The sequence below is a fragment of the Streptomyces sp. A3M-1-3 genome, from assembly GCF_024213665.1.
Classification (GTDB): domain Bacteria; phylum Actinomycetota; class Actinomycetes; order Streptomycetales; family Streptomycetaceae; genus Streptomyces.
The window spans coordinates 290,645-344,864 of record NZ_JANAVP010000003.1 but is presented as its reverse complement, the minus strand read 5'-3'; the positions used below and the strand labels follow the sequence as shown (position 1 = coordinate 344,864).

Annotated in this window: 52 protein-coding genes and 4 pseudogenes (2 of these 56 cut by a window edge); 25 read left to right on the top strand and 31 right to left on the bottom strand. The window is 70.7% G+C overall.

Translation table 11 applies throughout. The annotated features are described in order from the left end of the window. Nucleotides 1–379, top strand: partial view of a GNAT family N-acetyltransferase gene (locus NLX86_RS05300; RefSeq protein ID WP_254370390.1) — the 3' portion only. 134 nt of this gene lie to the left of the window's left edge; only the last 379 of its 513 coding nucleotides appear in the window; its start codon lies beyond the left edge, outside the window; its stop codon occupies nucleotides 377–379. A 680-nt stretch (nucleotides 380–1,059) separates the two neighbouring features. Further along, complete coding sequence (locus NLX86_RS05290) at nucleotides 1,060–2,808, top strand: VanW family protein (RefSeq protein ID WP_254370389.1); 1,749 nt, start codon at nucleotides 1,060–1,062, stop codon at nucleotides 2,806–2,808. Nucleotides 2,809–2,827: 19 nt separating this feature from the next. Here NLX86_RS05290 and NLX86_RS05285 read toward each other — a convergent pair whose 3' ends face one another. The 3 genes from NLX86_RS05285 to NLX86_RS05275 form a co-directional block, all read right to left on the bottom strand. Continuing rightward, nucleotides 2,828–3,286, bottom strand: a complete 459-nt coding sequence (locus NLX86_RS05285; RefSeq protein ID WP_254370388.1) for a lamin tail domain-containing protein — start codon at nucleotides 3,284–3,286, stop codon at nucleotides 2,828–2,830. Between the two features lie 81 nt (nucleotides 3,287–3,367). Further along, on the bottom strand, nucleotides 3,368–4,237 hold the full coding sequence (locus tag NLX86_RS05280) for a PhzF family phenazine biosynthesis protein (RefSeq protein ID WP_254370387.1): 870 nt from the start codon (nucleotides 4,235–4,237) through the stop codon (nucleotides 3,368–3,370). A 53-nt stretch (nucleotides 4,238–4,290) separates the two neighbouring features. Next, on the bottom strand, nucleotides 4,291–5,052 hold the full coding sequence (locus NLX86_RS05275) for an SDR family oxidoreductase (protein WP_254370386.1): 762 nt from the start codon (nucleotides 5,050–5,052) through the stop codon (nucleotides 4,291–4,293). Between the two features lie 114 nt (nucleotides 5,053–5,166). Here NLX86_RS05275 and NLX86_RS05270 point away from each other — a divergent pair, with 114 nt between their 5' ends. Beyond that, nucleotides 5,167–6,795, top strand: a complete 1,629-nt coding sequence (locus tag NLX86_RS05270; RefSeq protein ID WP_254370385.1) for an alkaline phosphatase — start codon at nucleotides 5,167–5,169, stop codon at nucleotides 6,793–6,795. Nucleotides 6,796–6,817: 22 nt separating this feature from the next. On the opposite strand, the pseudogene NLX86_RS05265 reads toward NLX86_RS05270, so the two are convergent. Further along, nucleotides 6,818–7,380: pseudogene (locus NLX86_RS05265) on the bottom strand (Gfo/Idh/MocA family protein); the annotation flags it as partial. A 58-nt stretch (nucleotides 7,381–7,438) separates the two neighbouring features. On the opposite strand from NLX86_RS05265, the gene NLX86_RS05260 reads away from it, so the two are divergent. Next, nucleotides 7,439–8,749, top strand: a complete 1,311-nt coding sequence (locus NLX86_RS05260) for a Bcr/CflA family multidrug efflux MFS transporter (RefSeq protein WP_254370384.1) — start codon at nucleotides 7,439–7,441, stop codon at nucleotides 8,747–8,749. Nucleotides 8,750–8,758: 9 nt separating this feature from the next. Beyond that, the gene (locus tag NLX86_RS05255; RefSeq protein ID WP_254370383.1) at nucleotides 8,759–9,772 is read left to right on the top strand and encodes a small ribosomal subunit Rsm22 family protein; all 1,014 of its coding nucleotides are present in this window, start codon (nucleotides 8,759–8,761) and stop codon (nucleotides 9,770–9,772) included. Here the strand turns inward: NLX86_RS05255 and ddaH are convergent. After that, nucleotides 9,756–10,646 (bottom strand): dimethylargininase, encoded by an 891-nt coding sequence (ddaH, locus tag NLX86_RS05250; RefSeq protein WP_254370382.1) that lies wholly within the window; start codon nucleotides 10,644–10,646, stop codon nucleotides 9,756–9,758. The two genes, NLX86_RS05255 and ddaH, sit on opposite strands and share 17 nt — an antisense overlap. A 194-nt stretch (nucleotides 10,647–10,840) precedes the next feature. Here ddaH and NLX86_RS05245 point away from each other — a divergent pair, with 194 nt between their 5' ends. Then, entirely contained in the window at nucleotides 10,841–11,476 is a 636-nt protein-coding gene (locus NLX86_RS05245; RefSeq protein WP_254370381.1) for a TetR/AcrR family transcriptional regulator, read from the top strand. A 44-nt stretch (nucleotides 11,477–11,520) separates the two neighbouring features. Here the strand turns inward: NLX86_RS05245 and NLX86_RS05240 are convergent, their stop codons facing one another. After that, a complete protein-coding gene (locus tag NLX86_RS05240) occupies nucleotides 11,521–12,327 on the bottom strand; it encodes a glycerophosphodiester phosphodiesterase (protein WP_254370380.1) in 807 nt (268 codons plus the stop codon). Nucleotides 12,328–12,487: 160 nt separating this feature from the next. Here NLX86_RS05240 and NLX86_RS05235 point away from each other — a divergent pair, with 160 nt between their 5' ends. Next, complete coding sequence (locus NLX86_RS05235; RefSeq protein ID WP_254370379.1) at nucleotides 12,488–13,231, top strand: bifunctional DNA primase/polymerase; 744 nt, start codon at nucleotides 12,488–12,490, stop codon at nucleotides 13,229–13,231. Between the two features lie 22 nt (nucleotides 13,232–13,253). On the opposite strand, the gene NLX86_RS05230 is transcribed toward NLX86_RS05235, so the two are convergent. Together NLX86_RS05230 and tnpA are read right to left on the bottom strand one after the other, a co-directional pair. Beyond that, complete coding sequence (locus NLX86_RS05230; protein WP_254370378.1) at nucleotides 13,254–14,246, bottom strand: hypothetical protein; 993 nt, start codon at nucleotides 14,244–14,246, stop codon at nucleotides 13,254–13,256. A gap of 155 nt (nucleotides 14,247–14,401) precedes the next feature. Beyond that, nucleotides 14,402–14,812: pseudogene (gene tnpA, locus NLX86_RS05225) on the bottom strand (IS200/IS605 family transposase); the annotation flags it as partial. A gap of 26 nt (nucleotides 14,813–14,838) precedes the next feature. Between tnpA and NLX86_RS05220 the strand changes: the two are divergent. Continuing rightward, nucleotides 14,839–15,975, top strand: coding sequence for a transposase (locus NLX86_RS05220; RefSeq protein ID WP_254370377.1), 1,137 nt, complete (start codon nucleotides 14,839–14,841; stop codon nucleotides 15,973–15,975). 206 nt (nucleotides 15,976–16,181) lie between these two features. Here the strand turns inward: NLX86_RS05220 and efeB are convergent, their stop codons facing one another. The 5 genes from efeB to NLX86_RS05195 form a co-directional block, all read right to left on the bottom strand. Then, nucleotides 16,182–17,489, bottom strand: coding sequence for an iron uptake transporter deferrochelatase/peroxidase subunit (efeB, locus tag NLX86_RS05215; RefSeq protein WP_254370376.1), 1,308 nt, complete (start codon nucleotides 17,487–17,489; stop codon nucleotides 16,182–16,184). An 11-nt stretch (nucleotides 17,490–17,500) separates the two neighbouring features. Next, nucleotides 17,501–18,646: an iron uptake system protein EfeO gene (gene efeO, locus NLX86_RS05210; protein ID WP_254370375.1), complete on the bottom strand. Its 1,146-nt coding sequence runs from the start codon at nucleotides 18,644–18,646 to the stop codon at nucleotides 17,501–17,503. 85 nt (nucleotides 18,647–18,731) lie between these two features. Continuing rightward, entirely contained in the window at nucleotides 18,732–19,592 is an 861-nt protein-coding gene (locus tag NLX86_RS05205; RefSeq protein WP_254370374.1) for a heme ABC transporter ATP-binding protein, read from the bottom strand. After that, nucleotides 19,589–20,626: an iron ABC transporter permease gene (locus NLX86_RS05200; protein ID WP_254370417.1), complete on the bottom strand. Its 1,038-nt coding sequence runs from the start codon at nucleotides 20,624–20,626 to the stop codon at nucleotides 19,589–19,591. Before NLX86_RS05200 ends, NLX86_RS05205 begins: the two co-directional genes overlap by 4 nt. A 215-nt stretch (nucleotides 20,627–20,841) precedes the next feature. After that, the gene (locus NLX86_RS05195) at nucleotides 20,842–21,795 is read right to left on the bottom strand and encodes an ABC transporter substrate-binding protein (RefSeq protein WP_308409546.1); all 954 of its coding nucleotides are present in this window, start codon (nucleotides 21,793–21,795) and stop codon (nucleotides 20,842–20,844) included. 87 nt (nucleotides 21,796–21,882) lie between these two features. Between NLX86_RS05195 and NLX86_RS05190 the strand changes: the two genes are divergently transcribed. From NLX86_RS05190 to NLX86_RS05180, 3 genes are read left to right on the top strand one after another with little or no spacing between them, the layout of a single operon-like run. Next, nucleotides 21,883–23,226, top strand: a complete 1,344-nt coding sequence (locus NLX86_RS05190) for an HtaA domain-containing protein (RefSeq protein WP_254370372.1) — start codon at nucleotides 21,883–21,885, stop codon at nucleotides 23,224–23,226. Between the two features lie 23 nt (nucleotides 23,227–23,249). Next, nucleotides 23,250–24,677 carry an HtaA domain-containing protein gene (locus NLX86_RS05185; protein ID WP_254370371.1) on the top strand — a complete coding sequence of 476 codons (1,428 nt, stop codon included), beginning with the start codon at nucleotides 23,250–23,252 and terminating at the stop codon, nucleotides 24,675–24,677. Between the two features lie 8 nt (nucleotides 24,678–24,685). After that, entirely contained in the window at nucleotides 24,686–25,366 is a 681-nt protein-coding gene (locus NLX86_RS05180) for a PhzF family phenazine biosynthesis protein (protein ID WP_254370370.1), read from the top strand. A gap of 3 nt (nucleotides 25,367–25,369) precedes the next feature. Here the strand turns inward: NLX86_RS05180 and NLX86_RS05175 are convergent, their stop codons facing one another. Both NLX86_RS05175 and map read right to left on the bottom strand, forming a co-directional pair. Then, entirely contained in the window at nucleotides 25,370–26,017 is a 648-nt protein-coding gene (locus NLX86_RS05175) for a heme oxygenase (biliverdin-producing) (protein ID WP_254370369.1), read from the bottom strand. Between the two features lie 135 nt (nucleotides 26,018–26,152). After that, nucleotides 26,153–27,010, bottom strand: coding sequence for a type I methionyl aminopeptidase (gene map / locus NLX86_RS05170; protein WP_254370368.1), 858 nt, complete (start codon nucleotides 27,008–27,010; stop codon nucleotides 26,153–26,155). A gap of 58 nt (nucleotides 27,011–27,068) precedes the next feature. Between map and NLX86_RS05165 the strand changes: the two genes are divergently transcribed. After that, the gene (locus tag NLX86_RS05165; RefSeq protein WP_254370367.1) at nucleotides 27,069–27,302 is read left to right on the top strand and encodes a hypothetical protein; all 234 of its coding nucleotides are present in this window, start codon (nucleotides 27,069–27,071) and stop codon (nucleotides 27,300–27,302) included. 14 nt (nucleotides 27,303–27,316) lie between these two features. Here the strand turns inward: NLX86_RS05165 and NLX86_RS05160 are convergent, their stop codons facing one another. Then, a complete protein-coding gene (locus tag NLX86_RS05160) occupies nucleotides 27,317–27,955 on the bottom strand; it encodes a hypothetical protein (RefSeq protein WP_254370366.1) in 639 nt (212 codons plus the stop codon). A gap of 74 nt (nucleotides 27,956–28,029) precedes the next feature. On the opposite strand from NLX86_RS05160, the gene npdG reads away from it, so the two are divergent. Further along, nucleotides 28,030–28,767, top strand: a complete 738-nt coding sequence (gene npdG / locus NLX86_RS05155; RefSeq protein WP_254370365.1) for an NADPH-dependent F420 reductase — start codon at nucleotides 28,030–28,032, stop codon at nucleotides 28,765–28,767. A gap of 78 nt (nucleotides 28,768–28,845) precedes the next feature. Next, the gene (locus NLX86_RS05150) at nucleotides 28,846–29,034 is read left to right on the top strand and encodes a hypothetical protein (protein WP_254370364.1); all 189 of its coding nucleotides are present in this window, start codon (nucleotides 28,846–28,848) and stop codon (nucleotides 29,032–29,034) included. Here NLX86_RS05150 and NLX86_RS05145 read toward each other — a convergent pair. Then, nucleotides 29,024–29,818 (bottom strand): site-2 protease family protein, encoded by a 795-nt coding sequence (locus NLX86_RS05145; RefSeq protein ID WP_254370363.1) that lies wholly within the window; start codon nucleotides 29,816–29,818, stop codon nucleotides 29,024–29,026. The two genes, NLX86_RS05150 and NLX86_RS05145, sit on opposite strands and share 11 nt — an antisense overlap. A 126-nt stretch (nucleotides 29,819–29,944) precedes the next feature. Here NLX86_RS05145 and NLX86_RS05140 point away from each other — a divergent pair, with 126 nt between their 5' ends. After that, the gene (locus NLX86_RS05140; RefSeq protein WP_254370416.1) at nucleotides 29,945–30,460 is read left to right on the top strand and encodes a Uma2 family endonuclease; all 516 of its coding nucleotides are present in this window, start codon (nucleotides 29,945–29,947) and stop codon (nucleotides 30,458–30,460) included. A gap of 4 nt (nucleotides 30,461–30,464) precedes the next feature. Here the strand turns inward: NLX86_RS05140 and NLX86_RS05135 are convergent. Both NLX86_RS05135 and panB read right to left on the bottom strand, forming a co-directional pair. Next, a pseudogene (locus NLX86_RS05135) lies at nucleotides 30,465–30,641 on the bottom strand (ATP-binding cassette domain-containing protein); the annotation flags it as partial. Nucleotides 30,642–30,771: 130 nt separating this feature from the next. Further along, entirely contained in the window at nucleotides 30,772–31,641 is an 870-nt protein-coding gene (gene panB, locus NLX86_RS05130) for a 3-methyl-2-oxobutanoate hydroxymethyltransferase (RefSeq protein WP_254370362.1), read from the bottom strand. A gap of 156 nt (nucleotides 31,642–31,797) precedes the next feature. Here panB and NLX86_RS05125 point away from each other — a divergent pair, with 156 nt between their 5' ends. From NLX86_RS05125 to NLX86_RS05115, 3 genes and pseudogenes are all read left to right on the top strand, one after another. Continuing rightward, nucleotides 31,798–33,438: an MFS transporter gene (locus NLX86_RS05125; protein WP_254370361.1), complete on the top strand. Its 1,641-nt coding sequence runs from the start codon at nucleotides 31,798–31,800 to the stop codon at nucleotides 33,436–33,438. 86 nt (nucleotides 33,439–33,524) lie between these two features. Further along, entirely contained in the window at nucleotides 33,525–34,148 is a 624-nt protein-coding gene (locus NLX86_RS05120) for a TetR/AcrR family transcriptional regulator (RefSeq protein WP_254370360.1), read from the top strand. A 267-nt stretch (nucleotides 34,149–34,415) separates the two neighbouring features. After that, nucleotides 34,416–35,382, top strand: a pseudogene (locus NLX86_RS05115) (endonuclease/exonuclease/phosphatase family protein). Nucleotides 35,383–35,445: 63 nt separating this feature from the next. Here NLX86_RS05115 and NLX86_RS05110 read toward each other — a convergent pair. From NLX86_RS05110 to NLX86_RS05100, 3 genes are all read right to left on the bottom strand, one after another. Then, nucleotides 35,446–37,200 carry an NAD+ synthase gene (locus NLX86_RS05110; RefSeq protein ID WP_254370358.1) on the bottom strand — a complete coding sequence of 585 codons (1,755 nt, stop codon included), beginning with the start codon at nucleotides 37,198–37,200 and terminating at the stop codon, nucleotides 35,446–35,448. A gap of 130 nt (nucleotides 37,201–37,330) precedes the next feature. Further along, a complete protein-coding gene (locus tag NLX86_RS05105) occupies nucleotides 37,331–38,932 on the bottom strand; it encodes a multicopper oxidase family protein (RefSeq protein ID WP_254370357.1) in 1,602 nt (533 codons plus the stop codon). A 106-nt stretch (nucleotides 38,933–39,038) separates the two neighbouring features. Then, nucleotides 39,039–39,476, bottom strand: coding sequence for a DUF6153 family protein (locus tag NLX86_RS05100; RefSeq protein WP_254370356.1), 438 nt, complete (start codon nucleotides 39,474–39,476; stop codon nucleotides 39,039–39,041). Nucleotides 39,477–39,578: 102 nt separating this feature from the next. On the opposite strand from NLX86_RS05100, the gene NLX86_RS05095 reads away from it, so the two are divergent. Beyond that, entirely contained in the window at nucleotides 39,579–40,436 is an 858-nt protein-coding gene (locus NLX86_RS05095) for an alpha/beta fold hydrolase (protein ID WP_254370355.1), read from the top strand. 66 nt (nucleotides 40,437–40,502) lie between these two features. Here NLX86_RS05095 and NLX86_RS05090 read toward each other — a convergent pair whose 3' ends face one another. From NLX86_RS05090 to NLX86_RS05080, 3 genes are all read right to left on the bottom strand, one after another. Further along, entirely contained in the window at nucleotides 40,503–41,234 is a 732-nt protein-coding gene (locus NLX86_RS05090) for a DUF305 domain-containing protein (protein WP_254370354.1), read from the bottom strand. After that, a complete protein-coding gene (locus tag NLX86_RS05085) occupies nucleotides 41,231–41,887 on the bottom strand; it encodes a DUF3105 domain-containing protein (protein WP_254370353.1) in 657 nt (218 codons plus the stop codon). The genes NLX86_RS05090 and NLX86_RS05085 overlap by 4 nt, the downstream gene beginning before the upstream one ends. Nucleotides 41,888–41,963: 76 nt before the next feature. Further along, nucleotides 41,964–42,350, bottom strand: coding sequence for a hypothetical protein (locus NLX86_RS05080; protein ID WP_254370352.1), 387 nt, complete (start codon nucleotides 42,348–42,350; stop codon nucleotides 41,964–41,966). Nucleotides 42,351–42,493: 143 nt separating this feature from the next. Here NLX86_RS05080 and NLX86_RS05075 point away from each other — a divergent pair, with 143 nt between their 5' ends. Next, a complete protein-coding gene (locus NLX86_RS05075) occupies nucleotides 42,494–43,855 on the top strand; it encodes a glutamine synthetase family protein (protein WP_254370351.1) in 1,362 nt (453 codons plus the stop codon). Nucleotides 43,856–43,971: 116 nt separating this feature from the next. Here NLX86_RS05075 and NLX86_RS05070 read toward each other — a convergent pair whose 3' ends face one another. Next, nucleotides 43,972–44,721, bottom strand: a complete 750-nt coding sequence (locus tag NLX86_RS05070; protein ID WP_308409545.1) for a DapH/DapD/GlmU-related protein — start codon at nucleotides 44,719–44,721, stop codon at nucleotides 43,972–43,974. A 39-nt stretch (nucleotides 44,722–44,760) separates the two neighbouring features. On the opposite strand from NLX86_RS05070, the gene NLX86_RS05065 reads away from it, so the two are divergent. Continuing rightward, a complete protein-coding gene (locus NLX86_RS05065; protein ID WP_254370350.1) occupies nucleotides 44,761–45,636 on the top strand; it encodes a glycosyltransferase family 2 protein in 876 nt (291 codons plus the stop codon). On the opposite strand, the gene NLX86_RS05060 is transcribed toward NLX86_RS05065, so the two are convergent. Then, a complete protein-coding gene (locus NLX86_RS05060; RefSeq protein ID WP_308409544.1) occupies nucleotides 45,629–46,756 on the bottom strand; it encodes an NAD-dependent epimerase/dehydratase family protein in 1,128 nt (375 codons plus the stop codon). The two genes, NLX86_RS05065 and NLX86_RS05060, sit on opposite strands and share 8 nt — an antisense overlap. 43 nt (nucleotides 46,757–46,799) lie before the next feature. Further along, nucleotides 46,800–47,123, bottom strand: a complete 324-nt coding sequence (locus NLX86_RS05055) for a hypothetical protein (RefSeq protein ID WP_254370349.1) — start codon at nucleotides 47,121–47,123, stop codon at nucleotides 46,800–46,802. Nucleotides 47,124–47,302: 179 nt separating this feature from the next. Here NLX86_RS05055 and NLX86_RS05050 point away from each other — a divergent pair, with 179 nt between their 5' ends. Together NLX86_RS05050 and NLX86_RS05045 are read left to right on the top strand one after the other, a co-directional pair. Further along, entirely contained in the window at nucleotides 47,303–48,625 is a 1,323-nt protein-coding gene (locus tag NLX86_RS05050) for a tetratricopeptide repeat protein (protein ID WP_254370348.1), read from the top strand. Between the two features lie 51 nt (nucleotides 48,626–48,676). Beyond that, entirely contained in the window at nucleotides 48,677–48,895 is a 219-nt protein-coding gene (locus tag NLX86_RS05045; RefSeq protein WP_308409543.1) for a CopG family transcriptional regulator, read from the top strand. Nucleotides 48,896–48,933: 38 nt separating this feature from the next. Here NLX86_RS05045 and NLX86_RS05040 read toward each other — a convergent pair whose 3' ends face one another. Both NLX86_RS05040 and NLX86_RS05035 read right to left on the bottom strand, forming a co-directional pair. Beyond that, nucleotides 48,934–49,449: a GNAT family N-acetyltransferase gene (locus NLX86_RS05040; protein WP_254370347.1), complete on the bottom strand. Its 516-nt coding sequence runs from the start codon at nucleotides 49,447–49,449 to the stop codon at nucleotides 48,934–48,936. A gap of 57 nt (nucleotides 49,450–49,506) precedes the next feature. After that, nucleotides 49,507–50,031 (bottom strand): pyridoxamine 5'-phosphate oxidase family protein, encoded by a 525-nt coding sequence (locus NLX86_RS05035; RefSeq protein WP_254370346.1) that lies wholly within the window; start codon nucleotides 50,029–50,031, stop codon nucleotides 49,507–49,509. A gap of 136 nt (nucleotides 50,032–50,167) precedes the next feature. Here NLX86_RS05035 and NLX86_RS05030 point away from each other — a divergent pair, with 136 nt between their 5' ends. Continuing rightward, on the top strand, nucleotides 50,168–53,176 hold the full coding sequence (locus tag NLX86_RS05030; protein WP_254370345.1) for a bifunctional [glutamine synthetase] adenylyltransferase/[glutamine synthetase]-adenylyl-L-tyrosine phosphorylase: 3,009 nt from the start codon (nucleotides 50,168–50,170) through the stop codon (nucleotides 53,174–53,176). Nucleotides 53,177–53,424: 248 nt separating this feature from the next. Here the strand turns inward: NLX86_RS05030 and NLX86_RS05025 are convergent, their stop codons facing one another. Further along, complete coding sequence (locus tag NLX86_RS05025; protein WP_254370344.1) at nucleotides 53,425–54,045, bottom strand: TetR/AcrR family transcriptional regulator; 621 nt, start codon at nucleotides 54,043–54,045, stop codon at nucleotides 53,425–53,427. Between the two features lie 138 nt (nucleotides 54,046–54,183). On the opposite strand from NLX86_RS05025, the gene NLX86_RS05020 reads away from it, so the two are divergent. After that, nucleotides 54,184–54,220: the start of an APC family permease gene (locus NLX86_RS05020; RefSeq protein WP_254370343.1), read on the top strand. 1,463 nt of this gene lie beyond the right edge of the window; the window shows 37 of its 1,500 coding nt (coding positions 1–37); its start codon is at nucleotides 54,184–54,186; the stop codon falls past the right edge of the window.

The following is a 54,220-nucleotide window of genomic DNA, read 5'->3' as shown; positions in this document are numbered from 1 at the left end:
GTGGTCAGGTCGCGAGGACTGGCGGTGCGTCTCGGGGTGGGAGAACGGCGGCCCGGTCGGGTACGCGTACGGTTCGAAGTTCAAACCGGGCGGCTGGTGGAAGGGAACGGATCGGCCCAGGGGCGTGCGCGGCCGGATCTTCGCCCTGTCCGAGCTGATGGTGGTGCCCCAGTGGCAGGGCACCGGCCGGGCGCAGCAGATCCATGACGCGCTGATTCAATCGGTCGACGTCGACTTCGTGACGCTCCTCGTCGACTCCACGCACCCCAAGGTGCAAGCCCTGTACGAGAACTGGGGCTACGAGAAGCGGGACGAGGCCAAGCCCTCCGACGACTCTCCCGTGTACGCGGTGATGGTGCGCACGCTGCGGACCGACTGACCCCAGAAGCAACGAAGCCCCCGCTGGACGGTATGGTGCCGGGGCGGGGACTTCGTGCTACGGGTCGGCTCGCGGCAAAAGGAGGACCAGATCACGCTCATGGTCAACCCTCTGGCGGGCGACGGGAAGGTCCACAACCTCTACCGCGGCTGGGGATATACCGACCTCGGGGGAGAGCCGGCCGTCCCCCGACTCTCCCGTCCTGGTCGCCATGGTGCTGTCCCGCCACGAGCGATGATCCGTAACCCCTGAACCGTGCCGCGCCCTGCCCCTCCTCACAGCAGGGCGTGCGACTCTCAGCTAGATGGGGCGCATCCGCGCTTACGTAGCCATCAAAAGTAGCCGTAGAAGTGGACATCCTGCACGTTTGTGCAGGTGATAGTGCTGCGGGGGCTCTCCCCGGCGTACAGCTCGACTCGTCTGCCACACCGCTCCGCGGCCTTGGAACCCCCCGGCAACCCGCTCAATCCGCCCCTCAGGCAGGGCTGGCAATCTTGTCATCGAACGTCGTGCCCGGGTCACCCGCGACATGGCGGGCCGCGCTGCTCCATCGTGACGCCAATTACACTTTTGCCACTTTTCGTCTGTTTTGCTGCAGCATTTGGTGCGAGTCCACGTACACCGGGCTGTTCTGGTGGCCCAGAGCGCCTTTCCGGCCGGTCGGCGCCACAGGGAGAGATATGGGACGCGTACCCAGCAGAACGGGCAACTGGCGAATCCCCCTGCCCGTTGCGGGCGGGGTTGTGGCGTTCGGGCTGGGCGGCCTCTTTGCCAGCGGGCTGGTGGCCGGCGACGACATCGCCGAGGGCACACGGGTGCGCGGGGTCGACATCGGCGGGATGAGCACGGCTGAGGCACAGCGGGTCCTGGAGCGGAGGCTCGGGCAGGTCTTCGCGGCGCCGGTCGCGATGAAGATCGGTGACCGCATCGAGAAGGCCGATCCCGGCGCGCTCGGGCTGTCCCTGGACACCGCCGCGACCGCCGACCGCGCCGCGAGCGCTGGATCCGGTCCGGTCACCCTGATCGGCAGGCTCTTCGCTTCCGACGGCAGGGACGTCGAGCCGGTGATACACATGGACGACCAGAAGAGCCGGGCTGAAACCGACCGCATCGGTGCAGCGGCTGAGCGGCCGGTCCGCGACGGGGCGATATCGTTCGAGAACGGCAAAGCGAAGGCCGCCGCTCCGGTCACCGGCGTCTCCCTGATCGCAGACCAGGCGCTGGACACCATTCGCGATGCCTACCTCCGCAGGACGGATACCGGCCCCGTCGTGATGCCGGTGAAGCAGACGCAGCCGCGGATCGGCCGGCAGGAGACCGAGCGGGCCATGAAGGAGTTCGCCCAGCCCGCGATGTCCGGTCCGGTCACGCTCACCCTCGCCGGGAAGCGCATATCCATCGGCCCCTCCGCGCTCGGCAGGCATCTGACGATGAAGCCCGACGGCCGGAACCACCTCGGGCCGGCCCTTGACTCCAGGGGCCTGCTCGCCGACCCCGTTGTCTCCCGCCCGGTGCGGGAAGCCGCCCGGAACCCTCAAGACGCCATGCTCCGCCTGGACGGCGACGACCGCGTCGTGGTGGCGCAGGAGGGCCGCGTGGGGCGGCAGGTCACCGAGAAAGCACTCGGAGAGGCCGTCGTACCCCTGCTGACCGGTTCCGGCGCGGCCCGCACCGGCGAGATCGCCACCGTAGCGGCCCAGCCGCAGCTCACGAGCGCCTCGGCACAGCGGCTCGGCATCAAGGAGAAAGTCTCCTCCTTCACCGTCGCCTTCCCGCCGGCCCCCTCCCGCAGCACCAACATCGGCCGCGCCGTGGAGCTCATCAACGGGTCGGTTGTCCTCCCCGGACAGCAGTGGAGCTTCAACCGAACGGTCGGCGAGCGCACCAAGGAGAACGGCTTCGTCGACGGCATCATGATCAACAACGGTCAGTACGTGAAGTCGCCCGGTGGGGGCGTCTCCGCAGTCGCCACCACCATGTTCAACGCCATGTTCTTTGCGGGAGTCAAGCCCGTGGAGTACGGAGCCCACTCCTTCTACATCGAGCGCTACCCCGAAGGCCGCGAAGCCACGGTCGCCTGGGGCACTCTCGACCTGCGCTGGACCAACGACTTGGACCACGCCCTCTACATCCAGGCCGAATCCACCGGCACCTCGGTGACCATTACCCTCCTCGGCACGAAGAAGTACGACCAGATACGTGCGACCCAGGGGCCACGCACCAAAGTCAAGCAGCCGGGCATGCGCACGGGCAGCGGCCCGAAGTGCGAGGTCCAGACCCCGCTCGAAGGGTTCGACGTCACCGTCGGCCGCGTCTTCGTTCAAGACGGACGGGAAGTCAGGCGCGAAGACTTCAAGACCCACTACACGCCTCGCGACAAGGTCACCTGCACCCCGCAGGAACCGGCCCCCGCGGCGGCAGCGGACTGACCGGAGGGGCCGGCGCTGATCAGTGGCAGTTCTTGGTGCCCGGGTCCCGTGTCGTCCAGGCGCAGGAGTCCAGCAGTGTGCCGTTCGGCTTGAGCAGGCGGGCCTTGTCGCTGCTGTTGTTCCAGACGTACCAGGTTCGGCCCCAGTAGACGTGCGTGGCGTTGTTCGTCGCCTTGCCCGTGTGGACGCGCACCGTCTTGCCGGCGGCGATCTTGAGGCTGCCGAAGGTGTAGGTGTAGCCCGTGTTGTCCTTCAGCTTGTAGCCCTTGAGCTGGATCGCCGAGCGGGTGTTGTTGTGGAGATCGACCCACTCGGCGTTCAGCGAGGTGTTGCTGCCGCGGTCGCTGCCGGGGCTGTCGTACTGGATCATGCCGAGGTGCAGTCCGCCCTGGTGCGGGGCTGCCTGAGCGGGCGCGGCGGTCAGGAGGCTGCCGGCCAGGGCGGTGGCGGTCAGGGCGGCGGCGGTGGATATGCGCAAGGTGCACTCCATGTGCGGGAGTTGTGAAGGACTTGAGGAGTCTAAGCCGCATTCGCTCCGCTGCACCCGGCCGGACACCCACTAGTCCGGGATACGCGCCCCCGCGCCCCCCACCCGCACCCGGGGGTCGCCCGCGCGGAGCTCCACCGTCAGTACGCCGGGGCGGCCCATGTCCTCGCCCTGGTGGAGGGTGAGCACCGACTCCTGTGGTACGAGGCCGAGTTCACGAGCGTACGCGCCGAACGCGGCCGCCGCCGCGCCCGTCGCCGGGTCCTCGACCACGCCGCCCACCGGGAACGGGTCGCGGACGTGGAAGACGGTGTCCGAGGCGCGGTGGACCAGCTGGACCGTGGTCAGGTCCAGGCGGTGCATGAGCGCCTCCAGCCGGGCGAAGTCGTACGCCAGATCGGCCAGCCGCCCACGCCTCGCGGCCCCGAGGACCAGGTGGCGCGCGCCCGCGTAGGCGATGCGCGGCGGCAGTGCCGGGTCCAGGTCGGCGGCCGGCCAGTCCAGCGCGGCCAGCGCCTCGTCGAGGTCCTCCGCCGTGACGTCCTCGATGTGCGGCTCGACGCTGGTCAGCGTGGCGCGGAGTTCGCCGTCCGCCTCGGTCAGGGTCACGGTCACCGGGACCGTACCCGCCGGGGTGGCGAAGACCAGCTCGCCCGGTCCGATGCGCTCGCCCAGGGCGACGGCGGTCGCCACGGTGGCGTGGCCGCAGAACGGAACCTCGGCCTTCGGGCTGAAGTACCGCAGGGTGAAGGCGCGTCCGGGCTCGCCGAGCCCCTCGGGCGGGGCGGTCAGGAACGCGGACTCGCTGTAGCCGAGTCCGGCGGCGATCGCCAGCATGCCGGCGTCGTCGAGCCCGGACGCGTCGAGCACGATGCCTGCGGGGTTGCCACCGTCGGGGTCGGCGGAGAACGCGGTGTAGCGCAGGATTTCGGTTGTCGTCATGTGGCACCCCAACCACCTCCGGCCTGCGCTCATTCCCGCACCCGGGGGAGGGTTCAGCCGCGCCCGATGTACGGCATCGTCGTCGCCATCACCGTCGCGAACTGCACGTTCGCCTCCAGCGGCAGCTCCGCCATGTGCAGCACGGTCCGGGCGACGTCCGCCGCGTCCATCACCGGCTCCACCGCGAGCTGCCCGTTCGCCTGCAGGATGCCGGTCTGCATCCGCTCCGTCATCTCGGTCGCCGCGTTGCCGATGTCGATCTGGCCGCACGCGATGCGGAACGGGCGCCCGTCCAGCGACAGCGACTTCGTCAGGCCCGTCATCGCGTGCTTCGTCGCGGTGTACGCCACCGAGTTCGGCCGCGGCACATGCGCGGAGATCGAGCCGTTGTTGATGATGCGGCCGCCCTGCGGGTCCTGATCCTTCATCAGCCGGTACGCCGCCTGCGCGCACAGGAAGGCGCCGGTCAGGTTGACGTCCACCACGTGGCGCCACGCCTCGTACGGGAGGTCCTCCAGCGCCACGCCCCCGGGCCCGAACGTGCCCGCGTTGTTGAACAGCAGGTCCAGGCGGCCGTACCGCTCGCGCACCGCGGTGAACAGCGCGGCCACGTCGTCCGGCGAGGACACGTCCGCCCGTACGCACAGCAGGTCGCCCGACAGCCCGGCGGCCTCGGCCGTCGACTCCAGGGCCTCCATCCGGCGGCCGGCCAGCGCCACCGACCAGCCGGCGCCGGCCAGGGTCAGTGCCACGGCCCGGCCGATCCCGGAGCCCGCACCCGTCACGACTGCGATCTTCTTCGCAACAGCATCCATGGGGCCGCAGCGTACGTGACACACCCTTGTCACTTTGCTGTTGTGTACGTGACAACCGCGCGCCTCCCGCTGCCCCTCCAATGCTTCTGACAACATCCGTCAGGGGAGGGGCATATGACACTGTATCGGGACAAAGTCTCGCCGGAGCTCCGCGCAGCGGCCCGGCACATCGGCCGCCGCCGGTTCCTCACCGCCACCGGAGCCGCGGCCGCCCTCGCATTCGCGACCGATCTGCCGGGCAGCGCGCAGGCCGCCGAGCCGGCCGCCAGGAGAATCACCGAGGACCCGTTCACCCTGGGCGTCGCCTCGGGCGACCCGCTGCCGGCTTCCGTACTCCTGTGGACCCGGCTCGCGCCCCGCCCGTATGAGACGGGCAGTGGACTGCCGCCGGCCAGGATCCAGTTGCGCTGGGAGATCGCCCACGACGACCGGTTCCGCCGGACCGTCAGGCGCGGAAACGTCACCGCGCACCCCGAGTTCGACCACAGCGTGCACGTCGAGGCCGGCGGGCTGGCCCCGGACCGCGTCTACTACTACCGCTTCAGCGCGGGCAGCTGGATCAGCCCGACCGGCCGCACCCGTACGGCTCCGGGCCCCAAAGCGAACATCACTGAACTGAGACTGGGTGCCGTCTCCTGCCAGGCGTACCACGACGGGTACTTCACCGCGTACCAGCACCTCGCGGCGGAAGACCTCGACGTGGTCGTCCACCTCGGCGACTACCTCTACGAGTACGCCGTCAACGCCACCGGCGGCGCCCGCGCCTACACCGACCGCCTCCTCCCCGCGCACTTCAACCGCGAGACGGTCACCCTGGAGGACTACCGGCTGCGCTACGCCCTGTACAAGTCGGACCCGGACCTCAGGGCCGCGCACGCCGCCCACCCCTTCGTCGTCACCTGGGACGACCACGAGACCGAGAACAACTACGCCGGCGAGATCCCCGAGAACGACGTCCCGCCGGAGGAGTTCCTGATCCGGCGCGCCGCCGCCTACCGCGCCTACTGGGAGAACCAGCCTCTGCGCAAGCCCCAGCAGCCCGCCGGCCACGACATGCGGCTCTACCGCCGGCTGCACTTCGGCCGGCTCGCCCAGTTCGACATCCTCGACACCCGCCAGTACCGCTCCAACCAGGCGTACGGCGACGGCTGGCAACAGCCGGGCCCCGAGTCCGAGGACCCCTCACGCACCATGACCGGCGAGACCCAGGAGCGATGGCTGCTCGACGGCTGGCGGCAGTCCGGCGCGCAGTGGAACCTTGTCCCGCAGCAGGTCACCTTCGCGCAGCGGCGCAATGTGCCGACGCCCGACTTCAAGCTGTCCATGGACGCGTGGGACGGCTACCCCGCCTCGCGCAAGCGGATCCTCGACGGGGCGGCAGCCGCCGGCATCGAGAACCTGATGGTGCTCACCGGCGATGTGCACGTCGGCTACGGCTTCGACCTGAAGAAGGACTTCGACGACCCCGCCTCGCCGACGGTCGGCACCGAGATCGTCGCGACCTCCGTCTCCAGCGGCAAGGACGGCGCGGACAAGCCCGCCAACTGGTCCAACCTCACCAGCGCCAACCCGCACATGAAGTTCTACAACGGCCGCCGCGGCTACGCGGTCGTCACCCTCACCGCCGACCGGGCACGCGCGGACTTCCGTACGGTGTCCGCGGTCACCACTCCCGGCGCCCCGATCGGCACGGCGGCGTCCTTCGTGACCGAGTCGGGTGACCCCGGCCTCAAACCGGCATAGCCGCGGGTCAAGCCCGCACAGTTCAAGCCCGCACAGCCGCCGGCACGGCCTCCTCGCCGGGATGGCGGACGCCGATGCGGTCCCGTACCGCATCGAGCCTCCGCATTACGGCGAGGCTGCCGTCCAGCGGGACCAGCGGCGACTCCTTCAGTCACCGGGGTGCCCGCCGCGATCGAGCAGCTCAGCAGCGCATGCGCCCCGGACTCCCAGCCCAGCAGCATCCCGGTGTTCAGGTCCACGCCCTCCGGCGACAGCTGCGCCCGCGCCGGTACGTCGGCGGGCTCGCCCAGCAGCAGCAGCTGCGCGAGCGACACCGGGTACACCCCGAGGTCGAGCAGCGCCCCGCCGCCCTGCTCCGGGTCGCGCAGCCGGTGGTCCGCCGCGAACGGCCCGGCCGGCCCGAAGTCGGCCTGTACGGTACGGATCTCGTCGACCAGCTCCCCGGCTTCGCGCGCGTTGTAGGGTGAGGGCCTTCTCGCAGAGCACCGCCCGGCCCGCCTCCAGGCACATCCCGGCGGCCCTGCGGTGCGCGGAGTGCGGAGCCGCCAGGTAGACGACGTCGACGTCCTCGTCCTCGGCCAGGGCCCCCTACTGGTCTTGACCACCCGGATTTGGCTGAGAGCATAGGGCCAGATTCAACGACATGGAGACCTCGATGCCGGAGAGCGGCCAGACCCGGAACAAGCCCGACCACATATCCGCCGAGCGGCCGCCCGCACCGGGGGGCACCGCTGCGCGCCGCACCGGCTTTCTTGTCACGCTGGTGCTCGGCGGGCTCACCGCGCTGCCGCCCCTCTCCATGGACATGTACCTGCCGGCGCTGCCGGAGGTCACCCGCTCGCTGTCCAGCCCCGCCGCGACCGTCCAGCTCACCCTGACCGCCTGCCTCGCCGGCATGGCGCTCGGCCAGCTCGTCGTCGGACCCATGAGCGACCGGTGGGGCCGCCGCCGCCCGCTGCTCACCGGCATGGTCGTGTACGTCATCGCCACCGCCATCTGCGCGTTCGCGCCCACCGCCGAGATGCTGATCGGCTTCCGGCTGCTCCAGGGACTGGCCGGCTCGGCCGGCATCGTGATCGCCCGCGCGGTGGTCCGGGATCTCTACGACGGCGTCGAGATGGCCCGGTTCTTCTCCACCCTGATGCTCATCTCCGGCGCCGCCCCGATCATCGCGCCGATCATCGGCGGCCAGGTCCTGCGTATCACCGACTGGCGAGGCGTCTTCTACGTCCTGACCGCCATCGGTGTCGTGCTCACCCTCGTCGTGGCGAAATGGCTGCACGAGACCCTGCCACAGGACAGACGGCACAGCGGCGGCGTCGGCCAGGCCCTGCGCACCATGCGCTCGCTGCTCGCCGACCGGGTCTTCACCGGCTACACGCTGGCCGGCGGCCTCGCCTTCGCCGCGCTCTTCGCCTACATCTCCGCCTCACCCTTCGTGATGCAGCAGATCTACGGCGCCTCCCCGCAGACTTTCAGCCTGCTCTTCGGACTCAACTCGATCGGCCTGATCGCCGTCGGCCAGATCAACGGCAAACTGCTGGTCGGCCGGGTCAGCCTCGACAAGGCACTCGGCGCCGGCCTTGCGGTCATCACCCTCGCCTCGGCCGCCCTGCTGCTGATGGCCTCCGGCGTCTTCGGCGAGGTCGGCCTGGTGCCGGTCGCCGCCGGCCTCTTCGTGCTGATGTCCGCGATGGGCCTGGCGCTGCCTAACACCAACGCACAGGCACTGATGCGCACCCCGCACGCGGCCGGCTCCGCCTCCGCGCTCATCGGCACCACCTCTTTCCTCATCGGCGCCCTCGCCTCCCCGCTCGTCGGCATCGCCGGCGAGGACACCGCCGTCCCGATGGCCGTCGTACAGCTGCTCTGCGCCCTCGGCTCCACCGCCTGCTTCCTGGCCCTGTGCCGCCCCTGGCAGCGGACTGACGCTCGGCCGGCCGCAGGAACGTAAACTTCGCTGGTGACCAGCACCACCCCCACCGCGGAAGCCCTGCGCAGCGCCCTTGCCGGGCTACTCGACGGGCTGCCGCCGAAACAGGCCGCGCAGGCCGTCGAGCGGCTGATCGCCAACTACCGCGGCCGCACCCCGACCGACGCCCCGGTGCTGCGGGACCGTTCCGACGTCGCCGCGTACGCCGCGTACCGGATGCCGGCCACCTTCGAGGCGGTACGGTCCGCGCTGGCCGGGCTCGCGGCCGCCGCGCCCGGCTGGGCCCCCGGCAGCCATGTGGATGTCGGCGGCGGCACCGGCGCCGCGACCTGGGCGGTGGACGCGACCTGGGCGGAGCCCCGGACCACCACCGTGCTGGACTGGGCCGAACCGGCCCTCGCCCTGGGGCGGGAACTGGCCTCCCACGCGCCGTCCGCGTCCCTGCGCGCCGCCGACTGGCAGCGCCGCACCATCGGGGCCGGCCTCCAGCTGCCGGCCGCCGACCTGGTCACCGTCTCGTACGTCCTCGGCGAGCTGACGCCGGACGCGCGCCGCGCGGTGGTCGCCGAGGCGGCGCGCGCCGCGCAGGCCGTCGTACTGATCGAGCCCGGCACCCCCGACGGCTACCTCCGCATCCGCGAGGCGCGCGAACAGCTGACGGACGCCGGGCTGCGCGTGGCCGCGCCCTGCCCGCACAGCGGCACGTGCCCGATCGTGCCCGGTGAGGACTGGTGCCACTTCTCGGCCAGGGTCAGCCGGTCGTCGCTGCACCGGCAGGTGAAGGGCGGCTCACTCGCGTACGAGGACGAGAAGTTCAGCTATGTCGCGGCGGTCCGCTTCCCGGCGGACCCGGCGCAGGCCCGCATCACGCGCAAGCCGCAGATCCGCAAGGGCCTGGTCCTGCTCGACCTGTGCACGGTGGAGGACGGCCTGCGGCGCGACACGGTGACCAAGCGTCAGGGCCCGCTCTACCGCGCGGCGCGCGACGCGGACTGGGGCGACGCGTGGCCGCCCCAGCCGGAGGACTCTACTCAGGGCGGATGACGGGGCAGGGCGCTGGTGCGTTCGTCGCCCCAGCGGTGGATGCCGAGGCCGATGCGGCCTCCCGGACTTCGCGCAGCTCAAGGGTGCAGCACTTCACGCTGCCGCCGCCCTTGAGGAGTTCGCCCAGATCCATCCCGATCGGCTCGTAGCCGCGGGCCCGCAGCCGCGGGAACAGGCCGACGGCCGCCTGCGGCAGCAGCACGTGGCGGCCGTCGCTCACCGCGTTGAGGCCCAGTGCCGCGGCGTCCGCCTCCTCCGCGATGATCGCGTCCGGGAACAGCCGGGCGAGTACGGCCCGGCTGCCGGGGGAGAAGGCGCCGGGGTAGTACATGACCTCGTCGCCGTCCAGCACGGCCAGCGCGGTGTCGAGGTGGTAGTAACGCGGGTCGACCAGGTCGAGGCCGATGACCGGGCGGCCGAAGAACTCCTGGGCCTCGTCGTGCGACAGCGGGCTGGAGCGGAAGCCTCGTCCGGCGAGGATCCACGACGCGGTGACCAGGAAGTCGCCCTCGCCCTCGTTGATGTGCGCGGGCTCGTGGATCTCGGTGAAGCCGTGGGTCCGGAACCAGTCGAGGTGCGCCTCGGCTTCCGCAGCCCGCTCGGGGTAGGCGAAGCGCGCGCCGAGGACCTTGCCGTCCACCACGGTCGCGCCGTTCGCGGCGTAGACCATGTCCGGGAGGTCGGGGCGGGGGTCGAGGAGTTCGACGGTGTGGCCGAGCGCGCGGTAGCGGTCGCGCAGGTCTTCCCACTGGGCGAGGGCGAGGGGCAGGTCCACGGGCTTCGTCGGATCCATCCACGGGTTGATGGAGTACGTCACCTTGAAGTGGACCGGGGGGCACATCACGTAGCGCCGGGGTGTGGCGTCTCTGTGCAAGGAGGGCTCCTCATGACGACGGTCGCGCCCGAGGGTGGCCGGGCGTCAGAGAATCGTCTCTCCTCAAGCGTCACCGCACAGTGAACTGTTCGGGTGGTTTACGGGAGGCCGCGTGGAACACAAGTGGACAGCGGTGGCCGGAAGGCAGTACAGAGGCGAGACGCCACGTCTCGTAGGGCTGCTGGGCTGGGGGCATGGCAGACACCGCACGGCCCGCGCAGTCCGCAGCCGCCAAGGCGCCGGACTCCACCCGCCGCAGCGAGCGCTCCCGGCGCGCGATTCTCGACGCCGTACTCGCCCTGGTCGGCGAGGTCGGCTACAACAAGCTGACCATCGAGGCCATCGCCGCCCGCGCCGGCGTCGGCAAGCAGACGATCTACCGCTGGTGGCCGTCGAAGGCGGCCGTACTCCTCGACGCCTCCCTCGCCCTCGCCGGGGACGCCGAGACCGAGGGGGAGTGGGCCGGGTTCCCCGACACCGGGGACCTCGCCGCCGATCTGAAGTACGTACTGCGCGCCACCGTCGACGAGTTCAACAACGAGAAGTACGACGCCCCGGCCCGCGCCCTCACCGCCGCCGGCGCCACCGACCCCGAACTCGGCCGGAAGTTCACCGAGCAGCTCCTCGAGCCGCAGCTCGCGCTGTACGAGCAGCGGCTGCGCTCCGCGCAGCAGGCCGGCCAGGTCGCCGAGGACGCCGATCTGCGGATCGCGCTCGAAATGCTGCTCGGCCCGCTCACCCACCGCTGGCTGCACCGCACCGCACCGCTCAGCCACGCCTACACCGACCTGCTCGTCGACCAGGTACTGCGAGGCATCGGCCCCCGCTGAGCCGCTGCCCTGCCCCAGCCCTTGCCCCTGCCGCAGGCGCGCCGCTACCGCCTGACGGCCGGCGTACGGGCGAGCAGCTCCGGAGCGTCCGTGATGATTCCGTCGCAGCCGAGCCGCAGGGCCCGGTCCCGCGCCTTCGGGGTGTTCACCGTGTGCGCCCACACCCGGGCGATGCCGGACCGCACCGCCCGCCGCAGGTCCGTGTCGCGCGCCCCGTGGTCCACGTCCAGGACGTCCACGAAGCTCCGCCAGCTGCGCGGATCGTCGGTCCGCAACTGCCGCGCCGAGCGCCACAACTGGGCCGTCAGCCCCTTGTGATGCGCCCGCCGGGCGACATCCGGCCGGTTGGTGTTCACCAGCACGGAGCGGGAGAGCCCCCGCCGGTGGATGGCGCGGGCCAGCCTCCCGAGACTGTCCGGGTCCTTGGCCTCCAGCATCACCAGGGTCCGCCCGCCGAAGCGGTCCAGCACCTCGTCTACCGTCGGCGGACGCTCGCCTCCCGCCCGCAGCCGTACATCCCGCCAGTGGCGGGCGGTGAGTGCCCGTACCGGGCCGGAGGACGTGGTCGTACGGTCCAGGGTCGCGTCGTGCATGACGACGAGCGTCCCGTCCCGCAGCATCCGGGTGTCGGCGTCGATGACCTGCGCGGCGCCCCGCTCGTACGCGGCGGCCAGCGCGGCCATGCTGTTCTCCGGCGCCTCCAGCGCGCCACCGCGGTGTGCGGTGTACACGGTGCGGGGGAGCGTGTCCCATGTCACCGGGCGGCCGCCCCAGCCCAGCGGTGCCGGGCCGTTGGCCTGTGCGGCGAGGGACAGGGCGATCAGCGCGGCCGGCAGAGTCCTCGTGACCATGGACATCACGCTAGGCCGAAAAATCCGCATATGAGCAACAATGACACCCGGCTTGTGGCGTCATCGCACGTACCCCGGTTGAGGAGTGCGGTCACGCGGGGCGCAGGATGGTGGGACGATGTGAAGGTCCGCCGGGGCCAACGGTGAGGTGAGGGGATAGATGGGCGAGGAGTCGGGCCGCTACAACCGCGGTGAAGAGAGCCGGATTTCCCAGTGGCTGCGCCGCAGGCAGAAGCCCTCTGCCGATCCGGGCGCGGGACGGGAGAGTCTGCTCCTGGCCGCCGCCGCCGCAGGCCTGCCGCTCGCCCCCGCCGCCCATCCCGCGGGCTACCGGTGTTCGTGCGACCGTGTCGGCTGTCCCACTCCAGCGCGGCATCCCGTCTCCTTCGCCTGGCAGACCCAGTCCACCACCGATCGCGCCCAGATCGAGCGTTGGGCACGCAATCAGCCGCAGGCCAACTTCATCACCGCGACCGGCATGGTCCACGACGTCCTCGACGTGCCGCTGGACGCCGGGCGGAACGCGCTGGAGCGCCTCCTGAACGCAGGCATCGACGTGGGTCCGGTCGCCGAATCGGGCGCCGCCAACGGCCAGAGCCGGATGCTGTTCTTCACCGCCACCCGCGGCACCCCCGAGGACGAGGACGAGTGGTGGCCGTGTGAGCTGGACTGCCACCCCGAGACCATGGACGAGCACCCCGGTCTGCGCTGGCACTGCCGCGGCAGCTATGTCCTCGTACCGCCGGCGCAGTTGCCCGACGACCGGAGCGTGGACTGGATCCGCGGGCCGGAGCACCCGCTGCCCGATCCGCTGACCCTGCTGGAGACCCTGACCGACGCCTGTGCGCAGTACGCGGGCGAGGGCCACGAGCACCACCCGGTCGCCTGGCCGCTCGGCCGCTGACGGCCGGCCGAAGGACGCAGGCTCAGGAGCCCTTCGCGCCGACCAGGCCCTGGATACGGTTGAGGAAGGCAACCTGCGGCTTCGCCGAGCCGATCGCCGGTACGGTCACCGCCTGACTGGACACCCGCTCCTTGGTGAGCGTGCTGGTGATCGTGCCGCTCATCAGCGCCTTCACATCGGGGCTGACCTGCAGGCGCACACCCTTGGCCGCCGTCTGCTGCTCGTAGTGGCGGGTGGCGAAGAACACCAGCGCCCCCCCGTCCTTCGTGCGCAGCCCGAGCGGCGCGAACATCCCGGTGTCCAGCGCCTGATCGACGTACTGGGTGGAAATGCCCGGCCGGCGGGCGTTCTTGCTGCGCTCGTCCCGCCACTGGGTGGTGTGCTGGCCCGGCACGAAGTCCGCGGGCTTGCCGCTCTGCAGATACGTGGCGTACTGCTTGCTCAGCTCCTGCGGGGTCGTCGCGAGGCTGCTGTCGGCCGGCGCCACCGGCTCCGCGAAGCCGGCCTTGTCCGTCTTGAACGCGGGGATCTCGTCCGGCGCGAGGATCGACAGATAGGCGACCTCCCACAGCTGATCGGCGCCGCCGCGGACGAAGACGAGCACCCAGCGGTTGTCCTGCGGGCCCTGGTCGGCGTCGCGGTTGCTGTCGGTGTCCGCGACGAACCAGCGTGGCCAGCCCGCCTTCTTGGGAATCGTGAACGTGGCGTCCGCCAGCTCCAGCGGTACGTGCTGCGGATTGCCGTTCGGGTTGTTGATGCCCTTGGCCTTGAGGCCCGCCTGGTTGATGGCGCCGAGCGCGCCAGTGACCCGGCCCGCGTCGAGCGCCGGGTCGAAGGCCCGGTCGGCCTTGTTGTACGCGTCGGTGAAGTCCTTCACGGCCTGCGCGGCCTCAGCCTTCGTCGCCGACGGTACGACCTCCAGCTCGCCGTGCACCGTCACGCACCCGCTTGCCGTCACCGTCAGCACCGTCACCGCGGCCGTCAGTCCGGCCAGCCGCCTCAGCCTGCTGCTCATGCGTACTCTTCTGCTCCTTCGCCCCACCGACCGTCCGAAGCCTACCCGTGCCGCAGCGGCGAGTCCCTCCCGGCTACCGGGATTAATCGCAGTGCGCCGGGCTTCAGCCCGGTGGTGAAGCGATTCTGTGAACTGCTCTGACCTGTGGGTTGTAGGGGACGGTTCTGCTGCTCGATGTACTGGCGGACGATGCTCAGGGGCGTGCCGCCCACGGACCCGGCGAAGTAGGAGCCGGACCACAGCTTGTTCGCGCGGTAGTAGTGCCGTACGAGGTCGGGGAACTCTTGCCGCATTCTGCGAGAGGACATGCCCTTGAGGCTGTTGACCAGCTTGGAGATGGCGACTTTGGGCGGGAAGTTCACGAGCAGGTGGACGTGGTTGGCCTCGCCGTTGAACTCGGTCAGCTCGGTCTCGAAGTCGGCGCAGACCGCGCGCATGATCTCTTCCATGCGCCTCAGGTGGGTGTCGGTGAACACATTGTGACGGTATTTCGTCACGAAAACCAAGTGCGCGTGCATGAGGAATGCGCATTGTCTGCCAGTTCTGATCTCTCCATGCTGGGCGATAAGCCAACCGTAGTACGGTCGTGCTTGTGCAGCTTCGTTACGCCTTTCGCATCGAGCCGACGCCGGGTCAGCGCCTGGCGCTGAACCGGGCGTTCGGCTGTGTGCGGGTGGTGTTCAACGACTGTCTTCGGGCCCGGCGGGACGCGCACCGGGCGGGCTTGCCGTATCCGAAGTCGTCGGAGTTGTCGAAGCGGTTCATCACCGAGGCGAAGACAACCCCCGGGCGTTCCTGGCTCGGGGAGGTGTCCGCAGTGGTTCTGCAACAGTCGTTGCGGGACCTGGATGCCGCCTACTCCCACTTCTTCGCGAGCGTCAAGGGCACCCGAAAGGGTCCCAGGATCGGCGAGCCGCGGATGAAGTCGAAGCGGGACAGTCGGCAGGCCGTCCGGTTCACCGCCAATGCCCGCTGGTCCATCACGGCGGACGGCAGACTGAACCTGCCCAAGATCGGGAAAGTGAAGGTCCGCTGGTCACGATCCCTTCCGTCCGTGCCGTCCACAGTGACCGTGCTCAAGGATGCGTCCGGCCGGTACTGGGCATCGTTCGTCGTGGAGACCGATCCGGCAGCCGACATCCTGCCCCCGCTCGACGCGGATCAGGGCATCGACCTGGGCCTGACCCATTTCGCCGTCATGGCGGACGGCTCCCGCGTCAGGTCGCCACGATTCCTGCGCCGGGCGGAGAAGAAACTCGAACGGGAACAGCGCCGCCTGTCCCGCAGGGCCAAAGGCTCGAAGAACCGGAACAAGCAGCGGATCAAGGTCGCCCGCGCGCACGCGAAGGTAGCCGACGCGCGCAAGGACTTCCACCACAAGCTGTCCACCAAGCTGATACGCGAGAACCAAGCGGTCAGCGTGGAGAGCCTGAGCGTGAGGGGCCTCGCCCGTACACGCCTGGCCAAGTCCGTGCACGACGCCGGCTGGTCCGCTTTCGTGCACATGCTGGAGTACAAGGCCGTCCGGCACGGCCGCACCCTGACCAAGGTGGACCGGGCTTTCCCGTCCTCCCAGATCTGTTCTACCTGCGGACACCGCGACGGACCCAAACCCCTGCACATCCGCGCCTGGACCTGCCGCCAGTGCGGAACCCACCACGACCGCGACTGGAACGCCTCAAAGAACGTCAAGCACGAAGGACGCCGCATACGAGCGGCGACTCCTTAAGACAGCACCATCCACCCCCGGGCCGGGGGCCTCACACCGGTAACGGCGCGAGTAAACGCCTGCGAAGCGCATGTAAGACCAGGATTCTTCCCGGCAGCGCGCACAACCCCCACCGATGGTGGGAAGGAACCAGGAACCCCACTCAAGGCGAACCGTGACAACGGGCACCAGGGAGAGAATCGCCCCCGTTCACGAGGGCGAGGAGGTCAAGAGAACAGCGCCCGCCCCCACCAGTCTTCCTTGTCGCGGACGCCCGGCGGGACGGCGAAGACGGCCGAACCCACGTGCTGGATGTACTCGTTGAGGACGTCGGCGCGCGCCAGGCTGCGCTGCACCGGGATGAACCCCTTGCGCATGTCCCGCTGGTACGCGAGGAAGAACAGGCCCGCGTCGAGGCGGCCGAGGCCGTCCGTGCCGTCGGTGAAGGAGTAGCCGCGGCGCAGCATCCGGGCGCCGTTGTTGGTGTCCGGGTGGGCGAGACGTACATGCGCCGTCGGCAGCATCGCCTTCAGGAACGGCTCTTCGCGCTCCTGGGACTTGCCGACCGGCGCGCCCTCGGCCTTGTCGCGGCCGATGATGTCCTCCTGCTCCCGCAGGGAGGTGCGGTCCCAGGTCTCGATGTGCATCCGGATGCGGCGTGCCACCAGATACGAGCCGCCCGCCAGCCACGCGGGGCCGTCCTTCTCCGCGACCCACACGTGCTGGTCGAGGGCGTCGGCGTCGGTGCCGGAGATGTTCCGGGTGCCGTCCTTGAAGCCCATCATGTTGCGCGGGGTCTGCGCCTCGGGCGTGGTGGACGACGTCTTGCCGAAGCCGAGCTGCGACCAGCGGATCGCGATCTCGCCGAAGCCGATCCGGGCCAGATTGCGGATCGCGTGCACCGCGACCTGCGGATCGTCCGCGCAGGCCTGCACACACAGATCGCCGCCGCTGCGCGCCCCATCGAGATTGTCGCCGGGGAACAGCGGCAGGTCGACCAGCCCGTCCGGCCTGCGGTCCGCCAGACCGAAGCGGCCCTTGGCGAACAGCGACGGACCGAAGCCGATGGTCAGCGTCAGCCGCGACGGCTTGAGCCCGACCGCCTCACCGGTGTCGTCCGGCGGGGCCTCGGGCAGCCCGCCGAAGGCGCCCTCGCCGACCGCGTGCCCACGGGTCATCAGATCCGCGGCGGCCGTCCAGTCCTTGAGGAGCCGGACCAGCGCCGCCCGGTCCTTCGTCGTCACGTCGAAGGCGGCGAAGTGCAGCCGGTCCTGTACGGCGGTGGCGATTCCGGCCTGGTGTACACCGTGGAAGGGCACGGCCGCGCCCGCCGCCGCGGCGGGGGAGGGCGCGTCCCCGGGACGCAGCGCGACAGCGGCGCCGCCGGCCGCGGCGGCACCGAGCGCCAGCCCGGCACCGCCCCAGCCGAGCAGGGACCGGCGGGACGGGGCCGCCACCGCCTGGCCGGCGGCCTCTGCGGGTGCCTCGGTCTCGTCGGGCTCGGGCCCGGCAGGTGTCTTGGTCTCGTCGGACATGGCGCCCCCCGCTACTTGACGACGGCCGCGGCGAGCTGGGACAGCGGCTCCGCGAGCGCGTTCACGCCGTCGGAGAGCTCCTTGCGCTCGGGTTTGCCGACCTTGTCGTACGAGGTGAAGACGTAGCCGCTCTTGTCCGCACGGTACTTGTCGAGCAGGGCGTTCAGCGCCGCGAACTGGATGTCCAGCTCCCTGGCGAGCGCCGGATCGTTCTTCGAGGCGACCGGCTTCAGCAGCTCGTACGACTTCTGCGCGCCCTCGACGTTGGCCTTGAAGTCCACCAGGTCGGTGTGGCTGTAGCGCTCCTCCTCACCGGTGACCTTGCCGGTGGCGACCTCGTCGAGGAGCTCCTTGGCGCCGTTGGCCATGGAGGTCGGGGTGATCTCGGCCTCGTTGACCTTGTCCTGCCACCCGGTCAGGTCCTTGACCAGCAGGTCGGCGAGCTCGGTCTCCGCCGGGCCGAGCTTCTTGTCCTGCCACAGCGCCTTCTCCAGCCGGTGCCAGCCGGTCCACTCCTGGCCCTTCTCCAGACCGTCCTCGCGCAGGTCGACCTTCGGGTCGATGTCGCCGAAGGACTCGGCGACCGGCTCGGTGCGCTCCCAGCCGATGCGGGAGTCGGCGTACGCCTTCTTGGCCGCTTCGATGTCGCCCATCCTCACCGCGTCCGTGAACACCTTGACCTTGGGCAGCGTCTCGTCGGCCTGCTGCTGAACGTACGTGCGGTACTCGGCGACGGCCGCGTCCAGCTTGGGGTCGCGCTTGACGGCCTTGCCGCCGCCGGTGGCCCTGACCTTCTGGCGGATGCCGTCGCCCTTCATGCCGGGCTTGCAGGCGATCTCGTAGTCACCGGCCTTGACCTCGGCGGTGATGTTCGCCTTGGTGCCGGAGCCGATGTTCTCGCGCTCGGTGACGACCCGGTCGTCGGGGAAGAGGAGGTAGACCTCGGTGACCTCGGAGCCCTTGTTCTCCACCGCGAACTGGACCTTGCCGGCCGGGAACTCCTTCGCGGAGACCTGGCAGGACGTGTCGGTCGCGGTCACCGTGATCGCGCCCTCGACCTTCGCGTCGCTCTTCTCGGCGTCCGCGCAGCCGGTGACGGCGGTCAGGGCGGCCACGGTGGCGGCAGCGGTCACGACGGAGAAGCGGGCGGGTCTCATACGGGCTCCAAGGGCGGCGGCGGTGAGGCAGACCTAACTTAACTGAGGCTTACCTCACCAGTACCCATGCGTCCAGTGATTCAGCTCACCGCTGGTCTCTCCTCGGGACTACCAGCGGTGCCCCGCCGTGCGGATGCGCCAGCACCTCGACCGGCTGCCGGTAGACGCGGCTGAGCAGTTCGTCGCCGAACACCTCGGCGGGCGGCCCGTCCGCCGCGATGCGACCGCCGTGCAGTACGGCCGTCCGGTCCGCGTACGCCGCGGCGAGCCCGAGGTCGTGCAGGACGACCACCACCGCGTCACCAGCCGAGGCCCGCTCCCGGCAGATGCGCAGCACCAGCTCCTGATGGCGCAGATCGAGCGCCGCCGTCGGCTCGTCGAGCAGCAACAGGGGTGCCCGCTGGGCCAGTACGCGGGCCAGCGCGACCCGGGCCCGTTCGCCGCCGGACAGCGCGGAGAAGGGGCGCGGCGCGAACTCGGCCACCTCGGTGGCCGCCATGGCCTCGGCGACCGCCTCGTCGTCCGCGTCCTCGTGCTCCGTACCGGCCCAGGGCGCGCGGCCCATCCGTACGACATCCGCCACCGGGAAGGGGAAGGACAGCGCGGCGGACTGGGGCAGTACGGCGCGCCGCAGCGCGAGTTCGGGCGGCGTCCAGGCGGCGGCGGGGCGCCCGTCGATCCGTACCTCTCCGGCCGCGGCGGGGAGATCCGCGGCGACGGCGGCCAGCAGGGTCGACTTCCCCGCGCCGTTGGGGCCGACCAGAGCCAGCACCTGGCCGGCGCGGACGGTCAGGTCGATGCCGGCGAGCACCTCCCGCCGCCCCAGGCGCACATGGAGGCCCCGTACCTCGGCGGTGGCCGCGCCGGGCGGGATGCGCGACGGCAGCTCTCGGGTGCGTACCCGTACCCCTGCCCTGAACAGGTCCTTCAGCCGCAGCTGTCTCATGCCCAACCGCCTTGTCTGCGGCGGGTCCTGCGCAGCAGCCAGAAGAAGAAAGGACTGCCGAAGAGCGCGGTGAGCACGCCGAGCGGGAGCTCGGCGGGGACCGCCACCGTGCGCGCCGCGAGGTCGCCGGCGACCAGGACGACCGCCCCGCCCAGGGCGCTGCCCGGGACGAGGAAGCGGTGGCCCGGACCGTTCGCCATCCGCAGCAGATGCGGGACCAGCAGCCCCACGAACGTGATGATGCCTGCCACGGCGACGGCGGCAGCGGTGAGCAGCGCGACGACGAGGACGAGGACGATCCGCAGCCGTTCCACGTCGACTCCGAGGTGGCGGGCGGGACGCTCGCCGAGGGCCAGCAGGTCCAGCTTGCGGGCGTAGAACGGGGCGACGACCAGGCCGAGGGCCGCGCAGGGGAGTACGGCGAGCACCTTCGGCCAGGTGGCCTGGGACAGCGAGCCCAGCTGCCAGAAGGTGATCTGGGTGATCTGCGCGTTGTCGGCGAAGAAGATGAAGAGGCCGATCAGCGCACCGGCGAAGGCGTTGACGGCGATGCCGGTGAGGATGAGCGTGACCACTTCGGTGCGCCCGCCGGAGCGCGACAGCGCGTACACCAACAGTACGGTCGCGAGCCCTGCCGTGAACGCGCAGGCTGTCACGGTCCAGTTGCCGAAGAAGCTCAGGCCCAGCGCGATGGCGCCGACCGCGCCGACCGCCGCGCCCGCCGAGATGCCGATGACGCCGGGCTCGGCGAGCGGGTTACCGAACACGCCCTGCATCAGGGCGCCGGCGCAGCCGAGCGAAGCGCCGACGAGCAGCGCGAGCACGACGCGCGGCAACCGGACGTTCCACAGGACGCTCTCCCCGATCCGGTCGAGTGCGGCGCCGCCGAGCCCGGTCCGGTGCTGGACGGAGGCGAGGACGTCACCGAGGGAGATGCGGTACGCGCCGAGTCCTGCGGACAGCAGGCACAGGACGAGCAGGGTGGCGAGGAGTGCGGCGGTGAGTGCGTATGGGGTGGGTCTGCCCTTGGGCAGGGTGGGCTTGCGCTGGGGCGCGGTGCGTTCGGGTGGGGTGTGCTCGCCGTCGGGCGGGGTGCCGGGGCCGGCGCCGCGCCGGGGCGTCTCCTCGGGCCGCGAACGTTCGGCGGGGGCGTGGTCGGCACCGGTGTTTGTGTTCGCGGCCCTGCGGGGAGCGCCCCGACACGACCCCTCACGCGCGGTGGCCGACGGCGGGGTCGGGGGCTCGGCGATCACGGGTACAGCTGCTCGATCAGGGACTTCAGTACCTGGTCCGTGCGGGGGCCGTAGTTGAGCAGGACGCCGTCGTCGATGGAGATGACCCGGCGGTCCATTCCAGCCGGGGTTTCCCCGACGCCCGGGATCTTCACCAGGCCGTCCACACCGCCCACCGAGGCAAGTCCCTTGCTCATCACCAGGATCGCGTCGGGCGCCGCCTTCGCGAGAGCCTCCGACGTGATCGCCGTGAAGTCCTTGTCCAGCCCGGAGCCCGCGTCGACCGCACCCGCGGCTTCCAGCAGCGAACCGGCGCCCGAGTCGCGGCCGCCGAGCAGATAGACGGAGGCGGTGCCGCGCAGATAGAGGAAGGCCACGCGCGGCTTTCTGGCGGGCGGCGGAACGGCCTTCTGTACGGCGGCGATCCGGTTTCGCGTGCGCGCCTTCAGCTCTGTGCCGGCCGCTTTGACGCCCAGGGCCGCCGCCACTGAGTCGATGCGCGTGGCGATGTCGTCGAGGCTCTTCGCGGGCTCGACCACGACGAGGGGGATGCCCGCGTCCCGGATCTGGCCCACGGCCTCGGCGGGGCCGGTAGAGGTGTCGGCGAGGACCAGCGTCGGCTTCAGTGACAGTACGCCCTCTGCGGAGACATCGTGCGCCCGGGTCACCACCGGGAGGTCCTTGGCCTGTTCGAAGGTGGCGGTGATGTCGCGGGCGACGACCTGGCTGCCCAGGCCGAGGGTGTGGACGATCTCGTTGAGGCTGCCGGTCAGCGGCACGATCCGGTCGGCCGAGGAGACCGTGACCCTGCTGCCGTCGGCGGACCGCACGGTGACGGGGAGTTCCGGCTTCGGGACGGTGGACAGCGGCTCGACCCGGTCCGAAGTGTGCTCCTGCGGTGGGGTGGTGGCTGTACACCCGGCGAGGGCAAGGACGACTGCGGAGATGAGTGCGGCGGCTGGCGTACGCACGGGCACCGTCCTGTCGGTCGAAGGGTTCCGGGTCGGGCTAGCTTAGGTTAGCCTTACCTCGCTTCGCCAGACCTCGGAGGGAGCCTGATGCCGTCGTTCAGACCGGCTCGTGTGTGTGCCGTCGCGCTCGTCGCGGTGTTGTTGGGGGCATTCGTGCCGGCAGCCCACGCTGGGGGCCGCACCGTGCAGGGCGGCCGGCTCGACTGGGGCATCAAGTCCTCCTTCCAGAGCTATGTCACCGGGCCGGTGGCCAAGGGCAGTTGGCGGCTCAGGGGTGGCGCGGCCACGGCCGGTGGGAGCCAGTTCCGCTTCCACTCCGCCACCGGTTCCTACGACCCCGACAGCGGCGCCTTCCGGGCCGGCTTCTCCGGCGGCGTCCGGTTCGTCGGCCACCGGAAGCCGGACGGCTCGTATGAACTGGACCTCACCATCAGCCGTCCCACCGTGCGGATCTCGGGGGGCAGCGGCACGCTGTACGCCGATGTGGTCAGCCGGAGCACCGCTTCCTCTCAGGTCGCGCTCGCCTCGCTGTCCCTCGCCGGCGTGAATATGCGGGGAGGCGGTACGCCCGTCGTCCTCACTGGCGTTCCGGCGACGCTGACTTCGCAGGGTGCCGCGGCCTTCGCCGGGTACTACGCCGCCGGTACGCAGCTGGACCCGGTGAGTCTGTCCGCCGATGTGGTCGCCTCGGCTACTCGGAAGCCGGTGGAGAAGGAAGGGACGGATGGAACGGCTTCGGGTGACATCGTTGATGCCGCCGTTGACTGGGGGGTGCGCCGCACCTTCCGTGAGTACGTGACCGGCTCGATCGCCCGGGGCAAGTGGACGCTGTCCGCAGGCGCCCAGGACGGCGGAGCGCTCTTCCGCTTTCCGCGCGGCGAGGGCACGTACGACGGCAGGAAGGGCATCCTGGCCGGCGCCTTCGCCGGAACCGTGCGCTTCACCGGGCGGCACCTCGACCTTGCTCTCAGCAAGGTCGAAGTGCGGGTGAAGGGCGGCCGGGGGACGCTCTCCGCCGACGTCACCCGGCAGGGCGCGACTCAGGAAGCCGTTTCCCTGGTCACCTTCGATGCGAAGGGCCTCAGGGCGTCGGCGGGGCTTGTCACTCTGACCGAGGCGCCCACGACGCTGACTCCTCAGGGCGCCAAGGCTTTTGACGATATGTATACGGCGGGCACCGAGATGGATCCGGTCTCGCTGGCCGTCGTTCTCGACCGGAAGGCGCGGCTCCCGGCCCTCCCCGACCTGGGCAGCCAGACCTCCGCCCCGCCGTTGGCGACGCCGACGCCCGGCGCCAGGAACGCTACCGCCGTCGCCACCTCGCCCTCCTCGGACACCGGTACGTACGTGGCAATCGGCGCGGGCGTGCTCGTCGCCGTGGCCGCCGTACTGCTCGTGGTGCGCAAGCGACGCATGTCCGGCCTCAACTGACCTTCTCAAGGAGACCTCTGACCATGGCTCTTACCCGCCGTCCGGTCGCTTTCGCGGCCGCCGTCGCCACCGCGACCGCACTCGGTGCGACCGTGCTCGCCCTGCCCGCGCTTGCCGCGGACCCCGTTGCCGCGCCTGCGGTCAAGCCGCCGCTGAAGATCGTCGGGGGCACGCTCGACTGGGGCGTCGTGCAGCGGTATCGCGACTATGTGACGGGTGTGCCGCCGCGCGGAGCGAACGGCACGATCACGGTCGCGGACGGCGCGAAGCGGAACGCGGACGGAACCTTCAACTTCGGGGGCGCGGAGGGCGCGTACGACCGGGACACGCATATTGTGAAGGCCGCCTTCGACGGCAGCGTGACCTTCTCCTCGCCCGCGCCGCCCCAGGGCCACGGTTTCGAGGTGAAGCTCTCGGACTTCCAGTTCGACACCGGTACGCAGAAGCTGACCGCGGACGTCACCAAGGGCGCCGCCACCAAGCAGGACGTTCCGCTGGCCGACGTGAAGGTCGCCGGTCCGTCGCTGGAGAACCTGGCCACGACGCTCACGAAGGAGGCGGCCGAGGAGCTCGGCGGGCCGTACGAGGGCATCGCCGGTGATCCGCTCACGGTGAAGCTGGAGTTCGAGCAGCCTACGACTCCGAAGCCGACTCCAACTCCCACGGTTACGGTCACGCAGCAGCCCACGCCGACTCCGAAGCCGACGGCCGTGACGTCCAAGCCGGCGGAGGACGGTGCGGTTCTCGACGGCACGCTGACCTGGGGGCTGAAGGAGTCCTTCCGTAAGTACATCCAGAGCGGCGGCGAGATCACGGCCACCCGTGGCGCCACGAAGAACGGCGACGTCTTCGACTTCTCCTTCGTCAAGGCCGACCTGGACGCCCGCGAGCTGAACGCGTCGTTCACCGGCAGCGTCCGGTTCGCCTATGCCGCCCACGGCATCAACATGACCTTCAGCGACGTCAGGATCGAGACGGCCGGCGCCGCGGGCACCCTGGTCCTGGACGTCACCACCTCCAAGGGCACCAAGGAGGGCGTGAAGTTCGCGACGCTCGACCTGTCCACGGCGGACTACACCGCCAAGAACGGCATCGTCCAGCTCAAGAGCATCCCGGCGGCCTTTACGGCTGACGGCGCCGCGCAGTTCGCCAACGACGCCACGGGCTCGATGTACAAGAAGGGCGACCCCCTCGATCCGGTGACGCTCTCCCTCGCCCTGGACAAGGACGCGGACCTTCCGGACGGCGGCACCTCAGGCACCACCGGCGGCTCCCCGGGTGGTACGACCGGGGGTACGGGCGGCGCCGTCGGGGGATCGGTGGGCGGGAACCTCGCCGCCACCGGTGCCGAGGTTCCGGCCGGCCCCCTGCTAGCCGCCTCCGGCGCGATCGTCGCAGCCGGCGCCGCGGTTGTCTTCGCCGCCCGCAGGCGGCGCCCCTCAGGTGCTTGAATGCCGGAGTGAGTGAACTCGACGTACTTGACGCACCGCACGTACTGGACGTGGTCAGGGTCTTCTGCGGGCCCGACGGCCGCCACGGCAACCCGCTCGGTGTCGTGCGCGACGGGCGCGCGTATCCCGACGAGGCGTCCCGGCAGGCGCTCGCCGCCGAACTCGGCTTCAGCGAGACCGTGTTCGTCGACGACCCCGAGCGCGGGATCATCGACATCTACACGCCCGGTCTCCGGCTGCCCTTCGCCGGGCATCCGCTCGTCGGCGCCGCCTGGCTGCTGGACGTCGAGGAGCTGCAGCCGCCGGCGGGCGAGGTCTGGGCGCGCAGCGACGGCGAGTTCACCTGGATCACCGCCCGGCCGGAGTGGGCCGCGGGCCGCCGTACGCAGCGGTACGCGACCGTCGCCGAGGTGGACGCCCTGCCCGGCCCGCCGCCGGGTGAGGGCTGGCTGTACGCCTGGGCGTGGGAGGACGAAGCCGCCGGCCGGGTGCGGGCCCGGGCCTTCCCCCGCCGCGGTGACGGCATCGTGGAGGACGAGGCGACCGGCGCCGCGGCCCTGGTGCTCACCGCCGAGCTGAACCGTGCCCTGAACATCACGCAGGGGCGCGGTTCCCAGATCCTGACCGCACCCGGACCCGACGGCACGATCGAGATCGGCGGCCGGGTCCGGTGGGCGGCACGAGGCTGAGCATCAGGCGCTGATACGGAACTCCTGGCCCAGCTCGCGGAACACCGCGCCGTTGAAGTCGAAGGCGCGCTTGCACTCGTCGATGATGCGCTGCTTCTCCAGGTCGTCCGCGTTCACCGCGTCCAGCAGCTCCCGGTACTCCCGCTTGAACGCCGCAGGGTTGGCGATCTCCTCGAAGACGTAGAAGCGCACACCGTTGCCCTTGCGCGCGAAGCCCCAGGTCTTCTCCGCCTTGTCGCGGATGATCTGGCCGCCCGAGAGGTCGCCGAGGTAGCGCGTGTAGTGGTGCGCGACATACCCGGCGGGCCAGGTCCGTGCGCACTCGGCCACCCGCGCCGCGTACGCCGCCGTGGCCGGCAGCGGCGCCAGGCCGGCACGCCAGTCCGGACCGCGCAGATGGGCGAGGTCCCGTTCCAGCTCGGCCATACGCATCAGCTCGGGCTGTATGAACGGGCCCGCGACCGGGTCGTCCGCCAGCGACCCGGCGGCGTCCTCCAGGGCGCGGTAGACGAACCACAGCTGCTCGGTGTAGCGCGTGTACGCGTCGACGCCGAGCCGCCCGCCGAGCAGGTCGCTCATGAAGGTCGAGGTCTCCGCCTCCGTGTGCTGCTCGTGCGACGCGGTACGGATGAGTGTGGAGAAGGCGTCCAAGACGGACCTCCGGGGCCGAGGGACAGGGAAGGAAGAGCCGCGGGGGCAGCCGCCCCCGCGATCCTCCTACTTAGGCATACCTAAGTCAATGGTTCCCGACGTCCTGTCGGTAAAAACCTTACGCCCTGGACGGGATCACGGCAGCGTGAGAATCTCCGCCCCCGTCGCCGTCACCACGAGCGTGTGCTCGAACTGCGCGGTGCGCTTGCGGTCCTTGGTCACCACGGTCCAGCCGTCGTCCCACATGTCGTACTCGTGGGTGCCGAGCGTGAGCATCGGCTCGATGGTGAACGTCATCCCCGGCTGGATGTCGGTGGTGGCGTGCGGGCTGTCGTAGTGCGGGACGATCAGGCCGGAGTGGAAGGACGAGTTGATGCCGTGCCCGGTGAAGTCGCGCACGACGCCGTAGCCGAACCGCTTCGCGTACGACTCGATGACCCGGCCGATGATGTTGATCTGGCGGCCCGGCCTGACCGCCTTGATGGCGCGGTTCAGCGACTCGCGGGTCCGCTCGACGAGCAGCTTCGACTCGTCGTCGACGTCCCCGCAGAGGTACGTGGCGTTGTTGTCTCCGTGCACCCCGTTGATGTACGCCGTGACGTCCAGGTTCACGATGTCGCCGTCCTGGAGCACCGTGGAGTCCGGGATGCCGTGGCAGATGACCTCGTTGACGGAGGAGCACAGCGACTTGGGGAAGCCGCGGTAGCCCAGGGTCGACGGATAGGCCCCGTGGTCGCACATGAACTCGTGCGCGACCCGGTCCAGCTCGTCCGTCGTCACGCCGGGCTTGATGAGCTTCGACGCCTCCTCCATCGCCTGGGCGGCGATCCGCCCCGCGATACGCATGCGCTCGATCGTTTCGGCGTTCTGCACCTCGGGCCCCGAGTACGGCGTGGGCGCGGGCTTGCCCACGTACTCGGGACGCCGGATGTTTCCGGGGACGGAACGGATGGGAGAGATCTCCCCTGGTACGAGCAGCGACTGGCCAGACATGAGAGCGAGTGTATCCAGCGCGGATCGGGCAAGCTGGCGGCAGAGAGAGGAGCCGACGATGGCCCTGTTCAAGAAGCGCACGGTGGGCAAACCGGGCGAGTGGTACTACTGCCTCGTGCACCGGAAGGTCGAAGAGGGCCCGGAGTGCCCGGCGAAGGACCGCTTCGGTCCCTACGTCAGCCGCGAGGAGGCCAACCAGGCGATGGAGACCGCGCAGGAGCGGAACCTCGAGTGGGAGACCGACCCCAAGTGGCACGACGCACAGCGCGGGGGCGAGGACACCCCGGCCTGACGAGCGCGGGGCGGCTACCAGCGGGCCGGCGGGGGCGCGGTCAGCTGGTCGGCCAGCCGCGAGAGCCGGTCCCGGAACCGGCGGGGCGTGCGCGGCGCGGGCACGCTGTTCTCCCCGGCGGCTGCGCTGACCAGGTGCTGCACGGTGTCCAGGTCCAGATCGGCGCTGCCGGGCGCGGAGGGCGCGGACGGCACGGACGGCACGGACAGCGCGTCGTGCGCGAGCGTGTGCAGCTCACGGTCCCCGCCGTCCAGGGAGTCCAGGGACAGCACGGTCGCCCCGGCCCGGCGGGCGTCGTGCACCCGCTCCAGCAGCCCCTCGTCCGGCCGCTCGGGCGCCACGACCAGCAGCGTCTCCCCGCGCCGGGCCGCCGCGATCCTGCCCAGCCCGACGGACAGGTGCGGCGGCTCGCCGGGCAGCACCCGGTGGCGTACCAGCGTGGGTGCCAGCTGGGGCAGCCCCGACCAGGCGGACTCGTCGACGAGGTGGGCGGCCAGATGCCACGGCTCGTACCGCTCGGTGCCCACCAGCAGCAGCCCGCCGCCGTACGGCACGACGGACGACCGGAGCACCCCCGCGAACCGCCGGGTGGCACCGAGCCACTCCGTCCCGGCGAGGACCTCACGCAGCAGGGCGACGCGTACGGCATCCATGGCTCCGCATCCTGCCGTACCGGCGTCTCCACAGTCCTGGAGTCGGCGCCTCTACCAGCAAGTAAGGTCGGCTCATGACTTCTACCGACAGTGCCGGCACGGCGTCCACCCCCAGCGCGCAGGGCGCGCAGAAGGCCCCCGCGAAAGACCCCTGGGACCTCCCCGACGTCTCCGGCCTGGTGGTCGGCGTCCTCGGCGGCACCGGTGACCAGGGGCGCGGGCTCGCCTACCGGCTGGCCATGGCCGGCCAGAAGGTGATCATCGGCTCGCGGGCGGCCGAGCGGGCGCAGACCGCCGCCGACGAGCTGGGCCTCGGTATCGAGGGCGCGGACAACGCCGAGTGCTCGCGGCGCAGCGACATCGTGATCGTCGCGGTGCCGTGGGAGGGCCACGCCAAGACGCTGGAGTCGCTGCGCGAGGAGCTCGCGGGCAAGCTCGTCGTCGACTGCGTCAACCCGCTCGGCTTCGACAAGAAGGGCGCGTACGCCCTGAAGCCGGCGGAGGGCAGCGCCGCAGAGCAGGCCGCCGCCCTGCTGCCGGACTCCCGGGTCACGGCCGCCTTCCACCACCTGTCCGCCGTCCTGCTCCAGGACGAGTCGGTCGACGAGATCGACACCGATGTGATGGTGCTGGGCGAGACACGCGCCGACACCGACCTCGTCCAGGCCCTGGCCGGCCGGATCCCCGGCATGCGCGGCGTCTTCGCGGGCCGGCTGCGGGGCGCTCACCAGGTCGAGTCGCTCGTCGCGAACCTGATCTCGGTGAACCGCCGCTACAAGGCGCACGCCGGCCTGCGAGTAACCGACGTCTGAGCCGGGACAGCCGGGCCGGGGCATGGGGGACACTGGAGGGGCTGTACGTGATAAGCCCCCGGACAGGAGCCGACCCCCATGCCCCGCCTTGCTCTGTACGCCATTGTCGTCTGCGCCCTCGCCGTGGCCGCGGCCGTGCTGGCCTTCGTCCGGGGCAGCTTCCTCGGGATCGTGTGGGTGCTGCTGGCCGGCCTGTCGTCGAACATGGCCTGGTACTACCTGCGCAAGGCGAAGGCCGAGCGGAACGCGCCCTCGCCTACCGCGTGAGGCAGAGCGGGTTCAGGTCGGTCCAGGCGCGGTAGGCGTTCTGCCCGCAGTACGTGTCCACCTCGCTCACGCCGAGCGCCTGCAGCAGCACGTCGATCCCGTCGAAGAAGGCGTGATTGACCGCGGGGATGAAGAGGACGCCGAAGACCGCGATCAGCCCGAAGGGCGCGATCGGCTCGACCTGGCGGCGGATCCTGTACGACAGCCACGGCTCGATCACCCCGTACCCGTCCAGGCCCGGCACCGGCAGGAAGTTCAGCAGGGCGGCCGTCACCTGGAGCAGGGCGAGGAAGCCGAGCGCGTAACGGAACATCAGCGGCACCCCGTCAAGGGCGTCCAGCCAGAACGGCGCGGTGCAGACGATCGCGAACAGGACGTTCGTCAGCGGCCCGGCCGCAGAGATCAGACTGTGCTTCCAACGGCCCCGGATCCGGCCCCGCTCGATGAACACGGCGCCGCCGGGAAGACCGATTCCGCCCATGATCACGAAGAGCACCGGCAGGATGATGCTCAGGACGGCATGGGTATATTTCATGGGATTCAGGGTCAGATAACCCTTGGCGCCGACCGAGATGTCGCCGCCGTGCAGCGCGGTGCGGGCGTGCGCGTACTCGTGCAGACAGAGCGACACGACCCACGCGGCCGTCACGAAGAGGAAGACGGCGAGGCCGGCGCTCGGGGAGAAGTCCGTCCACACCGCCCAGCCCGTGACCGCCATGACGGCGACGATCCCCAGGAAGACGGGACTGACACGCCGGTCGCTGCGGGTTGCTGCCGTGGTCATTGCGGGCTCCCGGGGTGGGGTGGCGGGCGGTGCGCGTCGACCGTACCGGTGACGTGAGGGAAACGTCCTGCGGATCCGTCACGGTTCCTGATAGCCGTGTCCGCCATGGAGGCATGGGTGGCGCAGATGCTGGACGAGATCCAGCTGCCCCGGAACGTGCGGCTGCGACTGACGAGGAACGGGCTCACGTTCGTACCAGTCACGCAAGCGCACCTGACGGCGCAGCGGCGCATCGCGAACCAGATCGAGGAACGGCTGCCCGGCTGGTTGCCGGTGGGCGAGTTCAAGGTCGTCCCCGCGCGGGAGGGCTACAAGCCGGAACCGGACGCGTCAGCCCTCCCCGTCGACCAGTTCGACCCGGCCAAGAGCGAGTTCGACGAGTCGCTGCTGCCCTTCGTGGTGGAGGTGGTCTCGCCCGAGAGCAAGAACCGGGACTACAACAGCAAGTCCGACCACTACGCGCTGCGCGGAATCCCGGCCTACCTCGTCGTCAATGTCCTTACCGCCCGCTGGACGCTGCTGACACAGCCGGAGAACGGGGAGTACCAGCACACGGTATCCGGGGCCTTCGGCCAGGAGATCGAGATTCCGGTCGCGGGCCAGACGCTCACCCTCGACTCGGCGCAGTTCATGCGGGTGTGAAATCGCACATCGGGAGGGTGGTCTTGCCGGCGCCGTTGGGCCCGAGGACGCCGAGGACGGTGCCCTCGCGCACATCGTGGTCGACCCCGTCGAGGGCTTTGGTCTCGCCGTAGTGCTTGACCAGTCCCCGTACTTCGACGGCGTTGGTGCCGTGCCGGGGGTTCTTGTCGAATCGCGTCATGCCCACATCGGACCAGCCACCACCGACAACCCGACGACAACCCACCGACAGAGCACCGACAGCCTCGCCGGCCGAACGGCGACAGCCCGCCGACGGGGGAATCGGCGGGCCGTCGATGGTGCCGCGGTGGCTAGTGGAAAGCGTGCTCCGGCTGCGGGAACGCGCCGCCGACGACGTCGTCCGCGAAAGCCTTCGCCGCGTCGCCCATGGTCTGGCGGAGGTTGGCGTACTGCTTGACGAAGCGCGGCATCTTCCCGCCGGTCAGGCCCATCATGTCCGTCCAGACGAGCACCTGCGCGTCGCACTCGGACCCGGCCCCGATGCCGACCGTCGGGATGTGCAGCGATCGGGTGACCTCGGCCGCCAGCTCGGCCGGTACGAGTTCCAGGACGACCGCGAACGCGCCCGCGTCCTGCGCCGCCTTCGCGTCGAGCAGCAGCTGGTGCGCCGCCTCGTCGCCACGGCCCTGGACCCGGTAGCCCATGGCGTTCACGGACTGCGGGGTCAGGCCCAGGTGCGACATGACCGGGATGCCGGACTGCACGAGCAGCTCGGTCTGGGCCAGCGAGCGCTCACCGCCCTCCAGCTTCACCGCGCCGACGCCGGCCTCCTTGACCAGCCGGGTGGCGCTGCGCAGCGCCTGGACGGCGCCTTCCTGGTATGAGCCGAAGGGCAGGTCGCCGATGACCAGGGCGCGCTGGGTGCCCCGTACGACGGCGGCGGACAGGATGGTCATCTCGTCGAGCGTGACGGGCACGGTGGTGTCGTAGCCGAGGTGACAGTTGCCCATCGAGTCGCCGACCAGGATGACCGGGATGCCGGCCTCGTCGAAGACGGAGGCGGTCATCGCGTCGTAGGCGGTGAGCATGGGCCACTTCTCACCGCGCTCCTTGGCGGCGGTGACGTCGCGGACGGTGATGCGCCGGGTGCCCTTGCCTCCGTACAGCGCCTTGCTGCTGTCGGAGGACGTGTTCGGGGCAGGCGTGACGGCGTGCGTCATTGCAACGGCTCCTTGTGTCATCTCGAGGCGCCCTTACGGCGTCCCCGGACGTACCCCCCATGGTGGCACCTCGCCGGCCGGAGGCGGAAGGGGGACATTGCGACAAGCTTTTCGATACGAGACGGCGCCGTATCGAAAATGGACTAAACTCGCCCCATGAACACCGGCCGACCCGCCGCGTCCCCCACCCCCGGCCCCACCCCGGCCCCTTCCCTCATCCCCGAAGCCGTGCACCGGCGCCGCTGGGCGATCCTCGCGGTTCTGATCCTCAGCCTGCTGATCGTGGTGCTGGACAACTCGATCCTCAATGTCGCGATGAAGACCATCGCGACCCCTCCGCCGCACGGCCTGGGCGCCTCCCAGAGCGCGCTGGAATGGGCCATCAACGCCTACACGCTCGTCTTCGCCGGCCTCCTCTTCACCGCCGGCCTCCTCGCCGACCGGCTGGGCCGCAAGAAGGCCATGATCTTCGGCATGCTGGTCTTCGGCGCCGGCTCGGCGCTCGCCGCGTTCTCCGGATCGCCGGGCGCGCTCGTCGCGTACCGCGCGGTGATGGGCGTCGGCGGCGCCTTTGTGATGGCGACCACGCTCGCCATCCTGATGAACGTCTTCGACCGCGAGGAACAGCCCAAGGCCATCGGCATCTGGACCGGTGGCGTCGGCATCGCGATCGCCATCGGCCCGATCACCGGCGGGCTGCTGCTGGAGCACTTCTGGTGGGGTTCGGTGTTCCTCGTCAACGTGCCCATCGTCATCGTCACCGTGATCGCGATGCTGGTCCTGATCCCCGACTCGCGCGACCCGAACCCCGGACGGCTCGACCCGGTCGGTGTGCTGCTGTCCGTCGCCGGCCTGGTCCTGCTCGTGTACGGGATCATCACGGGCGGCCGGTACGCCGACTTCACCACGCCCGAGGTGGTGCTCACCCTCGGCGGCGGGCTCGTGGTCCTGACGGTCTACGTCCTGTACGAGAGGCGCAGCGACCACCCCGCGATCGATGTCCGCCAGTTCCGCAACCCCGCCTTCTCGGCAGCTGTAGCCGCCATCGCGCTGGTCTTCTTCGCGCTGACGGGCGTCTCCTTCTTCTCGGTCTTCTACATCCAGAGCGTTCGGGGCTACTCGCCGTTGCAGACCGGTTTGCTGGTCCTGCCGCTCGCCGTGGCCCAGCTGATCTTCGCGCCCCGCGCCCGGCTGGCCGTCGCGCGCTTCGGTGCGCGCGTCACCTGCACGGCGGGACTGCTGCTCCTGACCGTCACGCTCAGCGCGTTCCTGCTGCTCGGCACGGACACCCCGATCTGGGTACTGGAGGCGATCCTCTTCCTTCAGGGCACCGGCTCGGCGCACGTCATGACGCCCGTCACGGTCGCGATCATGCAGAGCCTGCCGCGCGAGAAGGCCGGTTCCGGATCGGCCCTGAACAACACCTTCCGGCAGGTGGGCGGCGCGCTGGGCGTCGCGGTGCTCGGCTCGCTGCTGTCCACGGTCTACCGCGCCGGCATCGACGACAGCCTCACCGCCCTGCCGCCGGGCGCGCGCCACGCGGCGGGTGAGTCGGTCGAGGCGACCCTCGCGGCCGCGCAGCGGCTCGGCCCGGAGGGCGAGGCGCTGATCGGCCCGGCCTATGCCGCGTTCATCCACGCGATGCACATCACCGCCCTGGGCGCGGCGGCCGTCGCAGTGCTGGGCGCGGTCGTCGTCGCGCTGTTCCTGCCGGGCCGGGGCGCGAAGCCGGCCGCGGGGGACGGAAACGAGCACAGCGAGCCGGCCCGCAGTCCCGTCGACGCCCGGGAGCCCTAGGGGGCCGCGGCCGGGGTTCTGGCGGGCCCGCGCGAGAATCCTCCGTGACGATTGTCGTACGTCGTACATGCGAGAGGCGGGCGGACGTGGCGCTGAAGGACCGGCCCGAGCAGCCCGCCGAGGGCAGGGCTCCGCGCGGGCGGCCGCGCAGTGAGGCCGCCGAGCGCGCCATCATCGACGGCGTCGTCCGGCTCCTGGAGGACGGCGTCCCGCTCGCCGAGCTGTCCATCGAGCGGATCGCCCGCACCGCGGGGGTGGGCAAGGCCACCATCTACCGCCGCTGGGAGGGCAAGGAGGCCCTCTTCGTCGACGTGCTGCGGTCCGTCGAGGAGGAGGACCCGCCGCTCCCCGGCACTTCGGTGCGCGATGACCTGATCGCCATGCTGGAGGGGCTGCGCCGCCGCGGCCTGGCGAAGCGTTCGTCGGCGATGCTGCGCAGTGTGCTGGGCCAGGTGCAGAGCTATCCGCAGCTGTGGCAGCACTACCAGAACAGCGTGATCGCGGCCCGGCGGGAGGTGCTGGACGACGTGCTCCGGCGCGGGATCGAGCGCGGGGAGATCCGGGCGGACCTGGACTTCGACCTCGTCGGCGATCTGGTGGTCGGGCCCATGCTCGTACGGACGGTCCTGCGGCCGGACGGCCCACTGGACGAGGACCTCGCCGAGCGGATCGTCGACGCCGTGCTGGCAGGGCTCCGGCCACGGCCCTGACCCGCGCTCTCTCATCCGTTCCAGAACGGCTCCTGAATATGCGCGTTTTGTCACAGCCGCGGCCCTGACCGGGTCGTTCGGAACTCCCCGCGCCGCGCCTTCGTCCTCGTGGCAGTACGGCCGTTCAGGACGGCAGGGAAAGTCACCGATCATCCCCTAGGGTCAGGGGGCGAGACGGTGTGCGAGGCAAGGCAGCGAGGGCAGCGGAATGGCGCAGGCGTACATGACGGAGACGGGGAACGGCAGCTCGGGGCCCGAGCGCACCGGATCCGGCTTCCGGCGCCTGCTGGACGATCTGCGGCGCGACCGCGGCATCTGGCGGCGCGGCATCCTTCTCGCGCTGCTCGCCGTGCTCACCGCGCTGCTGATGATTCTCCACGCGCAGATCCCCAACACCATCGGCAACCTGGGCAGCCTGACGGAGACGTTCCTGCCGTGGCTCGGCGTCGCCATTCCCCTGCTGCTGGTTCTCGCGCTGGTACGGCGCTCCGCGACGGCGCTGATCGCCGTACTGCTGCCGGCCGTCGTCTGGCTCAACCTCTTCGGCGGACTCGTCACCGGTAATTCGGGCAGCGACGGCGGCAACCTCACCGTCGCCACGCACAACGTCAACGCCGAGAACCCCGACCCCGAGGGCACGGCGCAGAAGGTGGCGGCGTCGGGCGCTGACGTGGTGGCGCTGGAGGAGCTGAAGGCGGGCGCGGTCGCGTCGTACGAGAGCGCGCTGGCGCCGACGTACAAGTACCACTCGGTGCAGGGGACGGTCGGGCTCTGGAGCAGGTACCCGATGAGCGACACCCGGCCCGTGGACATCCAGCTGGGCTGGATCCGCGCGATGCGCTCGACCGTCCAGACCCCGCAGGGGCCGGTCGCGGTCTATGTAGCCCATCTGCCGTCGGTACGGGTCAAGCTCAACGCCGGCTTCACCGCCCACCAGCGCGACGACAGCGCGGACGCGCTCGGCCACGCGATCGTCCGGGACCCGCTGAAGCGGGTTATCCTCCTCGGCGACCTCAACGGCACCATGAACGACCGCGCGTTGTCCCCGGTCACTTCGCAGATGCGCTCCACCCAGGGCGCGGCGGGTGACGGCTTCGGCTTCAGCTGGCCGGCGTCGTTCCCGATGGCGCGGATCGACCAGATCATGGTCAAGGGCATCACGCCGGTGTCGTCGTGGACGCTGCCGGAGACGGGCAGCGACCATCTGCCGATCGCGGCGCGCGTCGAGTTCTGACGGCGCGAGGTACGACGTCAGGCCCGGGGACGAGCGCCCCGGGCCTGACGTCGTACCTCGCCGTCAGGCGCGCTCGCGCCAGCCGTTGGTGATCGGCAGCCGGCGGTCCTTGCCGAACCCCTTCGCGGAGATCTTGGTGCCCGGCGGGTACTGACGGCGCTTGTACTCCGCCACGTCCACCATGCGCAGCGTCTTCGCCACCAGCTCCCGGTCGAAGCCCGCGGCGACGATCGACTCCATGCCCTGGTCGCGGTCCACGTACAGGGCGAGGATCGCGTCGAGCACCGGGTAGTCGGGCAGCGAGTCGGTGTCGACCTGCCCCGGCCGCAGTTCCGCGCTCGGCGGCTTGGAGATGGAGTTCTCCGGGATCGGCGGGGTCTGCCCGCGCTCCTGCGCCGCCCGGTTCCGCCACCGCGCGAGGCGGAAGACGGCCGTCTTGTAGACGTCCTTGATCGGACCGTACGCACCGACCGAGTCGCCGTACAGCGTGGAATAGCCCACCGCCAGCTCGGACTTGTTGCCCGGCGCGAGCACGATGTGGCCCTCCTGGTTGGAGACGGCCATCAGCATCGTGCCGCGCAGCCGTGACTGGAGGTTTTCCTCGGCGAGCCCGGTCAGCCCCAGCGACTCCATGTACGCGTCGAACATCGGCGCGATCGGCACGGTCCGGAAGTTGAGCCCGGTACGGCGGGCCAGCTCGGCCGCGTCGCCCTCGGAGTGGTCCGAGGAGTACCGCGAGGGCATCGCGATGCCGTACACGTTCTGCGCACCGACGGCGTCACAGGCGATCGCGGCCACCAGGGCCGAGTCGATACCGCCGGACAGGCCGATCAGTACGGACCGGAAGCCGTTCTTGGCGACGTACGCGCGCAGGCCCACGACCAGGGCCGAGTAGACCTCCTCGTCGTCGTCGAGGCGGTCGGCGTAGCCGCCGCCGACCTCGGCCTCGTACGCCGGGACGGGCTCCTCCGACAGGACCACGTGCTCGATGCGCAGCCCGTCGTCGACGACCCCCGCCGGGGGCTCGGCCGACGCGGCCGGCAGATCCAGGTCCACCAGCACGCAGCCCTCGGCGAACTGCGGGGCGCGCGCGATGACTTCGCCGTCCTTGTCGACGACGATCGAGTCGCCGTCGAAGACCAGCTCGTCCTGGCCGCCGATCATCGCGAGATAGGCGGTGGTGCAGCCGGCCTCCTGCGCGCGCTTGCGTACGAGTTCGAGCCGGGTGTCGTCCTTGTTCTGCTCGTACGGCGAGGCGTTGACGGAGACCAGCAGCCCGGCCCCCGCGGACCGGGTGGCCGGTACGCGGCCGCCCTCCTGCCAGAGGTCCTCGCAGATGGCGAGCGCGACATCGACGCCGCGCACCCGGATCACCGGCATCGAGTCGCCCGGGACGAAGTACCGGAACTCGTCGAAGACGCCGTAGTTCGGCAGGTGGTGCTTGGCGAAGGTCAGCGCGACCGTGCCCCGGTGGAGCACCGCGGCGGCGTTCTGCGGGGCGCCGGCCGGCTGGCCGTACCGCGGCTGGGCCTTCTCGGAGCGGTCCAGGTACCCGACGATGACGGGCAGCTCGCCGAATCCCTCGTCGTCGAGGCGCGCGGCGAGCGCGCGGAGCGCGTCGCGCGAGGCCTGGACGAACGTCGAGCGCAGCGCGAGGTCCTCGACGGGGTAGCCGGTCAGCACCATCTCGGGGAACGCCACCAGATGGGCGCCCTGCTCGGCGGAGTGCCGGGTCCATTGGATGATCGATTCGGCGTTGGCGGTGAGGCTGCCGACGGTCGAGTCGATCTGATTCAGAGCGAGGCGTAGTTGAGGCACGCGGCCCAGTGTAATCGTCTGTCTGACGCGATGTCCCGGCGGGCGGGTGTGGGGCGCCCCACTCGGGTGCGCCCCGCACTCGCTCGCCTCTGTCGCTCGTCTCCGGCTCCCGCCTCCGGCCCGTCTCTGGCTACTTCTGGTAACCGAGCACGGTCATCATCCCGGCCTCCGAGTGGTAGACGTTGTGGCAGTGGATCATCCACAGGCCCGGATTGTCGGCGTCGAAGTCCACCGTCAGAGTGCCGTTCGGCAGGATCACCGCGGTGTCCTTGCGGGGCCCGTCCGGGACGTTGGCCAGGGCGAAGGTGTGCCCGTGCAGATGGAGCGGGTGCCACATCGTCGTGGAGTTGGAGAAGACCACCCGGACCCGCTCGCCCGCCCGGACCGCGTGCCGCCGCGCGGGGGAGTAGGGCTTCCTGTCGAACGCCCAGTCGTACTTCTCCATCCCGCCCGTCAGCTTCAGCCTGATCGTGCGGTCCGGCTTCCGGGCGGGCAGCGCGACGGACTCGTCCGCCTTCAGACGGTCGGCGGTCAGCAGCTTCCCGTCCAGCTCCCTGGGCCGTACGGACGCGGACGGCGCCGCGCCGCCTGCGGTACGGAGCAGGGCCCGGGCCGTCTGCTTCTTGCCCTCCGCGAGCGCGGTCAGCGGGAAGACCCCGTCCTTCGCGGTGACCAGGACGTCGTACCGCTCGCCCATGCCGAGGAGGAGGGCGTCGGTCTTGGCGTGCTGGACGGGGAAGCCGTCCGTATGCGTCACCGTCAGTTCGTGGCCGCCCAGCGCGACGCGGAACGCGGTGTCGCCGCCGGCGTTGATCAGGCGCAGCCGGATGCGGTCGCCGGGCTTGGCGGTGAAGACGGCAGGGTCGTCCGGCGTCCGCCCGTTGACCAGGTAGTACGGGTAGGCGACGTCCCCCGCGTCACCGCCGAGCAGCGGGCTGGTGGCGCCCGCCATCATCCGGGACGGGCCGCCGGACCCGCCGGACCCGCCGGACCCGCCGACCGGTCCGGACGGCGACGGCATGCCGTGACCGGCGTGCCCGCCGGACGCGTCGCCCATGCCCTTGCTGAGTTCGGCCAGCACGCCGTCCGGAGTCGAGCCGTCCACCCCGTCGACCCAGTCGTCCAGTACGACGACCCACTCCTTGTCGTACGTCAGCGGCTCCCGCGGGTCCTCCACGATCAGCGGTGCGTACAGGCCGCGGTCCTGCTGGGTGCCCGAGTGCGGGTGGAACCAGTACGTCCCGGCGTGCGGGACCGCGAAGCGGTAGTCGAACGAGGCGCCCGGCCGGATGTCGCGCTGGGTCAGGCCGGGGACGCCGTCCATGTCGTTGCGCAGGGCCAGACCGTGCCAGTGCAACGACGTGGGCTGCGGCAGGTTGTTGGCGAGGGTGAGCGCGAGGGTGTCGCCCGCGGTGACGCGGACCTCCTGGCCGGGCAGCCGGTCGCCGTACGCCCAGGACCTGACCGTACGGCCGCCGCCCAGTTCGAGCGGGGTGGCGGTGGCGGTCAGCTTGACCGTACGGACCGGGCCCGGCCGTCGCCCGGCTTCGGCCGCGGCGACCTCCTTGCCGTCGGGCGTGACGAAGCCGGGGGCGGCCGACGGCGAGCCGCCGTGCTTCATCGAGCCGTGGTCCATGCCGCCGGACGAACCGGAGCAGGCGGCCAGAACTCCCGTACCGGCCACGGCGATTCCGGCGCCGAGCACGGCGCGGCGGGTGTGTTGAGTGCGCATGACTGAGTGCACCTCGTGGTCTGTGGTGATGCGTGCAGATGGGCGCGTCTGCTGCTTCTGGTACACCGCTCGGAGCGCGGAGGTTCCCAGGCAGCGGGGCCCGGTTCTAGATCCGCAGCACCGACAGCGTGGCGAGGACGGTCTTACGGGGTGGCGGGTGCGGCCACATCGCGCGCAGCAGCGGGTCCCGGCCGACCGGGTGCGCGCCGGCCGGGCGGGTGCGCAGCAGGCCCGTGGCCAGTACGACGAGCGTGAACGCCCCCAGTACCGCCAGACAGACGGCCATCGGGTCCATGTCCATACCCGGCAGCGCCGGCCCCGCGTACCCGGCGCCGGTCTGCCCGTCCGCGGAGGCGGCGGTCTGGTGCGAGGTGTGGCCGGTGTGGTGTTCCGGCGGAGCCGCGGCGGACACCGTGTGCTCGGCCGGGCCCTGGGGGCCGTGCTCCTGGGCCGGGTGCCCCAGCGTATGCATCGTGACGATCCCGAAGAGCAGCGCGGCGAACAGCAGCACCTGCCGCCAGAACGTCGCCCCTCTCGTGGTCATCACAGACCGCAGCCTACCCCCACCCGGTATGGCCCCCCGGGCAGGGGCCGGGCCGTGGCTGCGGATACTGTTCCTGGCTGGAGCAACCGGGGAAGGGCGCACATGACGTTCGTACGGGTCGGCGGCGTGCCGCTGCACGTGGCCGTCGAGGGCAGCGGACCGGTGTGCGTACTGAGCGCCGGCCTCGCGATGAGCTGGTACGACTGGGACCTGGTCGTTCCGCTGCTGACCCCCTTCCGTACCGTCGTCCGCTTCGACCGGCCCGGACACGGACTGAGCGCCCCCGCCGCCGTACCGCCCACCGCCGCCGGCGAGGCGCACCGCATCGCGGGACTGCTGGACGCGCTCGGGCTGCCCGGTCCGGCCACGGTGGTCGGCCACTCCATCGCCGGTTTCCACGTGGAGGCCTTCGCCCGCCTCCACCCTGCCCGTACCGCCGCTGTCGTCATGGTCGACGGCAGTGTCGAGGAGGACGCCCGTACCCCCGCCGCCCCCGCCCTGCGCACCGCCGCCGCGCGGACCCTCGGCTCGGTGCTCACCGCCGTCGGCGCCCCCGCCGCGCTCGGCCCGCTCACCCGCCGCGCGGTCGTCCGGGTCTCGCGGGTCCCGCGGGTCTCGCGCACGGGCGGCGGCGATCCGGCGCCCGACGCGCTCGTACGCCGCTGCTACCGCACCGGGCGCGTGCTGCGCGGCGCGCTGCTGGAGAACGCGCGCTACCGCGACGTGGCGGCCGAACTGCTGGCGCTGCGCGAGCGCCACCCGCTCCCGGACGTGCCGGTGACGGTCCTCGCCGGGCACGACGGCGGCAGCGGCCGGTGGGCGGTGCGGTGGCTGGACCGCCAGGCCGCACTGGCCGACCGTCTCGGCGCCCGCTTCGAAGTCGCGGAGCCGTCCGGCCATATGGTCATGCTCGACCAGCCGCGGTCGGTGGCGCGGGCGGTACTGAGCCACCCGGTGTGACGTCCGACATCCGCCCCGGTGCCGTTCGGCGACCGGGGCGGCTGTCGGACGCGCAGCGGCGGTCCGTCAGGCGCGGGGCTTGGCGCCCCGCTGCTTCAACAGGTCGGCCAACAGGGCCAGTTCGGACTCCTGAGCGTCGGCCATGCCCTGGGCCAGCTTCCGTTCCGTACCGACCTCGCACAGGTCGGCGCAGCCCCGGGCCATGGTCACACCGCCCTTGTGGTGGTCGGTCATCAGCTGGAGGTAGAGGATCTCGGCCTGCTTGCCCTCCGCCCTGGCCAGTGCGGCCAGCTCGGTCTTCGTCGCCATGCCGGGCATGAGGGAGCCGTCGCGCACCTCGTGCCCGCCGGAGGCCCCGCCGTCGCCGCCCGAGGCCCCGGCGTGCCCGCCGGAGTGCCCGCCGGAGTGCCCGCCGTGCTGCGCCTGCTCCGACGCCATCCACGCCATCGGCTCGCCCATCGAGATCTTCGGCAGCTCCCACAGGTCCAGCCAGCCCAGCAGCATGCCCCGCTGGTTGGCCTGCGTGTTGGCGATGTCGTACGCCAGCCGCCGCACGTCCTCGTCCTTCGTACGGTCGCGCACGATGAACGACATCTCCACCGCCTGCTGATGGTGGACCGCCATATCCCGGGCGAAGCCGGCGTCCGCCGAGTCCTCGGCCGGGGCGGCCGCGGCGCCCGCCTGCTCGGACGACGCGCCGCCCCTCGCGGTCGCGACCGTGGCAGCCGCCGCGACGAGCAGCGCGAGGACGACGGCCGTGATGGCCGCCCAGTGCGTACGAGTCAGCGCACGGGTCACTGCTCGCCCATTCCGCCGGTGCACGCGGCACCCGGCTCAGGGGTCTGCGGGCCCTGCACGTACTTGGTGAAGAACTGATCCACCCGCGGATCGGCGGCGCCGTCCACCGTGACCTGCTTGCCCCAGGCGCTCAGCATGATCGCGCCGGACTGGTCCTTGACCGGGCTCATCAGCGAGTACGGCGTCTTGCCGACCTTGTCGGCGAGCTTCTTCACGTCCGCGGCCGGGGCCTTGTCGTTGTACGTCACCCAGACGGCGCCGTGCTCCAGCGAGTGCACTGCGTTCACCTCCGGGATCGGCTTCTTGTAGACGTCACCCTCGCAGTTCATCCAGATCTGGTGGTGGTCACCGCCGACCGGGGGCTTCATCGGGTACGTCACGGCCTTGGTGACGTGGTTGCGGCCGAGCTTCTTGGCGTCCCAGCTCTGCTCGCCGGTCACCGGCGCCTTGACGGCCGCCTCCGCCTTCTCCTTCTTCTCGGACTCCTTGTTCAGCACGTACGCGCCGAGGCCGACGAGACCGGCGACGACGGCCGCGCTGACGGTGATGGCGACGATGCGGTCGCGGCGGTCACGCGCTTTCTCGGCGCGGCGCATCTCCTCTATTCGGGCCTTGCGCGAGCTGTTCTGCTTCTGGTTCTTGGTGGAAGCCATGGGGGGCGATGTCCTTCTGCGGGGAGGGATAGGGGTACGGGAGCCGTGATGCGAGAACCGTGGTGCGAGTCCCGGCTCACGTCCGCAGCACTTGAAGGACATGGAGGTCGGGGGCCCGGGGCTGCGCCCCCGCGGCGCGTACGTCGGCGGGGACCCGGAGGAGCCCGCCGTGCGGTACGTCGGCCACGGCGGCCGGGGCATCGGGCGGCGGGGCCGTCAGGACCGCCGGGGTCAGATGTGAGAAGGTGCCGCAGTCCGAGCGGTCGAACGGGCACGTGTACTCGGCGTGGCCGGCGGACATGGTGGCCGAGACGCGCCGCGCGCCGGGGTCGTCCGTCCCGCCGCCATGAGGCTCACCGGCGCTCAGACAGAGGAGAAGCCCGGCGAGCAGCGTCGCCAGGGCGCACACCATCGCCGCAGGACGCCTGATGCGCCCGCGCCGCGTGTGCCGGGATCCCCCCATGGGGCCAGATGGTAGTGGGCGGGGGCGTGCCGCATGTCATATGGGTTGCGTAATGTGGCCGAAACGACGGGTCGGGATACTGGGGTTTCTCCCCTCTGCCCGGGCGGTGGTGCACAGGCCGTCTGAACTGCAAGGATGTAGCTATGGACAAGCAGCAGGAATTCGTGCTCCGTACGCTCGAGGAGCGCGACATCCGCTTCGTGCGCCTGTGGTTCACCGACGTGCTCGGCTTCCTCAAGTCGGTCGCGGTGGCTCCGGCGGAGCTGGAGCAGGCGTTCGACGAGGGCATCGGCTTCGACGGCTCCGCGATCGAGGGCTTCGCGCGGGTGTACGAATCGGACATGATCGCCAAGCCGGACCCGAGCACGTTCCAGATCCTGCCCTGGCGCGCCGAGGCCCCCGGCACGGCCCGGATGTTCTGCGACATCCTGATGCCGGACGGCTCACCGTCCTTCGCGGACCCCCGGTACGTACTGAAGCGCATCCTCGCCAAGACCTCCGACCTGGGCTTCACCTTCTACACCCACCCGGAGATCGAGTTCTTCCTGCTGAGGAACAAGCCGCTCGACGGCTCGGTGCCCACCCCGGCCGACAACTCCGGCTACTTCGACCACACCCCGCAGAACGTGGGCATGGACTTCCGCCGGCAGGCGATCACCATGCTCGAATCCATGGGCATCTCGGTCGAGTTCAGCCACCACGAGGGTGCCCCCGGCCAGCAGGAGATCGACCTCCGCTACGCCGACGCGCTCTCCACCGCCGACAACGTCATGACCTTCCGCCTGGTCATGAAGCAGGTCGCGCTGGAGCAGGGTGTGCAGGCCACGTTCATGCCGAAGCCGTTCTCGGAGTACCCGGGCTCCGGCATGCACACCCACCTCTCCCTCTTCGAGGGCGACCGCAACGCGTTCTACGAATCGGGCGCGGAGTACCAGCTCTCCAAGGTCGGCCGCTCCTTCATCGCGGGCCTGCTCAAGCACGCCGCCGAGATCTCGGCGGTCACCAACCAGTGGGTCAACTCCTACAAGCGCATCTGGGGCGGCTCGGCCCGCACGGCCGGCTCCGGCGGCGAGGCCCCCTCGTACATCTGCTGGGGCCACAACAACCGCTCCGCCCTGATCCGGGTCCCGATGTACAAGCCCGGCAAGACCGGCTCCTCGCGAGTAGAGGTCCGCTCGATCGACTCCGGCGCGAACCCGTACCTGACGTACGCGGTCCTGCTGGCGGCCGGCCTCAAGGGCATCGAGGAGGGCTACGAACTCCCGGCGGGAGCGGACGACGACGTCTGGGCCCTGTCGGACGCGGAACGCCGAGCGATGGGCATCGAACCGCTCCCGCAGAACCTGGGCGAGGCGATCTCGCTGATGGAGCGAAGCGAACTGGTCGCCGAGACGCTGGGCGAGCACGTCTTCGACTTCTTCCTGCGCAACAAGAAGCAGGAGTGGGAGGAGTACCGCTCCGAGGTCACGGCGTTCGAACTCCGCAAGAACCTCCCGGTGCTGTAACCGCAGGTCAGGGGCAGTGCCCCAGCAGAACAACGGTCCGGGCCGACGGCGCTGTGCTGCCGGCCCGGAGTCGTCTCACCCCCCCGGCGCCGTCCAGTGCGCGGAATTCGCCGCCGTCAGGGACGACCTCGTTGAGGTCGGATGCGGACGTGCGTGTCGGCCGTGTGCGGGGCACTGAGGACGCTGTGGTCCGGGATGGCTCGGCCCGCGAGCGTGACGCCGCTGGAGATGCGCGAGTCTCGTCCGATAGCGACGCCCGGTCCCAGGCCGATGCTGCTGCCGGTCTGTACCCGGTCGCCGATGACTGCACCAAACTGAGCTGTGCCGCAGCGGTAGATGCCTCCCGGCGCGCGCATGATGATTTCCCGGTCGGGCCGGCGCAGGTCGTCGCTCCACATGCTGATGGCTGCCACGCTGACGCCGGCCGAGAGGTGGGCGTCGGTTCCGACCAGAGTGTGGTTGATGCCGATTCGGTGGCCGAGGACCGTGTTCTCGCCGACGAATGACTTGGTCACTTCGCAGTTGAAACCGACACTCGCCCCGGCACACAAGACGCTGCCCTTGCGGACGGTGGAGAATTCGTGGACCCGGACGTTGGGGCCGATGATCACGTCGTCGCCGATAATCGCCGAGGGGTGGACGAACGCCGTCGGGTGGATGCGTTGGGTCACGGTGGCCAGTGCCTCACGGTGGAGGTCGGACCATGCGGTCAGAAAATCGGCCAGCTCGTAGTTCTCCAAATCCCCGTACGGGGTGTCCTTGAGCGGCTCCTGCGTGGCACTGCTGATGAAGACACCGATATGAAGGGAGGGCATGGCCAAGGCTTCCTTTCGGAGGCCGGTGACTGGCTTGGGGACCGCTAACATCGCCCTTCTGCCGCCACCGAGAGCTGGAGTGATCTGGACGTGTCCCGACCGCGTGTGGGTGTGGCCGTGCTGACCATGGGCAACCGGCCCGCCGAACTGCAGGCCCTCCTCGACTCGGTGGCCAAGCAGCAGGAACCTGCGGCGCGCGTGGTCGTGGTCGGCAACGGTTCACCCCTGCCGGATCTGCCGGCCGGTGTGATCGGGGTAGAGCTGGACGAGAATCTCGGCGTCTCCGGCGGCCGGAATGTTGCTATGGACAAGCTCCGCGAAGCCGGGGACCTGGATGTTCTAGTGGACCTGGATGACGACGGTCTCCTGGTCGAAGCGGACGTCTTCACACGGTTGGCCGACCTGTACGCCGACGATCCCCGGCTCGGCATCGTCAGCTTCCGCATCGCGGACGAGACGGGCTTCACCCAGCGGCGGCACGTGCCCCGGCTGGGGGCCGGCGACGCGATGCGCGGCGGAGAGGTGACCACCTTCCTTGGCGGTGGCCACGGTCTGTCCATGCGGATGCTGGACGAGATCGGCGGATGGCCCGATGAGTTCTTCTTCACGCATGAGGAGACCGATCTCGCCTGGCGGGCCATGGACGCGGGCTGGAAGATCCGCTACGAACCGGAGCTGGTGCTCCAGCACCCCCGCACCTCGCCGGCCCGGCATGCGGTGTACTTCCGCATGACCGCCCGCAACCGAGTGTGGATGGCCCGCAGGCATCTCCCGGCCACCCTGGTGCCCGTGTATCTGGGGGTATGGATCACGCTGACGCTGGTCCGCACGCGCTCGCTCAGCGGGCTGCGGGCCTGGTTCGGCGGCTTCGCCGAGGGCGTGAGAACGCCGTGTGGTCCCCGGCGGCCCATGCGCTGGCGCACCGTCTGGCGCATGACTTGCCTGGGCCGCCCACCGGTCATTTAGGGGTGTCGGCCTCCTGAGCGAGGCGGGCGCCGTCCCGCAGCCAGTCGGGGATGGCAGCCGGGGTCTCCTTCAGCCACCTGACGTAACGGGCAACCCCTTCCGCGACGGTGATGCCGGGCTGCCAGCCGAGGACGTGCTCCATGTGCCGGGTGGATGCGTATCCGCCGAGCGGGTCGCCGGGTGGCATCGGCGTTTCCAGGAACACCGTGCCGGGGAACTGAGCCCGCACCAGCTCCGCGACCCGGCGAACGCTGGTGGGGGTGCCGGTACCAACGTTGAGGGTTTCGTTGTGTGCTCGTGGGGCAATCAGCGAACGCACCGTGGCGGCCGCAATGTCGTCGACGTGCACGAGATCCCGTACCTGATGCCCGCCACCGTTCAGGTGCAGTGGAAGGCCGAGGGCCGCGCGTGCGGCGAACCAGGCCACGACCCACGAGTGGCTGTTCGGCTTGATCGTCTGCGGCTCTCCGTAGACGGAGAAGTAACGCACGACCGTGTACGAGGTTCCCACGGCCCCCATAACAAGTGCGGTCTGCGTCTCGCCCCATGCCTTGGTGTTGCCGTAGACCGACATGGGGCGCATCGGGGCATATTCGTGGAACTGCGGCGGCGTACGGCCCTGGTAGATGGCCTCCAGCAGCCTACGGACCGTACGCGCCTCGACGGTGGGGGACGCCCAGTCGTCGGGGTTGCCGTTGCCGTAGACGCTGGCGGACGAGACGAAGCAGATCCGGCGGATGCGGTCGGACGCCGTTACGGCGTCCAGCAGCACCTGCGTGCCGGTGATGTTCGTACCGATCGCGCTCATCGGTTTGCGCGTGCAGGCGGCGACGTCGGCCAGTGCCGCGGCATGGACGACGTAATCGCACTGCCCGATCAGCCGACGCATCAGCTCCGCGTCCTGGACGTCCCCGCAGACCGTGTCGGGGTCGTCGATGTTGATGCCGAACAAGTCCCGGTAGACATGCGGCGGATAGGCGTCCAGCCTGCACACTGCAATGGGCCGGGCCCCGAGCGCTTTGAGCTGCGCAGTGATACGGCTTCCGATGAGACCTGCCCCGCCGGTGACCAGCACGGTCCTATCTGCGAGTTCACTGCTCATGTCGTAACTGACGTACACGATGCCTCCGTTGTCGTTTTCGTTGACACTCGCCGCGCGCGCATCACCACGGGGTCTTCGAGAAGGCGTGCTGGCGGGCTGCGATGGCTCGTTCCAGCTGGATGGAGAAGACCTGCATCTGGTCCGGGTCGAAGACGACGGTGGTGTCCACGACGCGACCGTCGCTGAAGTGAGCCCGGACGGGGAGAACGGCCTGCGCGGCCTCGTGGTCGTACTGCATGTCCCGCTTGAGCGGGGTGATGTGCCTGAGCATCGTGGACTCGTCCGTGTCCGCGGATTCGGGCGGCGCCGCGGCGGGCGTGCTTCGAGGCGTCGCGCCGAGCTCCGGTGCTTGGTTGGTTGTGCTGTTGCGAGGTGCGCGTGGCATCGGGGTTCACCGTCTCTCTGAGTCATCCTGGGCGGCCGGCATCGCACGTATCGGGTCGCAGACCCGCCGTGCGAGAACCGAGCGGGTGATGTTCAGTCAACGGCCGGGTACGTCAGGTGAGGAGGGGCCAGGATGTGGGCCAGTTGTAGTCCCGTGTAGGCCAGCGGTGAGGAGGCCCGGTGCCGAGCAGTGAGGAGATCGCAGGTGCGATCAGACAGGAGTGCCAGGCGCGCGGTTGGGGTCCTTCCAAGCTCGCGCGCGAGGTCGGAATCGCCGAGGGCCGTGGTCCGCATGGCGTCGACCGGCAGTCGGCTCGTCGCTGGATGGCCGGCAAACGATGCCCCACCTACTGGCTCCCATACATCGCCCGGGTTCTTGACCTGCACTTAGGGGACGCTGAGGCGGCGGAATCCGATGAGCCGAAGGTAACCACCACCGATACCGTGACATCAGTCATTGAGTTGGGGAGGAGTGACGTGTACCGCCGGAGCTTCCTGGTCGCCACCAGTGGTTACGCCCTGAGTGCCCTCGCGCTGCCCGACTTGGAGAGCATCACCCGCCGGACCAAGGCCGCGGCAGCCGGCGCTGTGCGCGTAGGCGCGGGCGAAGTCGCAGCCGTCGAGCAGATGGTCAAGGCACTTGGTGATTCGGCGGCAGAACTCGGTGGCGGCCACGCCCGGCACCTTGCAGTTCGCTACCTCACCGAGGACGTTGGCCCGTGGCTGAACGGGAAGTACACCGAAGCCACCGGCCGTCAACTGTTCGCAGCCACCAGTCAACTCGTGCATCTGGCTGGGTGGATGGCGCAGGACGAGGGCAACACCCCCGAGAACCAGGGCCGGGCTCAGCAGTATTACGCGCACGCCTACCGGCTGGCAGCCGAAGCCGGAGACCCAGAACTGTCCGCCACGGCCCTACGCGGCATGGCGGTGCAAGCCATAGACCTGGGCTACCGGGCCGAGGCCGTGCAACTGGGCGAAGCATGCGTCCGATACGGACAGCACTTGGAGAACCACAGAGCTGTGGCCTACTACGAAGCCACGCTGGCGAACGCGGCGGCCCAGGACGACGACCGACGCACGGCCACCCGCCACCTGGCCTTCTCGGAGGTGGCTATCGGACGCCCGTCGACCGGTTCCGATGCCTCCTGGGCGGCGCACTACTCACCCGGCCGGTGGGCTCACGAATCCGGCATGATCCTTTCTCGTCTCGGAGATCTGGACGCCGCGGAGGAGCACCTGCACCTGGCTTTGGAGATCCACGGCCTGGACCGCCGAAGGACTCGCGCCATCGTTCTCGCCGATCTCGGAGGAGTCCGCTATCGGCAGGGCGATCTGGACGGCGCCCTCTCAACCTGGAGCGAGTTCATCACCTGCGCCGACGGCATCCGCTCCGTCAAGGTCCGTACCGCCATCGACGACATGCGAACGCGATTGAACCGCTGCCAGGGCATGCCCCAAGCCGACAAGCTGAGGCTGAAAGCCGGTCGACTCCTGGGCTGAAGGGCTGCGGTCAGGCACTCCGTCACCCGGCCGGGCCTGCACCATGGAGGCATGGCTCTGCAGCGCATCAAGGTCTATGCCGACGACAGTGATCTCGCTCTGATCGAGGCGGCCGCCGCCCGTACCGGTGTCTCCCCGGCCGAGATAATCCGTGAGGGCATCCATCGCATCGCGCTTGCCCATCGCGTCTGGGACGAGCCCTTCGTCACCGACCAGGAGACCGTCGACTTCGGCGGGCCAATCACCGGGCCGACATCCGTGAGCCTGTGACCCATCGGGATGGCCGCCGTTCCTTGAACCCGAGGTGCTCAATGCGGCTGGGCCCTCTCCGGATCGGGCCGGGCGATCCGGTAGTGCTTCAGGTGGCCGTCGTCCGCCACCAGGCGCATGCCCGCCGCCGTCATCACCTGTTGCGACGCGATGTTGTCGTGGTCGGCGTCGCCCTTCACGTACGCGATGCCGCATTCGCGCGCGAACCGGAGCAGGCCCCGCAGCGCCTCCGTCGCGTAGCCCTGGCCTCGGGCCGACGGGATCAGGCCGTAGCCGATCGTCACGCCGCCGTCCTGGTCCGGGGCGCCGTGGAAGCCCAGGCCGCCTATCGCCCGGCCGTCCTCGCGCAGGCGGATCTCGTACGCGCCGAACGGCTGGGGGTCGCCGGAGCCGGCGCAGGTGTTCAGGAAGCGTCGCGCTCCGGCCATGTCGCCCTCGGCGGGGTAGCCCGGTGCCCAGCGGTCGCCGTCGGCCGGCTTTCCGGTCAGCACCTGTTCCGCTTCGGCCGCGTTCATCGGATGGAGTACCAGCCGGTCCGTTACAAGATCGTCCATGACACGGTGGACTATCACGCCCGGTGGCCGGGCCGCATGCGGATTAACGAGCCGCTGTCACGCGAACCGCCAGCGGGTCTGGCTGTACGGGCTCTTGCCGAAGCCGAACGCCGTCTTGGGCTCGACCCGGTAGACCACCGCCCGGTTGCCCTCGGCCCAGAACGCCCCGTCCCGTACGTCGAAGTGCCACTCGCTGGTGTACTTCGCCTCGTACCGGTCGGCGGCGCGCTGCAGCGCCTTCTCGTCGGTCTCCACCTCGGCCTCGCCCTCGATCACCAGGTCGAAGCCTTCGCGGAGGGCGTTCGCGCCGGTGGTAAGGACGACGTTCGGGTTCGCGCCGAGGTTCCTGGCCTTGCGCTCGTCCGCGCCCGTGCAGAAGTACAGGGCGTCGTCGACCCAGACGGCGAGCAGCGGTGTGACGTGCGGGCGGTCGTCCGGGCGTACGGTCGACAGCCAGAAGATCTCGGCCGAGTCGAGGTGCTGTACCGCCTCGAACCACGGGGTCGCCGTCGCGTCCGTGCTGCTGTACCTGGTGTCCAGTTCGGTCAGCGGTCCGATGGGGGGCTGGTGCGTCGCCGTCATGGCTGTGTCCTTCCGCTCGGGATCCCTTTTCGGTTTCAGTGTGGACCGGTCGCGCCCGCGGAACTCATCGGTGCACCCGTTAGGCTCGGGAACCGGACCTTGATCGGCCGGACCTTGATCGGACGGAGGCGGCGGGATGACTTCGGTTCCCGGGCGCAGGAGCAGTACGTTCACCCGGCTGCTGCGGCACGGCTTCACCGATCCGTCCGCCGCCGGGCGGCTGCTCGACACCCCCGAGCTGTCCTCCGTACGCACCGATCCGGTGCTGCTCGACGCCCTCGGCGTCACCGCCGACCCCGATCTCGCGCTGCGCGGGCTCGTACGGCTGGTGGAGGCCCAGGACCCGGAGGAGCGGCGGGCTCTGCTCTCCACCCTGGTCAGGGCGAAGCCGCTGCGTGACCGGCTGCTCGGGGTGCTCGGCGCCTCCGAGGCGCTGGGCGACCACCTGGCCCGGCATCCGCGCGACTGGCACGCGCTGGTCACCTACGAGTCGGCCGACCTGCACCCCGGCGTCGAGGAGTTCGAGCGCGGTCTGGCCGAGGCGACCGACCCCGTCTCGCTGCGCATCGCCTACCGCCGCTGCCTGCTGGCGATAGCGGCACGTGACGTCTGCGGTACGACCGATGTCGCGCAGGCGGCGGCCGAGCTGGCCGACCTGGCCACGGCGACGCTGCGGGCGGCTCTCGCGATCGCCCGCGCGGCCGCTCCCGAGGACGCCGCGATGTGCCGGCTCGCGGTCATCGCGATGGGCAAGTGCGGCGGCCACGAGCTGAACTACGTCTCCGACGTGGACGTCATCTTCGTCGGCGAGCCCGCGAACGGCGCGAACGGCGCGAACGGCGCGGACGAGGGCAAGGCGCTGCGCGCCGCCACCCGGCTCGCCTCCCACCTGATGCGGATCTGCTCCGAGACGACGGTCGAGGGCACGATCTGGCCGGTCGACGCCAACCTGCGTCCCGAGGGCAGGAACGGCCCGCTGGTGCGCACGCTGTCCTCGCATCTCGCCTACTACCAGCGCTGGGCCAAGACCTGGGAGTTCCAGGCGCTGCTGAAGGCCCGGGCCGTGGCGGGCGATCCCGAACTGGGCGCCGAGTACGAGGACGCGGTGGCGCCGCTGGTGTGGCAGGCCGCCGAGCGCGAGAACTTCGTCCCCGACGTGCAGAAGATGCGCCGACGGGTGGTCGACAACATCCCCGCCGCGCAGGTGGAACGCGAGCTCAAGCTCGGTCCCGGCGGGCTGCGGGACGTCGAATTCGCCGTACAGCTCCTGCAGTTGGTGCACGGGCGCAGCGACGCCACGCTGCACAGCGGGACGACCCTGGACGCTCTCCAGGCGCTGGCGGCCGGCGGCTATGTCGGGCGGGCGGACGCCGCGCAGCTGGACGAGGCGTACCGCTTCCTGCGGGCGATGGAACACCGCATCCAGCTCTACCGGCTGCGCCGCACCCACCTCGTACCCGAGGACGAGGCCGATCTGCGGCGGCTCGGGCGATCGCTCGGTCTGCGCACCGATCCGGTGGCCGAGCTGAACCAGGCATGGAGGCGGCACGCATCGGTGGTGCGCCGGCTGCACGAGAAGCTCTTCTACCGGCCGCTGCTCGACGCCGTCGCGCAGCTCGCGCCCGGCGAGACCCGGCTGAGTCCAACGGCGGCCGGCCAGCGGCTGGAGGCCCTCGGCTACGCGGACCCCGCCGCCGCGCTGCGGCATCTGGAGGCGCTCGCCTCGGGGGTGTCCCGCAAGGCGGCGATCCAGCGCACGCTGCTGCCCGTCCTGCTCGGCTGGTTCGCGGACTCGGCCGACCCCGACGCGGGCCTGCTCGGCTTCCGCAAGGTGTCCGACGCGCTCGGCAAGACGCCCTGGTATCTGCGGCTGCTGCGCGACACGGGCGCTGCCGCCGAGAACCTCGCCCGCGTGCTGTCGGCCGGGCGGTTCGCCCCCGACCTGCTGCTGCGGGCGCCCGAGGCGGTCGCCCTGCTCGGCGCCCCCGGGGGGCTGAGGCCGCGCGGCCGCGATCACCTGGAGCAGGAGATCCTGGCCGCGGTCAACCGTGCGGACACCGCAGAGGGCGCGGTCGCGGCGGCGCGCGGGGTGCGGCGGCGGGAGCTGTTCCGTACCGCCGCGGCCGACATCATCGGCTCGTACGGGACCGAGGACAGCCCCGCCGAGGAGGACCCCGGCGCGCTGGTCGACCTGGTCGGCAAGGCCGTCACGGACCTCAACGCGGCGACGGTCGCCGGTGCGCTGCGGGCCGCCGTACGTGAGCAGTGGGGCGACACGCTGCCTGCGCGCTTCGCGGTCATCGGCATGGGCCGCTTCGGCGGCCAGGAGCTCGCGTACGGCTCGGACGCGGATGTGCTGTTCGTCCACGAACCGCGCGAGGGGGTCGCCGAGCACGAGGCCGCCAAGGCCGCGCAGATCATCGTCACGGAAATGCGCCGCCTGCTCCAACTGCCCACAGCCGACCCGCCGTTGCTCATCGACGCGGATCTGCGACCGGAGGGCAAGAGCGGGCCGCTGGTACGGACGCTCGCCTCGTACGCCGCGTACTACCGGCGTTGGTCCCTGGTCTGGGAGAGCCAGGCCCTGCTGCGGGCCGCGCCGATGGCGGGCGACGAGGAGCTGGGCCGGAGCTTTGTCGACCTCATCGATCCGCTGCGGTATCCGGCGGAAGGGCTGGGCGAGGACGCAGTACGTGAGATCCGCCGGCTGAAGGCCCGGATGGAGTCGGAGCGGATGCCGCGCGGCGCCGACCCGACGCTGCACACCAAGCTCGGCCGGGGCGGGCTGAGCGATGTCGAGTGGACGGTCCAGCTGGTGCAGATGCGGCACGGCTGGGCGGAGCCGGGCCTGCGCACCACCCGGACCCGCGAGGCGCTGGCCGCCGCGCATGCGGCGGGCCTGATGGCGACCGAGGACGCGCAGATCCTGGACGAGGCATGGGTGCTGGCGACGCGCGTACGGAACGCGGTGATGCTGGTACGTGGCCGGGCGGGCGACACGTTCCCGTCGGACGGGCGCGAACTGGCGGCGGTGGGACGGTACTTGGGGTACGGCCCGGGCCGCGCGGGCGAGCTGATCGACGACTACCGGCGTACGACGCGGCGCGCCCGGGCGGTCGTCGAGGAGCTGTTCTACGGGGCGTAGGGGGTCCGCGGGGCGTTTGCCCGACCCCGCCCCTTCCCGCTGCATCGATGTGCGGCTCCGCCGCGTGGCGCGGCAAGCCCGGGCCGCGGCCGGGCGCCCGCGGCTTGCGGGGCGCGGGTGCCGTGCCAAGCGACGGGCTCCCGCCGCCGAGCGGGCGGCGCTTCCCGGACCCCCGACCGGGCTGGTGCGGCTGTGCGGCGCCGGCACGTGCCCACGGCCGGCCGCCGCCCCGACCTGGCGGACCGAGGTCAGTCCGGTGCGGGTGCCTTCGGCAGCAGGGTCCGGCAGTGGGTCAGGAACGCGGTCAGGGCCAGGTCGAAGGCCGCCTCCGCGCGGCCCGCGCCAACCGCCGACAGGGCGCGGGCCAGCTCGGGGGTGCTCGTGTCGTCCGGGAGTTCCCACATCGTCTCGGGGGCCGCCAGGTCCAGCGCCGAGCCGAGCACCAGGTTCTCCAGGGCGATGATGACCGTCATGACGTCGGGGTTCGCGAAGCCGGCGCCGCGCAGCAGCCGTACGGCCCGCTCGTACTGGGCGAGCACCTTCGGGGCCCGCACCGGGGTGGTCATCAGCAGCGGGATCACCCGGGGGTGCGCGGCGAAGGCGGCCCGGTAGGAGCGCGCCCACGCCGCCATCGCGCGGTCCCACGGCTCCACGTCCAGTGTGCCGCCGTCGATCGCGTCGCACACCCGCTCCCGCATCAGTTCGACGACCCCGCCGCGCCCGTCCACGTGGTGGTACACCGATCCGGTCTGCGCCCCGAGCCGCCGGGCGATCTGGGGGACGCTGAAATCGCCCTGTTCGGCGACGAGTTGGAGCGCCGTCGTGGTGATGCGCTCCCGGTCCAGCAGGGGTGTCCGCGGTCGTCCCATGTTCCCGCTCTCTCCGTCACGTTCCGTGAGGTCTTCCCGTATGCCCAGACGGAGGCTACATTGCCGCAAACCGAAAGCCTTTAGGTTTCTGCCTCCCGCTCTCCGTCCCCCGCCGCAGCAGAAGGGCTTCTCCTCGCCATGCCCGAGAACACCCAGGAAAGACCCCCCTCGCTCC

What these genes read in the sequence shown, in the direction of transcription:
- NLX86_RS05055 (WP_254370349.1), bottom strand. Translation starts at nt 47,123, where the DNA reads ATGCCACGCGCACCTCGCAACAGCACAACCAACCAAGCACCGGAGCTC.
- NLX86_RS05205 (WP_254370374.1), bottom strand. Translation starts at nt 19,592, where the DNA reads ATGAGACAGCTGCGGCTGAAGGACCTGTTCAGGGCAGGGGTACGGGTA.
- NLX86_RS05085 (WP_254370353.1), bottom strand. Translation starts at nt 41,887, where the DNA reads ATGGCTTCCACCAAGAACCAGAAGCAGAACAGCTCGCGCAAGGCCCGA.
- NLX86_RS05075 (WP_254370351.1), top strand. Translation starts at nt 42,494, where the DNA reads ATGGACAAGCAGCAGGAATTCGTGCTCCGTACGCTCGAGGAGCGCGAC.
- map (WP_254370368.1), bottom strand. Translation starts at nt 27,010, where the DNA reads ATGTCTGGCCAGTCGCTGCTCGTACCAGGGGAGATCTCTCCCATCCGT.
- efeO (WP_254370375.1), bottom strand. Translation starts at nt 18,646, where the DNA reads ATGAGACCCGCCCGCTTCTCCGTCGTGACCGCTGCCGCCACCGTGGCC.
- NLX86_RS05080 (WP_254370352.1), bottom strand. Translation starts at nt 42,350, where the DNA reads ATGGGGGGATCCCGGCACACGCGGCGCGGGCGCATCAGGCGTCCTGCG.
- NLX86_RS05140 (WP_254370416.1), top strand. Translation starts at nt 29,945, where the DNA reads ATGCTGGACGAGATCCAGCTGCCCCGGAACGTGCGGCTGCGACTGACG.
- NLX86_RS05045 (WP_308409543.1), top strand. Translation starts at nt 48,677, where the DNA reads ATGGCTCTGCAGCGCATCAAGGTCTATGCCGACGACAGTGATCTCGCT.
- NLX86_RS05040 (WP_254370347.1), bottom strand. Translation starts at nt 49,449, where the DNA reads ATGGACGATCTTGTAACGGACCGGCTGGTACTCCATCCGATGAACGCG.
- NLX86_RS05100 (WP_254370356.1), bottom strand. Translation starts at nt 39,476, where the DNA reads ATGACCACGAGAGGGGCGACGTTCTGGCGGCAGGTGCTGCTGTTCGCC.
- NLX86_RS05035 (WP_254370346.1), bottom strand. Translation starts at nt 50,031, where the DNA reads ATGACGGCGACGCACCAGCCCCCCATCGGACCGCTGACCGAACTGGAC.
- NLX86_RS05145 (WP_254370363.1), bottom strand. Translation starts at nt 29,818, where the DNA reads ATGACCACGGCAGCAACCCGCAGCGACCGGCGTGTCAGTCCCGTCTTC.
- NLX86_RS05030 (WP_254370345.1), top strand. Translation starts at nt 50,168, where the DNA reads ATGACTTCGGTTCCCGGGCGCAGGAGCAGTACGTTCACCCGGCTGCTG.
- NLX86_RS05070 (WP_308409545.1), bottom strand. Translation starts at nt 44,721, where the DNA reads ATGTTAGCGGTCCCCAAGCCAGTCACCGGCCTCCGAAAGGAAGCCTTG.
- NLX86_RS05160 (WP_254370366.1), bottom strand. Translation starts at nt 27,955, where the DNA reads ATGGATGCCGTACGCGTCGCCCTGCTGCGTGAGGTCCTCGCCGGGACG.
- efeB (WP_254370376.1), bottom strand. Translation starts at nt 17,489, where the DNA reads ATGTCCGACGAGACCAAGACACCTGCCGGGCCCGAGCCCGACGAGACC.
- NLX86_RS05280 (WP_254370387.1), bottom strand. Translation starts at nt 4,237, where the DNA reads ATGACGACAACCGAAATCCTGCGCTACACCGCGTTCTCCGCCGACCCC.
- NLX86_RS05185 (WP_254370371.1), top strand. Translation starts at nt 23,250, where the DNA reads ATGGCTCTTACCCGCCGTCCGGTCGCTTTCGCGGCCGCCGTCGCCACC.
- NLX86_RS05270 (WP_254370385.1), top strand. Translation starts at nt 5,167, where the DNA reads ATGACACTGTATCGGGACAAAGTCTCGCCGGAGCTCCGCGCAGCGGCC.
- NLX86_RS05095 (WP_254370355.1), top strand. Translation starts at nt 39,579, where the DNA reads ATGACGTTCGTACGGGTCGGCGGCGTGCCGCTGCACGTGGCCGTCGAG.
- NLX86_RS05190 (WP_254370372.1), top strand. Translation starts at nt 21,883, where the DNA reads ATGCCGTCGTTCAGACCGGCTCGTGTGTGTGCCGTCGCGCTCGTCGCG.
- NLX86_RS05260 (WP_254370384.1), top strand. Translation starts at nt 7,439, where the DNA reads ATGGAGACCTCGATGCCGGAGAGCGGCCAGACCCGGAACAAGCCCGAC.
- NLX86_RS05245 (WP_254370381.1), top strand. Translation starts at nt 10,841, where the DNA reads ATGGCAGACACCGCACGGCCCGCGCAGTCCGCAGCCGCCAAGGCGCCG.
- npdG (WP_254370365.1), top strand. Translation starts at nt 28,030, where the DNA reads ATGACTTCTACCGACAGTGCCGGCACGGCGTCCACCCCCAGCGCGCAG.
- NLX86_RS05125 (WP_254370361.1), top strand. Translation starts at nt 31,798, where the DNA reads ATGAACACCGGCCGACCCGCCGCGTCCCCCACCCCCGGCCCCACCCCG.
- NLX86_RS05025 (WP_254370344.1), bottom strand. Translation starts at nt 54,045, where the DNA reads ATGGGACGACCGCGGACACCCCTGCTGGACCGGGAGCGCATCACCACG.
- NLX86_RS05240 (WP_254370380.1), bottom strand. Translation starts at nt 12,327, where the DNA reads ATGGTCACGAGGACTCTGCCGGCCGCGCTGATCGCCCTGTCCCTCGCC.
- NLX86_RS05230 (WP_254370378.1), bottom strand. Translation starts at nt 14,246, where the DNA reads ATGAGCAGCAGGCTGAGGCGGCTGGCCGGACTGACGGCCGCGGTGACG.
- NLX86_RS05275 (WP_254370386.1), bottom strand. Translation starts at nt 5,052, where the DNA reads ATGGATGCTGTTGCGAAGAAGATCGCAGTCGTGACGGGTGCGGGCTCC.
- NLX86_RS05150 (WP_254370364.1), top strand. Translation starts at nt 28,846, where the DNA reads ATGCCCCGCCTTGCTCTGTACGCCATTGTCGTCTGCGCCCTCGCCGTG.
- panB (WP_254370362.1), bottom strand. Translation starts at nt 31,641, where the DNA reads ATGACGCACGCCGTCACGCCTGCCCCGAACACGTCCTCCGACAGCAGC.
- NLX86_RS05290 (WP_254370389.1), top strand. Translation starts at nt 1,060, where the DNA reads ATGGGACGCGTACCCAGCAGAACGGGCAACTGGCGAATCCCCCTGCCC.
- NLX86_RS05105 (WP_254370357.1), bottom strand. Translation starts at nt 38,932, where the DNA reads ATGCGCACTCAACACACCCGCCGCGCCGTGCTCGGCGCCGGAATCGCC.
- NLX86_RS05235 (WP_254370379.1), top strand. Translation starts at nt 12,488, where the DNA reads ATGGGCGAGGAGTCGGGCCGCTACAACCGCGGTGAAGAGAGCCGGATT.
- NLX86_RS05165 (WP_254370367.1), top strand. Translation starts at nt 27,069, where the DNA reads ATGGCCCTGTTCAAGAAGCGCACGGTGGGCAAACCGGGCGAGTGGTAC.